Origin of the sequence: Roseivivax lentus, from assembly GCF_900156805.1 — a bacterium.
GTDB classification, from domain to species: domain Bacteria; phylum Pseudomonadota; class Alphaproteobacteria; order Rhodobacterales; family Rhodobacteraceae; genus Roseivivax; species Roseivivax lentus.
Genome location: NZ_FTOQ01000005.1, coordinates 54,761 through 110,685, shown reverse-complemented (window position 1 = coordinate 110,685; position 55,925 = coordinate 54,761). Strand labels below are relative to the sequence as shown.

Below are 55,925 nucleotides of genomic sequence, written 5' to 3'. Positions count from 1 at the left end.
GACCAGCGCGAATTGGTGACCTTTCGCATCGGCGAGCAGGATTTCAGCATGGATATCATGCTGGTGCGGGAGATTCGCGGCTGGTCGGAGGCGACCGTGCTGCCCTATGCGCCGCGATACGTTCTGGGCGTCATCAACCTGCGCGGGGCGGTCGTGCCGATCATCGATCTTGCCGCACGGCTCGGTCTGGCGCCGACCGAACCGGGGCCGCGCCACGTCGTCATCATCGTGGCCGACGGCTCGCGGCTGACCGGCTTTCTCGTCTCGGCGGTGTCCGACATCCTCAGCGTCGGCACCGGCGAGGTGCAATCGGTGCCCTCGCTCAACGACATGAGCGCGTCCTTCCTCTCCGGCGTCATCACGTCGAAATCCCGCCTGTTGCGCATCCTCGATGTCGCCGCCGCCTTGCCCGGCCGCGAAGAGGAGGCGGACATGCAAGTGCAGGCCGAGGCCGAATGTCTGAACTGACACCGCAATTCGTCACCGATCTCGACCAGGCCACCTTCGGGCGCATCGCCGAAGTGCTGCACGAGGTCTCGGGCATCCGTCTCGAGGCGGCAAACCAGTCGCTGGTGGTATCGCGGCTGGCCAAACGGCTGCGCGCGCTCGGCATCGAGACGTTCCGCGACTACGCCGCACTCATCGCGGATCCCAAGGCGCGGTCCGAGCGCTACGAGATGGTGCTGGCGCTGACCACCAACACCACCCGGTTCTTCCGGGAGCCCGGCCATTTCCAGATCTTCGCGCGCGACCTGCTGCCGCGCCTCGTGCAGCGGGCCCGCGCGGGCGGCCGCGTGCGCCTGTGGTCCGCGGGCTGCTCCTCGGGGGAGGAAGCCTGGTGCCTCGCGGCGCTGACGCTGCGCGCGATCCCTGACGCCGCGCGCTTCGACCTGCGCATCCTCGCCACCGATATCGACCGCAACGTGCTGGCCCGGGCCGAGGCCGGGCTCTATCCCGCCCGCGCCGCCGAAACCGTGCCGCCCGACATGACCGAGCGCATGTTCGACCCCCGCCACGGCACCGCGGACCAGGTCTCGATCCGCAGCGAGCTGCGCCAGATTGTGACCTTCCGCTACCTCAATTTCGTGGAGCCCTGGCCGGTCCAGGGCCCGTTCGACGCGATCTTCTGCCGCAACGTGGCGATCTACATGGATGCACGCACACAGGCCGATCTCTGGCACGGGCTCGAATCGGTTCTCGATCGCGACGGCATGCTCTTTCTCGGCCATTCCGAACGATTGGGCCCGGGCTTCGACGACTGTCTCGAACTGTTCGACAAAACCTCCTTCCGCCGCCCCGCTGCCTTGCGGAGCCCGAACCAATCAGGAATGTAACCGATGGCCTTGCGTGACAAACTAAGCGTGCTCGTGGTCGACGACATGAGCACGAGCCGGGGGCTGATCCTCATGGCGCTCGACGAGATCGGCATCAAGAACGTGGATTTCTGCGGCGACGGACGGGCGGCGCTGGCCAAGCTCTCCGCGCAGCCGCGGCATCTGGTGATTTCGGATTACAACATGCCCGAGGTGAACGGCCTGCAATTGCTGCACGCGCTGCGCAGCGCCGAGCGCACGGCGAAGATCGGCTTCATCCTGATCTCGGGGCGCCTCGACAACGAGATCGTGACCAAGGGGCGCCAGCTGGGCCTCAACAACGTGCTGCAGAAACCTTTCGACACCGCGCAGATGAAAGCCTGCCTGCAATCCGTCGTCGGTCCGCTTTGATGGCCGGACGCTCCGACGAGGCAGAGACCGCAGGGCAAACCGATCGGGGCGACGGCGCCGACGCGGTCGTCGATCTCAACCAGTTGTTCCGGCGCCTGGCCGAACAGATGGCCTGCCTCGAGGCGCAAAGCCAATCCGCCGAGGCCTGCATGGCGGCGCTCCTGGCGCGCGCGGCGGGCGCGGAGAAGGCTGTGGCCGCGCCGGAGCTGCAGAACCTCGACCGGGTGACGCAGACGCTGGGTGAATTGCACGCATTCCTGCGCCGCGCGGCGGAGGCGGCGCCGCCGGGCATCGGCCTCGATCTGCGCTCGGCGACGGAGGCGGTCCGGCTCGGGGCGCTGTCGGAGAAACTGCGCGGCCAGACCGGACGCGCGGCCGCCACCAAGGGCAGCGTGGAGTTGTTCTGAGGCGCGCAGGCGGTGCTCGTCCGCTCAGATGGCCGCGCAGGCGATCCCGCGGGCCGCCCGCTCAACTCGCCATGCTGAACCGCCCGGTATCGCCCGCCATGCCGGGGTCGATCCGCGCGGCCATCAGGCGCGCATAGCGCATGTCGGCAAGCTGCAGCACCCCTGCGGCCAGCGTGCCCATGCCGGGCAATTCCGCAAGCGCAGTGGCGGCACGGGTCGTCAGCGCGGTGGTCGGCAGCCCGTGCGCGCGTCCGAGTGCGGTGAAATCGACCGTTCCGTCGCACATCACCCGCTCGATCGCGTCGGCGGCAAGCCGGTCCTGGGCGGTCAGCGCATAGCCCCGCGCGGTTGGCAGCACTCCGGCCTCCACGGTCGCGGTCCAGTCCCGCGTGGCGGAGGCGTTCTGCGCATAGCCCTGCGGCAGCCGCGAGATCGCCGAGGGGCCGAGCGCGACCAGCGTCGCCGCCCGGTCGGTCGTGTAGCCCTGGAAATTCCGCCGCAGCGTGCCTGATTGCGCCGCGCGAGCCATCTCGTCGCCGGGCAGGGCGTAATGGTCGATGCCGACCGGCACGTAGCCCGAGCCGATCAGCCGGGCGCGGGCGAGGTCGGCCAGCGCGATGCGCGCCTCGGGATCGGGCAGGGCGTCTTCCGGGATCAGCTTCTGGCGCCGGGCCATCCAGGGCACATGCGCATAGCCGTAAAGCGCGATCCGGTCGGGCCTGTGGGCGATCACCGCGTCGAGCGTCGCGGCCAGCCGCGCCTCGGTCTGGTACGGCAATCCGTAGAGCAGGTCGAAATTCACCGATCCGATGCCGCGCGCGCGCAGGCCCGCCACCGCCTCGGCGGTGATCTCGGCGCTCTGGTGGCGGCCGATCGCGTTCTGCACCACGGGATCGATGTCCTGCACCCCGATCGAGGCGCGGCTGAGCCCGAAGGCCACCAGCGCGTCGAGCCGCGCGGCATCGAGTTCGCAGGGGTCGATCTCCACCGAGATGTCGTCGCAGGCGGAGAGGTCGAAATTCTCCCGCAGAAGCTGCCCCATCCGGTCGATCTGCTCGGGGGTCAGCAGCGTCGGCGTGCCGCCGCCCAGATGCAGCGCCGCCACTTTCTGCGCGCGTCCGACGGCGCGGGCGACCAGCGCGGCCTCCGCCGCCAGCGTCTCGAGAAAGCGCGTCAGCGGCGCGGCATTGGCCGTTCCCTGCGTCCGGCAGGCGCAAAACCAGCAGAGCCGCCGGCAGAACGGCACATGCGCGTAAAGCGAAATACCCTCCTCCGGGGGCAGTGCAGCCAGCCAGCCCGCATGTATGTCGGGACCGATTGCGCCGGAAAACCGGGTGGCGGGCGGATATGATGTGTATCTGGGCACTTTCGCTTCGAGAAGCGCCGTGCGGAGGTGATCCTGTGTCATATCCGCCTTTTGCGCCCCGCCACGATGATCTTGCATTGATGCAGATCAACGCCCTTGATACCGTTTTTGCCATGGTACAACTGAAGCCCGTCATCGGATGCGGCAATTGCCCGATCCGCCACAACGCCGTCTGCGCCGAATGCGACGCGGACGAGCTGGCCATTCTCGAACGCGCCAAGTCCTACGTGACCTTCTCCGCCGGGGCGCGGCTGGCGGAGGCGGGCGAGCCGCTGGATCACCTGTCGTCGATCATCACCGGCTGCGCGACCATGTCCCGCACGCTGGAGGATGGCCGCCGCCAGACCGTGGGTCTGCTGCTGCCGTCGGATTTCATCGGACGGCCGGGCCGCGCCAATTCGGCCTATGACATCGAGGCGGTGAGCGAGGTCACCCTGTGCCGCTTCGAACGCCGCACCTTCGAGGATCTGGTGCGCAACACCCCGCATATCGCCACCCGGCTGATGACCATGGCACTCGACGAGCTCGACGCCTCGCGCGACTGGGCGGTGGTGCTGGGCCGGATGACCGCGCGCGAGAAAGTGGTCTCGCTTCTGGTCAATCTCGCCCGCCGCGCCGCGCGGCGGGAGGGCAAGACCGCGCCGGAGAAGTCCTTCACCCTGCATCTGCCGCTGTCGCGCGAGGGGCTGGCCGATTACCTCGGCCTCACCATCGAGACGACGAGCCGCCAGTTCACCGCGCTCCGCAAGGACGGTCTCTTCGAGATGCTCTCGAATCGCGAATTGCGGATCGTCGATTTCGACCGTCTCGTGATCGAGGCGGGCGAGGATGACGACGGCGGCGTGATCGTCTGAGGGCTGCTCAAGCGGCCTTACGTCTCGCCCGCTCGGGTTGCGCGGTAGGCCGCGATCATCGCCTCGAGGGGAATGCCGTCGATTGTCGCCCCGTCGAGACAGCAATCTTTCAGCACAGCCCCCGAAAGATCGGCATTGTCGATCCGCACCCCCGTCAGGGCTGTTTTCCGCATGGCGCTGCCCGACAGGTCGACATCGTCGAACAGCGCCTCCGACAGGTTCACATCCTTGAAGCGCGATCCCGAGAGGCCGGCATCCGACGCATCGAGCCGTTCGCGCACCTCGCGTAGCTTCATCGCCGGGCACCTTACCGTGGGCCGCGATCCGCGCCGGATCTTGGCGGAAGACGACGGAGCCTGGCACCCCGCGACCGGGGCCCATGTCAGCCAAAGCGTCGCACCCCCTGCGGCACTGCAGCATCGTTGATCCATGTCAAAGCGGATCGCGCGCCATCCGTGGCACCCCCTGACGCACAGGCCCGCCCGCAATCCGTGGGCAGGCTCAAGAAACGTCAAGGGAACGAAAGACATGGTTTATGCAAGGCTTGCCCTTCTGGGCCTTGTGGCGCTTGTCGCGGCGATTGCCGCGAATTGGGGCCGCGACCTCGCCTATTCCGTTCACGCGGCCATCGTCATGGTCATCGCGGGCGGACTTTTTCTTTGGGAATTACGCAATGTGGACGAGCCCCGGCTGCTGCCGGACCAGGGCGCCTACATGGACGGCCCCATTCGCGCGGGCGTCATCGCCACCGCCCTCTGGGGTGTGGTGGGCTTTCTCGTGGGGGTGTTCATCGCCGCGCAGCTGGCCTGGCCCGCGCTCAATTTCGACTGGTCCGAGGGTTATGCCAATTTCGGCCGCCTGCGCCCGCTGCACACCTCGGCGGTGATCTTCGCCTTCGGAGGCAACGCGCTCATCGCGACCTCGCTCTATGTCGTCCAGCGCACGAGCGCCGCGCGGCTCTGGGGCGGGAACCTCGCCTGGTTCGTCTTCTGGGGATATCAGTTGTTCATCGTGCTGGCGGCCACCGGCTATCTTCTGGGCGCGACCCAGTCCAAGGAATACGCCGAGCCTGAATGGTACGTCGATATCTGGCTCACCATCGTTTGGGTCTGCTATCTCGCCGTGTTCCTCGGCACGATCTTCAAGCGCCGCGAGCCGCATATCTACGTGGCCAACTGGTTCTTCCTCGCCTTCATCGTGACCGTCGCGATGCTGCACGTGGTCAACAACCTGTCGATCCCGGTCTCGATCTGGGGCTCGCGCTCGGTGCAGGTCTTCTCGGGCGTGCAGGATGCGATGACGCAATGGTGGTACGGCCACAACGCGGTGGGCTTCTTCCTGACCGCGGGCTTCCTCGGCATGATGTATTACTTCGTCCCGAAGCAGGCCGGCCGCCCGGTCTACAGCTACAAGCTGTCGATCATCCACTTCTGGGCGCTGATTTTCCTCTACATCTGGGCCGGTCCGCACCATCTGCACTACACGGCGCTGCCCGACTGGGCCTCGACGCTCGGCATGGTGTTCTCGATCATCCTGTGGATGCCCAGCTGGGGCGGCATGATCAACGGCCTGATGACGCTGGAAGGCGCCTGGGACAAGATCCGCACCGACCCGATCATCCGGATGTTCGTGGCGAGCCTTGCCTTCTACGGCATGTCGACCTTCGAGGGCCCGATGATGTCGATCCGCGCGGTCAACTCGCTGTCGCATTACACCGACTGGACCATCGGCCACGTGCATTCCGGTGCGCTCGGCTGGAACGGGCTCATCACCTTCGCCTGCCTCTATTACCTGACGCCGAAGCTGTGGGACCGGGCCGGTCTCTACTCGCTGCGCGCCGTCAACTGGCACTTCTGGCTCGCGACCATCGGCATCGTCCTCTACGCCGCGTCGATGTGGGTGACGGGGATCATGGAAGGCCTGATGTGGCGTGAAGTCGACGCGCAGGGCTTCCTCGTGAACTCCTTCGCCGACACCGTCTCGGCCAAGTTCCCGATGTACGTGGTGCGGATGACGGGCGGACTTCTGTTCCTCGCCGGCGCGCTGCTGATGTGCTGGAACCTCTTCATGACGGTCCGGGCCGTGCCGCAACGCGACGCCGCCCAGACCCAAGCCATGCCCGCGGAGTAAGGATCATGAGCGAAGACACCAAAAAGAAGAAAACCTTCCTCGACCGCCATGCGATCCTGGAAAAGAACGCGACGCTCCTCCTGGTCGGCTCCTTCGTGGTGGTGACCGTGGGGGGGATCGTGGAGATCGCGCCGCTCTTCTGGCTCGAGAACACGATCGAGGAAGTGGACGGCATGCGCCCCTATTCCCCGCTCGAGCTGACCGGCCGCGAGATCTACATTCGGGAGGGCTGCTATGTCTGCCATTCCCAGATGATCCGGCCCATGCGCGACGAGGTGGAGCGTTACGGCCATTACTCCCTCGCGGCGGAATCGATGTACGACCATCCGTTCCAGTGGGGCTCCAAACGCACCGGGCCTGATCTCGCGCGGGTGGGCGGGCGCTACTCGGATGCCTGGCACGTGGATCACTTCGCCAACCCGCAGGCGGTGGTGCCCGAAAGCGTCATGCCGAAATACGACTACCTCGCCCGGACGCCCATCGAGCCGGAATACATCCGCGATCTCATGGTCACCCACCGCATGGTCGGCGTGCCCTATACCGACGAGATGATCGACGCGGCGGTCACCGACTTCCGGGTGCAGGTCGATCCCTTCGGCGATTATGACGGCCTGCTCGAACGCTATCCCGGCGCGCAGGTGCGCAACTTCGACGGCCAGCCGGAGCTGACCGAGATGGATGCGATGATCGCCTATCTGCAGATGCTCGGCACGTTGGTCGATTTCTCGACCTTCACCGCCGATGCCAACCGGTAGGGGGAGGGCGAGATGGAGACCTATTCCTTCCTGCGCCAACTTGCAGACAGCTGGGTGCTGCTGGCGCTGTTCACGGTGTTCCTCGGGGTGATCGTCTGGGCCTTCCGGCCCGGATCCCGCCCGCTGCACGACGACGCGGCGCGCACCGTATTCCGCAACGACGACGCGCCGCGTGGCGCCGAGGGCCACAGCCCGACAGGAGAGCCGAAATGACCGACAAGAAACGCGACGACGTCACCGGCACCGAGACCACGGGGCATAGCTGGGACGGCATCGAGGAGCTCAACACGCCGTTGCCGCGCTGGTGGCTCTGGACATTCTACGCCACCATCGTCTGGGGGGTGATCTACACCATCCTCTATCCCGCATGGCCGCTCGTCTCGTCCGCCTCGGCGGGGGTTCTGGGCTGGTCGACCCGGGGCGAGGTCGCCGAACAGATCGCCGAGGCCGAGGCGGCCAATGCCGATCTGCGCGCGCAACTCATCGAGACCGAGCTCGCGGCGGTATCGGACGATCCGGCGCTGCAGAACTACGCGGTGCAGCACGGTGCGGCGGTCTTCCGCACCAATTGTTCGCAATGCCACGGGCAGGGCGCCGCCGGGGCCAAGGGCTATCCGAACCTGCTGGACGACGCCTGGCTCTGGGGCGGCCAGATCGAGGAGATCGCCTACACGGTGCGTCACGGCATCCGCAACGAGGACGACCCCGATGCGCGCTATTCCCAGATGCCCGCCTATGGCGAGATCTTCTCGGATGAGGAGATCGCGCTGATCGTGGCCCATGTGCAGACGCTCGATGACGGGGCCGACCCGATGGCGGGCGAGGCGGGCGAGCTCTGGGCCAATAACTGCGCCGCCTGTCATGGCGAGGACGGCAAGGGCAACCACGATCTCGGGGCGCCCAACCTCACCGACGCGATCTGGCTCTACGGCTCCAGCGAGGAAGACCTGACCTACACCATCGTCAATGCCCGCTTCGGGGTGATGCCCGCCTGGGGCGCCTTCCTGACCGAGGACGAGGTGCGCGCGGTCTCCGCCTATGTCCACCAGCTGGGCGGCGGCGAGGACGCACCGGCAGCCGAGTAACGGCACGCCGGAGCGTCGACAGAACACCCGGATCCGGCTGTGAAGGGCGGTCGGGTTCGGGTCCCGGGAGCTCCAGCAGGGAAGGTGGGGCTCGCGGGGTGGGGGGAGGCTCTGGCCGGGGCCTCCTCCTTTCGCGTGCCGCTTCCGGCGCGATGCGCAGAAGGCCCCGCATTCGCGCTGGCCCCGTCTCCCGCCGCGTGCCAGTGTCGCCGCAAAACCCCCTGTGCACAGGCCGCAGCATGACCGAGCCGCATCTGCTGATGATCGCCCCCGCCCCGGTGATCCGGACCGATACCGGCGTCACGCTCGACGGCAAGTTCGTCGAGGGGATGCGCCTGCAGGCGGCGCTCTGGCCCGGGACGATCCGGGTTCTGCTGCGCGAGGGCGCCCGCGACATCCCCTTCGGCGCCCGCGCCATCGACCCGGGCAGGGAGCCCTTCGAGCTGACCATCCGCCCCGCCGATGCCGCCATCCTGCCCGCCGATCTCGACGGCGTGGACATCCTGCTCTGCAGCGCCGATGACGACCGCAATTTCGGTCTGGCGGACATGGCGGTGGCCCGGGGCATTCCGCTGGTCGCGACGCTCGAATACACGCTCGAGACACGGCTGCGCATCGCGTGGCTCGACGAAAGCCGGCCCTGGCCGCGCCGCGCGATCTCGGCGCTTCGGATCGCCCTGCGCGAGCGAAACCGCCGGGGTCTTCTGGCGCGCGCCGCTGCCCTTCAGGCCAACGGCTACCCGGCCTATGCGGTTTGCCTGCGCCACGATCCCGAGGCGCTGCTCTATCTCGACAACCGCATGAGACCCGCGCTCTTTGCGACCGACGCGGAACAGGCGGCGCGCCATGCCCGGCTGAAGGCCGGCGCGCCGCTGCGGCTGGCCTATTCCGGGCGGCTCGACCCGATGAAGGGGGTGCAGGACCTCGTTCCGGTGGCCAGATCCCTTGCGTCGCGCAACGTACCGTTCACGCTCGATATTTTCGGAACCGGCAGCCTGCGGGACCGGATCGCGGCGCAGATCGGGGCGGCGGGGCTCGGCGATCGGGTCACCCTGCATGCGCCGCTCGATTTCGAGACCGGGCTCGTGCCCTGGCTGCGCGCCAATGCCGATCTCTATCTCTGCTGTCACCGGCAATCCGACCCGTCCTGCACCTATCTCGAGAACATGGGCTGCGGGCTTGCGGTGGCGGGCTATGCCAACGGCATGTGGGCGGCCCTTGCCGAGGCGTCGCAGGCCGGCTGGGCCAGCCCTTTGGGCGATGTCCCGGCGCTGGCGGCGCAGATCGCGGCCTGCGATGCCGACCGCGACGGTCTCGTCCAGGCCTCGGACCGGGCGCGCACCTTCGCTCAAGCCCATGATTTCGAGACCGAGTTCCGCGCCCGCATGCACCATCTCGCCGAGATCGCGCGCACGATGCCCGCCCGCATCTGACCGCATCCGACCGCATCCGGCCGCCGCGCGCCGCACCACGGGGGTGCGGCATTTGGGCAGGTCCGCGCGGGATTGATCTGGGTCAAGGAGGCCGGAGGGCGGGGGATGCCATAGCTGGCAAAAATCCCGGCCAAGGATTCCCTTCGCATGTCCGATCAAGGCACTGAAACCCCGCAGCTTTACGCGCCGCGTGAACCGATCTTCCCGCGCCGCGTCTCGGGCACGTTCCGCCGTCTGAAATGGTGGATCATGGGCGTGACGCTCGCGATCTATTACCTCACCCCGTGGCTGCGCTGGGATCGGGGGCCGAACCTGCCCGACCAAGCGGTGCTCGTGGACCTCGCCAATCGCCGCTTCTACTTCTTCTGGATCGAGATCTGGCCGCACGAGTTCTACTTCGTCGCGGGCCTGCTGGTGATGGCGGGGCTCGGCCTGTTCCTGTTCACCGCGGCGCTGGGCCGGGTTTGGTGCGGCTATGCCTGTCCGCAGACCGTCTGGACCGATCTCTTCATCCTCGTGGAGCGCTGGGTCGAAGGCGACCGCAATGCGCGGCTGCGCCTGCACAAGGCGCCGTGGTCGGCACGCAAATGGCGCCTGCGCCTAACCAAGTGGACGATCTGGGTCGCGATCGGCCTCGCCACCGGAGGCGCCTGGGTGTTCTACTTCACCGATGCGCCGACGCTCTTGCGCGACCTTCTGACCTTCTCGGCGCATCCCGTCGCCTATACCTCCATCGGCATCCTGACCTTCACCACGGTCGTCTTTGGCGGCTTCATGCGCGAACAGGTCTGCATCTACATGTGCCCCTGGCCGCGCATCCAGGGCGCGATGATGGATGAGGACACGCTGACCGTGGCCTACCGCGAATGGCGCGGCGAGCCACGCGGCAAGGGCCTGCGCCGCCGCCACGAGGCCGAAGAGGCCGCCCATGCCGCCGAGGACGCCGCCGTCACCCGCGCGGCCGGTCCGCAGCTCGGCGGCCGCTCGCCCGCGCTGAAGATGCCGGGCATCCCCGACACCGCCTCGGGGGCGGTGCATCACGACGGCCCGGGCGATTGCATCGACTGCAATGCCTGCGTCAATGTCTGCCCCATGGGCATCGATATCCGCGACGGCCAGCAGATGGCCTGCATCACCTGCGCGCTTTGCATCGATGCCTGCGACGAGGTGATGGAGAAGGTCGGCAAGGAACGCGGCCTCATCGACTACATCGCCCTTTCGGACGCGCCGCGGGAACGCGAAGGGCAGCCGCCGCGCTCGCTCTGGGTGCATGTTCTGCGGGCGCGCAACATCCTTTATACCGTGCTCTGGGCGGGGATCGGCCTCGGGCTCGTCTTCCTGCTCTTCATCCGCTCCGAGATCGACATCACCGTGGGCGCGGTCCGCAACCCGACCTACGTGACGCTGTCGGACGGCACGATCCGCAACGCCTACGACCTGCGCATCCTGAACAAGAACGGCGACGACCGCGTCTACCTCGTCTCGCCCGGCTTCGGCGCCAATCTCGACCTCGAGATCGAGGGCCATCCGGGCAGCACCATCCCGGTGCCCGCCAACACCACCGGCATCACGCGCATCTACTTCACCGCACCGCCGGATTCCCCCGCCGCCAATGCCGACCGGACCGAGTTCCGCATCTGGGTCGAGGATTTCCAGTCGGGCGAGCGCGCCTTCGTCGACACCACCTTCAACGGAAAGGGCCAGTGACATGACCGCTCCCGCCAAACCGCTCACCGGCCGCAAGGTCTTCGCCATCTTCGCCGCCGGGTTCTCGATCATCATCGCGGTGAACCTCACGCTCGCCGTCAATGCCGTGCGCACCTTCCCCGGCCTCGAGGTCGAGAATTCCTACGTCGCGAGCCAGGTCTTCGACAGCCGCCGCGACGCGCAGGAGGCTTTGGGCTGGCAGATCGACGCCGCCTATGCGGACGGCGCGCTGCGCATCGACATGACCGACCGCGTGGGCAACCCGGTCGCGCCCGGGGACCTGACCGTGCGCGTGGGCCGCCCGACGATGGAGGCGCAGGATCTCGACGGCCGCGCCGCGCTTGGCCGCGCGCTGCCGCTCGACCTCGCGCCCGGGCGCTGGCGGGTGGACGTGGCCGCCACCGCACCCGACGGCACGCCGGTCGAGAAGCGCATCCTTCTCTGGGTGCGCTCGTGACGGCCGCCTGTCCGGCCTGCGCGGCGCTGCCCGATCCCGCCCGCGCCGCGACCGCAGCACCGGATCTGGTGCTGCATCTGCCCGACATCCATTGCGCCGTCTGCATCGCCAGCGTCGAGGATGCGCTGAACGCCGTGCCGGGCCTCGGCGAGGCGCGGGTGAACCTGACGCTGAAGCGCGCCTTCGTCGCCTCGGGCGGCGTTTCGCCCGACACGCTGATCGACGCGCTGGCCCGCGCCGGGCATCGCGCGCAGATCTTCGATCCGGGGCTCTTGGGCGGGCAGGATCGCTCCGGGCGCGATCTTCTGATGCGCGTCGGCGTGGCGGGCTTTGCGATGATGAACGTGATGCTGCTCTCCGTCGCGGTCTGGTCGGGTGCCGATCACTCCACGGCGCTTCTCTTTCACCTCATCTCGGCGCTGATCGCCGTGCCTGCGGTGGCCTATTCCGCGCGGCCCTTCTTTGGCTCCGCGCTGGGTGCGCTCTCCGCGGGGCGGCTCAACATGGATGTGCCGATCTCCGTGGCGATCCTTCTGGCGCTTCTGGCCTCGCTCGCGGGCGCGCTTTTGGGCCATGATCGCGCGGCGTGGTTCGACGCGGCGCTGGCGCTGACCTTCTTCCTGCTGGTGGGGCGGTATCTCGATCACATGGGCCGGTCCTCGGCGCGGTCCGCCGCGGCGGAGCTGGCCGCGCTCGAGGCGCCGCAGGCCGTCCGCGTCGTCGATGGCCGCGAAGAGATCGTGCGCGCCACCGACATCCAGCCCGGCGATCTGATCCGCGTGCGCCCGGGCGACCGGCTGCCGGTCGATGGCGTGATCCTCGAGGGCGAGACCGACCTCGACCGTGCCGCGCTCACCGGGGAAAGCCAGCCCGACGCGGTGGGTGTCGGCGATGCCGTGGCCGCGGGCGAGGTGACGCTGACCGGCCCGCTGCTCGTGCGGACGCTGCGCGCGGGCGCCGATACCAGCCTGCGGCGGCTCGCCGATCTGGTGGCCGCCGCCGAGATGCAGAAAAGCCGCTATGCCGGGATCGCCGACCGCGCCGCGCGCGTCTATGCGCCGCTCGTGCACATTCTCGGCGCCGCGTCCTTCATCGCCTGGTTCTACGCCACCGCGGACGGATGGCGCGCGCTCGACGTGGCGATTTCGGTGCTGGTCATCACCTGTCCCTGCGCGCTGGGGCTTGCCGTGCCCGCGGTCTCGACCGTCACCACCGCGCGGCTCTTCCGCAAGGGGATGCTGGTCAAATCGCGCACTGCGCTCGAACGCCTGGCCGAGATCGACATGGTGGTCTTCGACAAGACCGGCACGCTGACCACGGGCCGGATGACGCTGACATCCGATCTCTCCGAGGCCGACCTGATGCTCGCGGCGGGTCTGGCCGAAGGCTCCTCGCACCCGGTGTCCCGCGCCCTCGCGGCGGCGGCGATGCGGCGGGGCGTGACGCCCGCCAAACTGTCGGACCTGCGCGAAATTCCGGGACATGGCGTCACCGCCACCACCGAGGCCGGGCCGGTCCGGCTGGGCCGGGCCGATTGGGTGGGCGCCACCGAGGGCGCCACGGCGCTGCGCCGCGCCGACGGTTCGGTCCTGCCGCTGGCCTTTTCGGAAGAGCTGCGCGCCGATGCCACCGACACCGTGGCCGCGATCCGCGATGCGGGCTACGAGGTCACGCTGCTGTCGGGCGATGCGCCCGACGCGGTGGCCCGGATGGCCCGCACCCTCGGGATCGAGACCGCCCTGCCGCGCATGTCGCCCGAGGCCAAGGCCGCATGGCTGAGTGCGGCGAAAGAGGCGGGCCGCAAGCCGCTCATGGTGGGCGACGGGCTCAACGACACCGGCGGGCTCGCGGTCGCCCATGCCTCGATCGCGCCGTCCTCGGCGCTCGATGCCGCGCGCAATGCCGCTGACCTCGTGCTCCTCTCCGATCATCTGGCGCCGGTGGCCGAGGCGTTGCGGGCGGCCAAGGTTGCAAAGGCGCGCATGAAGCAGAACATTGCGCAGGCGGTGCTTTACAACGTGGTGTCGGTGCCGGTGGCGCTGGCGGGCTTTGCGACGCCGCTTCTTGCGGCCATCGCGATGTCCACGTCGTCGGTGACCGTGTCGCTCAATGCCGTGCGGGGGCAGAAATGAACGTGCTGGTCTTCCTCATCCCGGTCTCGGTCGGCCTGGGCCTTCTGGGCCTCGCGGCCTTCGTCTGGACCATCGCCAAGGGGCAATACGACGATCCCGAAGGATCGCGTCAGCGGCCCCTCGACGACCGGTTCGACGACGCGCCGAAGCGCTAGGCTTCGGATCAGGGCGGCGACGGCCAGAGGCCGTCTTGATCCCGCGCCGGGCGCTCCGTTCGCCGACGCGACGCCAATCAGGGCTTCGCGATATAGCGATCCCGCCGGTGATTGATAGTGATGATCGCGTTCAGGATCACCGCGCCCAGCAGCGACCACATGACCTTTTCCCAGGGAAACAGGAATAGCGCGAGGGTGAACACCCCCAGATCGAAGATGAGCTGCGTATTCCCGGCCTTGATCCCGCGCGTATCCTGCAGCCAGAGCGCCACGATCCCCACGCCGCCCAGCGACGCGCCGTGCCGGAAAAGCCCCAGGAGCCCCATCCCCGCGCAGAGCCCGAACAAAGCCGCCCCCACCGCGGGATGCAGCGGCTGCACCTCGACGACGAAGGGCATGAGTTCGGCCATGACCGACATGGTGGTCACCGCGATGAAATTCTTCACCGTGAAGCGCCAGCCCATCTGGCGGATCGCCAGCACGTAGAAGGGCAGGTTCAGCACGAAGAAGACCACGCCGAAGCTCCATCCCGTCGGATAGGCCAAGACCAGCGACAGGCCCGCGACCTGGCCGGTGATCAGCTCGGAGGCGCGCAGGAACTGGATCGACAAAGCCACCAGCGTGCAGCCGATGAGCATGCCTTGCACGTCCTCGGCCAAGGTGTGCCGGTCGGGGGGCGGATCTGAGAGAAGCAACATCAGCTTGGTCTTGACGCGCGCCCGCGGAATTTCAAGGCAAGGGCCGGCTTGCACGCCTCGAAGGCGGCCCGGCTGCCGGAAAAACAGGCGCTGCGGCGCGCGCCCGGGCCTATTCCGCGGCGTCGAGCGCGCCTGCGGCGATCTCGCCGATGACCTTGGTCCAAAGCTCGGGCGGCTGCGCGCCCGGCACCGCGTGGCGTCCCGCGACGATGAAGGTCGGGACCGAGGTGATGCCCATCTCGCGCGCGGCGGCATCGCGGTTGCGCATCTCCTCGATATCGGCGTCGCTCGACAGAAGCCGGCGCACGACGCTCGCATCCATTTCGATGCCGTCGGCGATATCGGCCAGCACGTCATGGTCGCCGATATCGCGGCCCTCGACGAAATAGGCCTCGAACAGCGCCGAGACGGCGGCGACCTGGCGGTCCTCGATCCCCGCCCAATGGATCAGGCGATGGGCGTCGAGCGTGTTGGGCGTGCGCGCGATGCCTTCGAAATTGATCTCCAGCCCGGCTTCGCGGGCTTTCTCTACGACCGGCGCATAGGCCCGCACCGCGCCTTCCTTGCCGCCGAACTTGCCTTCCAGGTAGGCGCGGCGATCCATGCCCTCGGGCGCCATGTCGGGGTTGAGCTGGAAGGGATGCCAGGTGATCTCGAACGGGTGGTCGGGATGCTCCGCGAGCGCCTTGTCGAGGAAGCTCTTGCCGATATAGCACCACGGGCAGATCGGGTCGGAAAAGATGTCGAGTTTGGCCATTACGGGCCCTCCTGCGTCAGGTTTGCGCCGTCTTACCAGCCCGGGCGCGGAAATGCACGTTCGGGCGCTCAGCCCGGACCCGGCGCGCGCAGCGCTTTGCGAACGAGCTTGCCGTTGGGGTTTTTCGGCAGCGCGTCCAGCCGGTGAAAGGCGCGCGGCTGCTTGTAGCGGGCGAGCCGGGCGTCGGCCCAGTCCTGCAGCTCGGTGTCGGGCAGCGGCGCGGGCCCGGTCCAGAACAGCGCGATGATGCGCACGCCCGGCTTCACCTCGAGATCGGTCGCGCCGCATTCCTCGATGCCGGGATGGGCGAGGAAGGCGGCCTCCACCTCCACCGGCGAGACCCGGTAGCCGCCGGCATTCATCATGTCGTCGGCGCGTCCGAGATAGGTGATCTGGCCATCGTCGGCCATGGCGCCCTGATCGCCGGTCAGGAACCAGCCGTCGCGAAACCGCGCACGGGTCTCGGCCTCGGCGCCGAGATAGCCCAGCATCAGGCCGGGATCGCGCGCATCGACCGCGATCTCGCCGGGCGTGTCATGCGGCACCGGGCCCTCGGGGCCGAGGATGGCGACCCGGCGGCCCGGCTGCGGCGTGCCCGTGGCGTCCCCACGGGCCGGGCGATCGGGCGCGCCCGAGATGAAGGTCGAGCATTCGGAGAGGCCGTAAGCCTCGTAGATCGCGGTACCGGTCGCCGCGTGCCAGGCGTCGCGGATCGGGGCGGCCAGCTTTTCGCCCGCGGCCAGCCCATGCCGCAGACGCGGCAGGCCGATCTTCGCGTGATGCTTGAGGATCGACCGGTAAACACCCGGTGCCGCCGCAAAAATCGTCGCCTCGTGACGGCGCAGCAGCAGCGGTATCTGGGCATGGCTGACGCCCTCGGCGGGGATCAGCGCGGTGGCGCCGACGCTCCAGGGATCGAGGAGCCCGGTGCCGAGGGTGAAGGTCCAGTTGAACGCGCCCGCATGCAGCACCCGGTCTGCGGGCGTCAGCCCGTACCAGCCGTCGCGCATCATCCGCCGCGCCCAGATCGCGCGATGGGCATGGCAGACCGCGCGCGGCACACCCGAGGTGCCGGAGGTGTAGACGATATAGCCGAGCCGCTCGGGATCCCCGCGATGCCAGTCGCAGGGCGGCAGGTCGAACCAGCCGGCGAGGGCATCGCGGGGGATCGTCGCGATATCCGTCTCGGCGCAGGCCAGACCGTCCGCCTTCAGGATCGCGGCGGGGGAGAGCTGATCGATCATAACCGCCACTTCCGGCGCGGTCAGCTGCGCCGATGTGGGCACCGGCACGATCCCCGCGGCGATGGCGCCGAGATAGGCGATGGGAAAATCGGGCGTGTTGCCGATCCGCATGAGCACGATGTCGCCGGGCGCGAGGCCCTGCCGCAAAAGCCCGGTGCCGACGCCGCGCACCGCCGCTCGCAGCTTGCCGTAGGACCAGCGCTCGGCGCGGGAGGGACCCAGCACCGCCAGCGCGATCTTGCTGTCCGGCGCCGCGCCCGCGCCCAGCACATGCTCGGCCAGATTGAACGGCGCGGGGCAGGTCGGGGCCATGCCTTGATCGAAAACGGAGTTCATCGCGCCGTTATGCCATGGCGGCGCCTGCGCGCAAGGGCGCCGAAAACCTTTCGCATGCGAAAGAATTAATGCATATTATCAGTGAGTTAACGTGGCGACCGCGCCTCATCTGAGCCCCGCATCGGCCCGGTGCGCTGGCCCTCCTGGTCTTGCCTCTTCGCAAATACGCAATCGCGCCGCGGATCGCGGACGCGCGGTGGGGGGCTTACTCCTCCCACCACCAGACATCGGGCTGCCAGCCGAGCCAGTCGCCGTAGATCGGCAGGGCGTCGGGGAATTTCAGCTCTTTCGCATGGGCGATGCGGCTGATGTTCCACTGGTAGATCGGGATCACGTAGCGGCCGGTGGTCAGCACCCGGTCGAGCGCGCGGGTCGCGGCGATGAAGTCCTCGCGGCTTTCGGCATTGAGCATGGTGTCGATGAGCCCGTCCACGGCCGGGCTTTTCACGCCCATCCAGTTCCGCGATCCGGGCTCGTCGGCGGCCGCGGCGCCGAAATAGAGCTTCTGCTCGTTGCCGGGCGACAGCGACAGGCCGCGCTGGTAATAGGCCATGTCGAAGTCGAAATTGTTCGACCGCTCGGTATATTGCGCGGGGTCGATCACCGTGATTGTCACCGAAATCCCCATCCGTTCAAGGGCTTGCGCGAAGAGGTCGATGATCGACTGCGCCTCGGCGGAGCCCTGGGCGAGCAGCACCTCGAAGGTGAAGGGTGCGCCGTCGGGGCCGACCATCACGCCGTCCCGGACGGTGTAGCCCGCCTCTTCCATCAGCCCCATGGCGCGGCGGATATTGGCGCGGTTGCGCACCGAGCCGTCGGAGACCGGCAGCGCGTAGCCGTCGAGCGCGCCGGGCAGCAGTTCGTCGCGATAGGGCTCCAGCAGCTCGGCGACGCGGCCCGTGGCGGGGCCCGGCTCCATCCCGAGGAAGGAATTGGAGAAATAGGAGGTGATCCGCTCCTGCCGGCCGCCGGTCATGGCGTCGTTGATATATTCGAAGTTGAAGGCGTGCAGCATGGCCGCGCGCACCCGCCAGTCCGAAAAGGCCGGTTTGCGGCTGTTCATCACGAAACCGATCATGCCCGAGGGGCGCTGATGCGGAATCTCGGATTTGACCAGATCGCCCGCGCGCACGGCGGGGAAGTCGTATTGCGTCTCCCATTTCTCGGCGTTCGATTCGCGGTGCGAGTTGATGAGCCCGCCCTTGACCGCCTCGAACATGGCCTGGCTGTCGCCGAAGAATTCGAGCCGGATTTCGTCGAGATTGGCTTGACCGGCCATGAAGGGCAGATCGCGGCCCCAGTAATCGGGGTTGCGCGACAGCGTGACATAGCGGCCCGCCTCGAAATCGGTGACGCGGTAGGGGGCGGTGCCGATGGGGATCGTGCCGAGCCCCGAATCGGTGAATTCCTCCTCGGCCCATTGCGCCTTCTTCAGGATCGGGCGCAGGCCCATGATGAGCGGCAATTCGCGATCTTCGACATTGAAGGTGAAGCGAACCGAGCGCGGGCCGGTCTGTTCCATCGCGGCGATCTTGGTCCAGGCGCCGCGATAGCGCGGATGGCCTTCGGTGCCGAGCGTCTCGTAGCTCCACATCACGTCTTCGATGGTGACGGGGGTGCCGTCGGAGAATCGGGCTTCCTCGCGCAGGGTGAATTCCACCCAGGAGCGGTCCTCGGGCACCTCTATCGATTCGGCCAGCAGGCCGTAAAGCGAGAAGGGTTCGTCGTAGTTCCGGCCCATCAGGCTTTCATAGGCCAGAAAGCGCAATTGCCACGGGGTGGAGCCCTTGAGGATGTGCGGGTTGAGGCTGTCGAAGCTGCCGACCTCGCCGGTGACGATGCGCCCGCCGGTGGGGGCGTCGGGATTGGCATAGGGCAGGGCCACAAAATCCGGTGGCAAGGCGGGCTCGCCATACATAGCGATGCCATGCTGCGGCGCGGCCTCTGCGTTGCCTGCCAGAAGTGGCAGGGCCAGTGCGGCCCCGGCGACCGCGAGAGTGCGGAAAAACTGCGTGCCCATATCGGGAACAATCCCTGTTGCTCGTTATTCTGTTGCGGGCGACGGTACCGGGGAGTTCGGGGGTTATCAAACTTTTAGCTTGGCATGCGGGGTAATCTCGCTTATCAAGGAACCACTGCTCGATAGGTTTCTTGCCTGTATGAAACCTGCCTCAATAACTGAACGCCGGCCTTGTGCCGGCGTTTTTTTTGTTTGCTGCGCGCGGAATCGCTGGAACAGCGATGCGGGATCGTCCCTTGTCTTTGCATATGGCGCCGGAGGCTGCGAAACAGCGGCCAATTCCCGGGGCCCTGCGGCCATCCGCGACAAGCAAGAGAGAGGACAGAGACATGCAACTTTCCGGCAAAACCGCCATCGTGACCGGCTCCAATTCGGGAATCGGTCTGGGCGTGGCCCGGTCGCTCGCCGAGGCGGGCGCCGACGTGGTCATCAATTCCTTCACCGACAACGACGAGGATCACGCGCTGGCCGACGAGATCGCCAAGGAGTTCGGCGTCAAGGTGCGCTACATCCAGGCCGACATGTCGAAGGGCGACCAGTGCCGCGCGCTGATCGAGAAGGCGGGTGCCTGCGATATCCTGGTGAACAACGCCGGCATCCAGCATGTCGCGCCGATCGAGGAATTCCCGATCGAGAAGTGGGACGCGATCATCGCGATCAACATGTCCTCGGCCTTCCATTGCACCGCCGCGGCGCTGCCGATGATGCGCAAGGCGGGCTGGGGGCGCGTGGTGAACATCGCCTCGGCGCATGGCCTGACCGCATCGCCCTACAAGTCGGCCTATGTGACGGCCAAGCATGGCGTCGTCGGCATGACCAAGACCGTGGCACTGGAGACCGCGAAAGAGCATATCACGGTGAACGCCATCTGCCCGGGCTACGTGAAGACCCCTCTGGTGGAGGCGCAGATCCCCGATACGGCGAAAAAGTACGACATGAGCGAGGAAGAGGTGATCGAGAAGGTCATCCTCGACCGGCAGCCGTCGAAGGAGTTCGCCACGGTGGAGCAGATTGGCGGAACGGCGGTGTTCCTCTGCTCGGACGCGGCGGCGCAGATCACCGGGACGACGATCTCGGTCGATGGGGGCTGGACAGCGCTGTAAGCGGTGTCTTCTGAATGCCAGAAGGGCCCCGGGTATTTCCCGGGGCCTTTTGCGTTGAAAAAGGCGGCCGCTTGTCGAGCCGGTCGCATGGTGCCCGGTTGGAGCGACGAGGCGGCCCGAACAGCACCGAAGGTGCCGGGCCAGCGCCGGTCCGGACCCACCGGACTGGCGCTTTGGTGCCGTGGGCGCGCGGTATGATCGGCGCGATGGCATGATGAGATAAAGCGCTGAGTTCGGATGTTGCAGCGCCAGCCCGCCGGACCGGCGCTGGCCCGGCACGCAGTCGGAGCGCTTATGAAGCGACACAGGGGGCGATAAGCGCTTTAGGCACCCTTCGCGCGGCTCTCCTCGCTCAGGTCCGCCCACCAATCCGCATAGCGCGAATTCTTCGGATGCTTCCCGCCCTCGTCGGGCGCGCCGTCGTCCCACCAGACCGGTCCGCGCTCGCCGAGGTCCCGCTTGGCGGCGTCGACGGCGTCGCGGGCGGTGCGTTCCTCGGCCTCGGTCTCGGCCTGGCCGACCGCGCGGCGGGCCTGCATCAGGCGTTTGACCGCCGCCCGGCGGGTGCTGTCCGCCAAGGACGGATCGGTCTTGCGCCAGAGCCGCCCCTTGGCGACGAAATACCGCCCGTCGGGCGTTTCGGGATAGTCGCGGCGGGGCATCAGTCGTCGTCGTCTTCCTCGGCCTGCTGGCGCGCCCAGAGCTGGGCATAGCGGCCATTGGCCTCGAGAAGGGCGGTGTGGGTGCCTTCCTCGATCACCTCGCCCGCCTGCAGCACCACGATCCGGTCCGCATCGGCGATGGTCGAGAGCCGGTGCGCGATGGTCAGCACGGTGCGGCCTTCGCCGGCGCGGGCGAGGGCGGTCTGGATGCCCGCCTCGGTGTCGGTGTCGAGCGCCGAGGTCGCCTCGTCCAACAGAAGGATCGGCGGGTCCTTGAGCAGCGTCCGGGCGATGCCCACGCGCTGCTTCTCGCCGCCGGACAGCTTCAGGCCGCGCTCGCCCACCTGGGTGTCGTAGCCCTCGGGCAGGGTCAGAATGAAATCGTGGATCTGCGCGGCGCGGGCGGCGGCCTCGATCTCGGCATCGGTGGCGTTGTCGCGGCCATAGGCGATGTTGTAGCGGATCGTGTCGTTGAAGAGCACGGTGTCCTGCGGCACGACGCCGATGGCCGCGTGCAGGCTGTCGAGCGTCACGTCGCGGATGTCCTGCCCGTCGATGCGGATCGCGCCCGCCGAGACGTCGTAGAAGCGGAACATGAGCCGCCCGATGGTGGACTTGCCCGAGCCCGAGGGCCCGACCAGCGCGACGCTCTGCCCCGGGGCCACGTCGATTGAGACGCCCTTGAGGATGTCGCGGTCGGGATCGTAGCCGAAGCGGATGGCGTCGAAGGTGACCCGCCCGCCGGTGACCTCGAGCTCCGGCGCGCCCGGTTTCTCACGCACTTCGGAGGGTTGTTCGAGAAGGTCGAACATCTCGCCCATATCGACCAGCGCCTGGCGGATCTCGCGGTAGACGGTGCCGAGGAAGTTCAAAGGCGTGATGATCTGGATCATGTAGGCGTTGACCATGACGAAATCGCCCACGGTCATCTCGCCCGCCGACACGCCCATCGCGGCCATGACCATGACGATCACCAGCCCGCAGGTGATCAGCGCCGATTGCCCGAAATTGAGGAAGGCGAGCGAGGTCGCGGTCTTCACGGCGGCGGATTCGTAGCCGACCATGGCGTCGTCGTAGCGGCGCGCCTCGCGGTCCTCGGCGTTGAAATATTTCACCGTCTCGTAGTTCAGAAGCGAATCGATGGCCTTCTGATTGGCGTCGGTGTCCTGGTCGTTCATCTGCCGGCGCAGCTTCACGCGCCATTCGGTGACCTTGAAGGTAAACCAGACGTATAGCGCGATCGTGACGGCCACGACCACGAGATACCAGACATCGAAGAGCCAGAAGAGGATGATGCCGACAAGGCTGAGTTCGAGGATCAGCGGGCCGATGGAGAAGATCAGGAAGCGCAGCAGGAAATCGACGCCCTTCACGCCGCGTTCGATGATGCGCGACAGCCCGCCGGTGCGGCGGGTGAGATGGTAGCGCAGCGACAGCGCGTGAATGTGGCGGAAGGTCTGCAGCGCGAGGCGGCGCAGGGCGCGCTGGCCGACGCGGGCGAAGACCCCGTCGCGGAGCTGCTGGAAGCCCACGTTCATCAGGCGCGACACGCCGTAGGCCACCGTGAGACCGATGGCGCCCGCGCCAAGCGCCCAGGCCGGATCGAGGCCTTCGCCCGATAGCGCATCGACAGCGGCCTTGTAGAAGAAGGGCGTGACGACGGCGACGAGCTTGGCCAGCACCAGCAGCGACAGCGCGATAACCACGCGGCGCTTCACCCAGTCCTGACCCTCGGGCCAGAGATAGGGCGCGACCTTGCGGATCGTGCGCAGGCCCGAAGCGCGTTCCTCACGGGCGAGTTCGGCGGCGTCGGGTGCCTCTGCGGATTGGTCGGTCCGGTCGGTCTGGTCAGTGGTGCCATTGGCGCCGGTGGCATCGGTGGGCATCGCCCCTCCTGTCGGGTGGTTCCGGGGCGGACCTAGCGCGTCCCGCGCCGCTGCGCCAGCGTCGCGGACTTATTCGGCGGCGCGGAGCGGCACGTTCGGAGCGGCGGGATCGGCCACGGCGGCGGGCAGCGGCGCCTCTTCCCAGATGATCGTCGGGGATTTGACGCGCCGCGCCTCGCGGTTGAGCGCCCAGTCGCGGGCGGCATTGCTGGACCGGCCGAAGGACAGCCGGGCGAGAAGCCGGGCAAGCCAGCGCGCATAGGTGGTGACCCAGACGCGGATCGCCAGCATCGAGGGCGTGAAGAGCAGCGTCAGCACCGTCGCGATGCCGAGGCCGAACACGACCGCGGTCGCGAGCTGCTTCCACCAGAGTGCTGTGGGGCTGTCGATGGAATAGCCGCCCGCGAAGAAGTCGAGGCTGAGGCCGAACATCATCGGCGCCAATCCGGCCATGGTGGTGATCGTGGTCAGAAGAACGGGGCGGATACGGTCCTGCGCGGTGCGGATGATCGCCTCGATCCGCGGCATGTAGCGTTCGTATTCCTGGTAGGTGTCGATCAGCACGATGTTGTTGTTCACCACGATCCCGGCAAGTGCCACGATCCCCGTCCCGGTCATGATGATCGAGAAGGTCTGGTCCATCACAAGCATGCCGATCAGCACGCCGGTGGTGGAGAGCACGACGGCCAGAAGCACGAGCACGGCGTTGTAGAAGGAATTGAACTGCGCGAGCAGGATGATGAACATCAGCCCCAGTGCTGCCGCGAAGGCCTTGCCGAGGAAGTCCGCGCTTTCGGCCTGGTCCTCCTGGTCGCCGGTCCATTCCCAGGACAGGCCCGCGGGCAGGGGATTGGCCTCGAGCCATTGGGTCAGCGCGGCGATGCGTTCGTTGGGGTTGACCGGCAGCAGGGTCAGAGTGCCGTCCGCGATGCCGTCCGACACGCGGTCGGGGGTCACGCCCTCTTCGATTGCCAGGACCTCGTAGCGCGCCGCTTCGGCGCCGGTGACGATGGCGCCGCCGTCATGGGGCGCCTCGTCTGCGGAAAGCACGCGCAGCGTGGCCAGCGGCGCGCCGTCCGCGACCGCCTTGACGAGGTTCGGCGCCACATCGGCCTTCACGTCGAAGAAGCGCTTCTGGCCCACGCGGTTGATCTCGGCGAGCTTGGCGACCGGTTCGCGGGTGATGAAGTTCGACAGCGGCACCAGCCCGTCGCCGGTGCGCACCTTAAGCGTGTCGAGGGTCGAGAGCACGCGGTCCTCTTCGGGCAGGCGGACGCGGATGTCGATCTCTTCGTCGGAGGTGTCGACGCGCATCGTGTCGAGCAGCAGCCCGCGCGTGACGAGCTGGACCATCGCGCCCACCGTGGCCACGTCGGCGCCGTAGCGGCCGGCCTTCTCGACATCGACGTCGATCTGCCAGTCGATACCGGGCAGGGGGCGGGTATCCTCGATCAGCGTGAGGCCGGGCGTCGCGTCGAACCGTTCCCGCGCGGCGCTGGCGGCGGCCAGCAGGTCGGGCCAGTTGTCGCCGCGGATGCGCAGATGCACGGGCTTGGCCGAGGCCGGGCCCATGGCGAGGTTCAGCACCTCGGTCTCGATGCCGGGGATGGATTTCAGCTGTTCGGACAGCTCCTCGATCACGCGGTCGCCGTCGAGCTCGGGCGCGTTCTTGCGGTCCTCCCAGGGGATCGTCTCGAACTGGACCTGTCCGATCGTGTCCTTGGGGGCCTCGGCACCGCCGGTATTGCTGTCGAGCCCGCCGTCGCCCGCGAAGGCGAAGGCGTTGCGGGTGCCGGGATGGGCGATCACGATCTCCTCGGCGCGCCGGACCAGCGCGTCCTTCTCGGGCAGGCTGAGATTGCCGCGGGCGCGCACGTAGAGCAGTGCCTGTTCCGGTTCGCTTTCGACGAAGAACTCGACGCCGTTGTTGTTCTCGCCGAAATAGGAAAAGACCGAGATGACGAAGGCGATGACCAGGCCCACCGACACCAGCGGACCGATGGGGTTGCCGACGATGGCGGTGATGAACCAGCCGAAGGGCGAGCGGCGGTAGCCCGCGCGGACGCGCTTTTCCTGACGGCGGATCGCCGCGGCGCCCATCACGATGGAGGTCAGCACCGAAAAGATCAGGAAGGTCGCGACGCCGGGCATCCGGCCCGCCCAGCCCTCGGCCACGGGCGGAAAGAGGTAGGCGGGGTTCAGCACCATCATCGCGCCGACGAAGAGCCCGAGGAGCGCGACCGGCACCAGCGCCGCGCGGATCACCCAAGGGGTCGCCGCGCGAAGACCGTCGGAGGCGTGATCGAGCGCGCGGGAAAAGCGGCCCGTGACGCCGCCCATGACCGGCAGGTAGACGAGCGCCACGACCAGAGAGGCCGAGAGCACGAAGATCAGCGTGACCGGCAGCATGCCCATGAATTCGCCGGGCACACCGGGCCAGAAGAGCATCGGCAGGAAGGCGCAGAGCGTCGTCGCCGTGGAGGAGACGACGGGCCAGAACATGCGTTTGGCGGCCTCCACATAGGCCTTCATCGGGCCGGTGCCTTCGGAGATGCGCTTGTCGGCGTATTCCACGACGACGATGGCCCCGTCGACCAGCATGCCGACGGCGAGGATTAGGCCGAACATGACGATGTTCGACACCGCGACGCCCATCAGCGCGAGGAAGGCGAAACACAGAAGGAAGGAGGTCGGGATCGCGAAACCCACGAGGAAGGCGGGCCGCGTGCCGAGCGCTGCCAGCACCACGATCATCACCAGCGCGATGGCGGTCAGCACCGACCCTTCGAGCTGGCTGACCATGGAGGCCACCTGCCGCGACTGGTCGTTCGAGGTGCCCAGCGTCACGGCGGCGCGCAGTTCGGGCGGCCATTGCGCCTCGGCGGCGGCGACCTCGGCCTTCACCAGCGCGACGGTGTCGATGATGTTGAAGCCCTTGCGCTTCACCACCTGCAGCGCGATCGAATCCTCGCCGTCGAAACGCGCGGTCGAGGTGCGGTCCTCGAAGGTCAGGTTGATGGTGGCGAGATCGCCCAGAGTGACGACGCGGTCGCCGTTCACCTTCACCGGCAGGTCGTAGACGTCGCGGGCATCGTCGAAGCTGGAGGGGATCTTGACGGCGAAGGCACCGGTTTCGGTCTCGACCTCGCCCGCGGCGATGAGCTGATTGTTGTTCTGGACGACGCGGATGAGCTCATCCGCGGTGACGTTGTAGCTTTCGAGCCGAAGCGGGTCGATCACCACCTCGAGCATCTCGTCGCGATTGCCCGCGATGCCCGCCTCGAGGATCGCGTCGAGCCCTTCGAGCCGGTCCTGCAAATCCTTGGCGACCTGGACCATCGTGCGTTCGGGCACCGGGCCGGTGAGGTTCACGATGACGACGGGAAATTCGGAGAAGTTGATCTCGTTGATCGAATATTGCTCGGCCCCCGTGGGAAACTTGGCCTCGGCATTGGACATGGCGTCGCGCACATCGGCCATGATCTTGGTCTTGTCCCAGCCGAATTCGAACTCGAGGACGACGCCCGCATAGCCCTCGGCGGCGGTCGAGGACATCTGGTCGAGCCCGTCGAGATCGACGAGCTCGTTCTCCATCGGCTTGACGAGCAGCGTCTCGGAATCCTCGGCGGAGATGCCGGGGAAGGGCACCGAGACGAAGAGCGCCGGGATCTCGATATCGGGCTCGCCTTCTTTCGGTAGGGTGATGTAGGAAAACGTGCCGATGGCCAGCGAGAGCGCGATGAAGGCCAGCACCATGCGGGCGCGTTCGGAGGCCCAGTCGACGATGCCGGTCATTGGATGACCTCCTCGTAGCGGGGGGCGACGGGCACGCCGTCGGTCACGTATTCCTGGCCCAGAAGGATGACATCGACCGTATCGGGAAGGCCCGAGACGTAGATGCCGCGATTGGTGTCGCGCAGGATGCGCACGGGCATGAAGAGGGCGGTGCGGTCGTCGGTGACGGTGCGCACGCCGATCACGCCGTCATCGTTCAGCGTAAGGGCCGATTGCGGCAGAAGATGCGCGCGCTCGCCCTCGGCCTCGATGGCGATCTCTGCGGTCTGACCCGCGGAGATGCCGAGCCCGTCATTCGGCACGGTGACCTCGACCCGGAAGGTGCGGGTCATCATGTCGGCGGCGCGGGAGACGAAGGTGACGCGGCCCGTGACCTCGCCGCCCTCGGTCAGCCGGGCGCTGGCGCGGGCGCCGACCTCGACCCGGGCCACATCGGTTTCGGGCACGTAGCCCACCAGCCGGATCGGATCGAGCTGCAGGATCGTGGCGCAGGGCGTGCCGCCCTGTCCTCCCGCCTGCATGAGCGCGCCCAGCTCGGCGGTGTCGGTTTCCAGAAGACCCGCGAAGGGGGCCCGGATCTCGGTCTTCGAAAGCTCGTCCTCGGCGCGGGCGACGGCGGCCTCGGCGCTTTCGATGGCGGCCTTGCTGGTCTCGAGCCCCGACCGCGCGGCTTCGAGCCCGGCCTTGGCCGAGGAAACCGCGGCCTCGGCGGCGCGCACGGCCGAGGTGGTGGCGGCGACGCGGGTCTCGGAGGCGAAGCCCTGTTCGGAGAGCCGGTTCGCCGCGTTGGCGTTGATCCGCGCCTCGTCGAGCCCGGCTTCGGCTTGGGCCACGCGCGCCTCCCCCTCGGGGATGCGGGCGCGCACTTCGGGCACGCGGGCGCGGGCATCGGCCAGCGCGGCCTGCGCCTCGGCAAGGCCCACCTTCCGGGTGCCCGGATCGATCGCGCAGAGCAACTCGCCCGCCTCGACGAAGGCGCCCTTGCGCAGCGGATCGGAGACGATGCGGCCCGTGGTTTCGGCCATGACGTCGACGCTGCGCGCGGCTTCGGTCTCGCCGCGCAGAAGCACGCGGGCATCGACCTCCTGCGCGGTGGAGCGGCGGGCCATGACGCCGATGGCGCCGTCTTCGGGTTCAGGCTCGGCCTCGGCGGATGCGGTTTCGGTCGCCGCCTCCGCATCGACAACGGTTCCGGTCGCGTCTTCGGTTTGCCCGGTCAGCCCCGCCGGAGAGACGTCGCGCGCGAAGTCCAGCAGACGATCCCGTTCGATCACCGCGAAATACAGCACGACAGCGACCACGAGCGCGGTCAGGATGGAGAGGAGGCGCATGGCAGCGTGTCCCGAATGACGAGGGGCCGAAAGCGGGGCCCGAGAAATGAAAACCTGATCCACATACGCTGAACCGTTCGGTTCAGATTAGGTTTTGATGTGGGGTGCCGCAAGGTGAACTCAACGGTTCAGTTTCACGATCGCGCGCATTTCGGCGGATCACGGCGCATATGTCGCGCGAAAAGCACAGAATTGCGGCGGTCTGGCCACGCGCCGGACCGGGGCCGGCCGACTTGTGAGCGCGCGGCGGCTCGGCTAAGGAGGGCGGAACAGGCTTGAGCGCAGAACAAGGTGCCGCGACGTGAGCAATCCCGACAGTTTCATCGACGAAGTGACCGAAGAGGTCCGGCGCGACCGCCTCTATGGCTATCTGCGGCGCTATGGCTGGATCGCGATCCTTGCCGTGCTGCTTCTGGTCGGCGGCGCGGCCTGGCGAGAATACAGCGCCGCGCAGGAGCGCGCGGAGGCGCAGGCCTTCGGCTCGGCGGTGCTCGCGGCGCTGGAAAGCGACGAGGCGGCGGATCGGCGCGCGGCACTCGAGGGGATCGCGGCGCCCGGGCCCGGTGCGGAGGCGATCCTGAACATGCTGCGCGCGGCCCAGAACGCCGAGGCCGGCGACACCGCCGCCGCCATCGCGGCCTACGAGGCGGTGGCCACCAACGGCGAGGTCGCCGAGATCTACCGCAACATGGCGAGCTTCAAGGCGCTAACCACCGGTGCCGCGACCATGCCCGCCGACGAGCGGCGCCAGGGCTTCGAGGCGCTGGAGCGGCCCGGCCATCCGATGCGGCTTCTGGCCAGCGAACAGCTGGCGCTGATCGAAATCGAGACCGGCAACCGGGACGCCGCACTGGAGCGGCTGCAGGCGATCCTCGCCGATGCGGAGGCGACGCAGGGCTTGCGCCGCCGTGCATCTCAGTTGATTGTTGCGCTCGGCGGCGAGCTGGGCTCCGGCTGAGACCGGCCGGCGAGCGGGCCGAATGCAGGGCCGAATGCCGGCCCGACACAGACGACAGAACGGGGGCAGAGGCGTGCGGAACGGGACGATACTGGCAGGGCTCACGGGTCTGGCGCTTCTCGCGGGATGCAGCGAAAGCGAACCGATCCTGCCCGGAGAGAGGCTCGGATTGCGGGAGGTGCTGGAGGACGGCGCCGGCGATCCTTACGATTACGCCCCGCCCGAGAACCGTGCCGCCCCGGCGAACCTGCCTGCCGCCGTCTCGAACGGCACCTGGGCGCAAAGCGCCGTCTCGCCCGCCTTCCGCACCAATCACGCCGCGCTGAGCCTGCCGCTGGCGCCGCTCTGGTCGGCCGATATCGGCGCGGGCGACGGGCGCAAGGTGCGGCTCAATGTCGATCCGGTCAGCGATGGCGCGCGCATCTACACCATGTCCTCGGATTTCATCGTGACCGCGACGGCGGCGAACGGCGCCGCGGTCTGGTCCCTGCCGCTGGTGCCCGCGCGGGACGGCGACGGACAGGCGCAGGGCGGCGGCCTCGCGGTGTCGGACGGCGTTCTCTACGTCTCTTCGGGCTTCGGCATGCTGACCGCGCTCGATGCCGCGACCGGGCAGGTCCGCTGGCAGGAGGATCTCGACGCCACCGCGACCGGCGCGCCGACCGTGTCGGGCGGGCTGGTCTACATCACCGCCGGCGATACGACGGGCTGGGCGATCGAGGCCGATACGGGCCGCGAACGCTGGCAGGTCGAGGGGCTGGCGGACGATCTGAACAACGTCGCGGGCGCCCCGGCGCCGGCGCTGGGGGCCGACCGGGTGGTCTTCGCCTATGGCTCCGGCGCGCTGCAATCGACCTTCCAGCAGGGCGGCCTGTCGCTCTGGTCGGCGGATCTGGCCGGGCGGCGCGTGGGTCGCGCGCTCTCGACGGTCGACGACATCTCAGGGGATCCGTTCATCGCCGAGGGCACGGTCTATGCGGGCAGCCATTCGGGCCGCATGGCCGCGTTGGACCTCTTCTCGGGCGCGCGGGACTGGACGATCAACACCGGGGCCGTGGACGCGCCCTGGGCCGTGGGCGGATCGGTCTATTTCGTCTCGGACCTGAGCGAGCTCGTGCGCGTGGACGCCGCCACCGGAGAGCGCGTCTGGGCGGTGCAACTCCCAGGCTGGGTGCCGAGCCGCCGGCCCGAGCGCCGCCGCGACCGCGCCTTCGCCAATCACGGCCCGATCCTTGCGGGCGGACACCTGATCGTGGCGTCTTCGGACGGGTTCCTGCGCGCCTTCGATCCGGTGGACGGCGCGCTGCGGGTGCAGACCGAGGTGCCGGGCGGCGCGACGACGCGGCCCATCGTGGTGAACGGCGTGCTCTACGTGGTGTCGCGCAAGGGCAGGCTGCACGCCTTCCGCTGATCCGTCGCCGCCCTGTCGGGGCCGCCGCGAGCTCCGTGGGCTATGCTGTCGCGGCGCCGGACCGGCCCGCGCATCGGGCCCCTTTCCACGGGCGAGCAAATGGATTAGGTCCCGCTTCTCACGCCAGCCAAGGTCCGCCACCTCATGTCCTTCACCCTCGCCATCGTCGGTCGCCCCAATGTGGGCAAATCCACGCTGTTCAACCGGCTTGTCGGCAAGCGTCTGGCGCTGGTGGACGACCAGCCCGGCGTCACCCGCGACCTGCGCGAGGGGCCTGCGAAGCTGGGCGATCTGTCCTTCACGGTGGTCGATACGGCCGGGCTCGAAGACGCAACCGATGACAGCCTCGAGGGGCGGATGCGGCGCTTGACCGAACGTGCGGTCGACGAGGCCGATGTCTGCCTGTTCCTGATCGACGCGCGGGTCGGCATCACCCCGGTCGACGAGATTTTCGCCGATATCCTGCGCAAGCGCGGGGGCATCGTGCTGCTGGGCGCGAACAAGGCCGAGGGGCGCGCGGCGGAGGCGGGTCTTCTGGAGGCGTGGAACCTCGGGCTCGGTGAGCCCATGGCGCTGTCGGGAGAGCATGGCGTGGGCATGCCCGAGCTTTATTCCGCGCTGCTGCCGATCTCGGAGAGGTTCGAGGCGCAGGCCCGCGCCGCCGAGGAGGCGATGCCCGCAACCGGCCTCGACGTGTCCGAAGATGCCGGTGCCGAAGAAGAGGCCGCCTGGGCGCCGAGCGCAGAGCGGCCGCTGCAGGTTGCCGTGGTGGGCCGGCCCAATGCGGGAAAATCCACCCTTATCAACAAGATACTGGGCGAAGATCGACTTCTGACGGGCCCCGAGGCGGGCATCACCCGCGACGCGATCTCGCTGAAGATCGACTGGGCCGGCACGCCCACGCGCATCTTCGATACGGCCGGCATGCGCAAGAAGGCCAAGGTGCAGGAAAAGCTCGAGAAACTGTCCGTCTCGGACGGGCTGCGGGCGATCAAGTTCGCCGAGGTGGTCGTCGTCCTGCTGGATGCCGCGATCCCGTTCGAGCAGCAGGATCTGCGCATTGCCGATCTCGCTGAACGCGAGGGCCGCGCGGTGGTCGTCGCGGTCAACAAATGGGATCTCGAGGACGAGAAGGCCGAGAAGCTGTCGGCGCTGAAGGAGGCGTTCGAGCGGCTCTTGCCGCAGCTGCGCGGCGCGCCGCTGGTGACGGTGTCGGCCAAGACGGGCCGGGGCCTCGACCGGCTGCATGCCGCCGTGCTGAAGGCGCATGAGGTGTGGAACCGGCGCGTGTCGACCGCGCGGCTCAACCGCTGGCTGGGCGCGATGATCGAGGCGCATCCGCCGCCCGCGCCGCAGGGCAAGCGCATCAAGCTGCGCTACATGACGCAGGCCAAGACGCGGCCGCCGCATTTCGTCGTCATGTGCTCGCATCCAGACAAGATCCCCGAAAGCTATTCGCGCTATCTCGTCAATGGCTTGCGGGTCGACTTTGACATGCCCGGCACGCCCATCCGGCTGGTGATGCGCGGTCAGGGCGACCGCAATCCCTACAAGGGGCGCAAGGTGAAGAACGCGGGTGCGCTGAAGAAACATCTGGGCAAGAACAAGCGCTGAGCGTCGGTCTGAAAATCAATTCAGGGCAATGATTTGGCGCTTTATATTGATGTGATGTATCAATTGTCCGGCGGGATCAGGCCCAGCCCGCGCAGATAGACGCCGATCCCGGTTTCGAGAAGGTCATCGGCGGGAAACGGCGACTTGTTTCCCGGCGAGTTGCGCGCGAAAAGCTCCACCACGCCGTGGCACATCGCCCAGATATGCGCCGAGAACATTTGCGGCGGGGGCCGCCGGTCGGCGGGAATGTGCTGCGAGAGATCCGCCGCGGCGCGTTCCAGCACCGACCAGGCGCGGTTCGCCACCTGGGCCAGCGCGGGCGAATGGTTCACCGACACGCCCGATTCGAACATCGCGATGTAATGGCCGGGATATTTGTGCGCGAAGGCCAGATAGGCATGGCCCGTGGCTTCCAGGGCGGCAAGCGCGGAGGGCTGGCGGGACGTGTAGGCGTATTCCATCACGTCGACGAAGATCTCGTAGCCCTGGCGGGCGGCTTCGGCGATCAGCTCCTCCCGGCCGTCGAAATGCCGGTAGACGGCGGCGGGGGTGACGCCCGCGCGCTTGGCGGCCTCGGAGAGGGTGAAGCCGGTCGGGCCCTTTTCCTCGATCAGCACGAGGGCTGCCTCGACCAGCGCCTGCTTGAGATTGCCGTGATGATAGCCGCGTTTAGGCATTCCAGATATCGCGCCCGCCGCAGATGGCGGGATCGGTTGTGCCGACCGCCGCGCCATCCTTGCCGTCATAAACTAGGTCGGTGAGCACGCGGGAGATCGCGGCGATGCGCGCGCGGCGCTTGTCGTCCGAGCGGACGACGGTCCAGGGCGCGTGCGGGCTGTTGGAGCGTTCGAAGGTCTCAGCGATGGCGTCGGTGTAGGCGTCCCATTTCTTCAACCCCTCCACGTCGATCCAGGAGAGTTTCCAGTGCTTTAGCGGGTCCTGTTCACGTGACAGGAAGCGGCGGAGCTGCTCGGCCCGGCCGACATTCATCCACAGTTTGAATACGCGGATGCCGTCATTCACGAGCATGCGTTCGAAATCGTTCACCTGTTTGAAGAACAGCTCTCGTTCTTCCGGTGTGCAGAAGCCGAAGACATGTTCGACCACGCCGCGATTGTACCAGGAACGGTCGAAGAACACGATCTCGCCCGCCGCGGGCAGGTGCTGGATGTAGCGCTGGAAATACCATTGCGTCTGCTCGGTATCCGAGGGTTTCGAGAGCGCCACCACCCGCGCGCCGCGCGGATTAAGATTCTCGCGGAAGCGCTTGATCGTGCCGCCTTTTCCCGCCGCGTCGCGACCCTCGAATACGATCGCCACGCGCTGGCCCGTGCTTTTCACCCAGGCCTGCAGCTTGACCAGTTCGACCTGCAGCGCCGCCATCCGGTCGTCGTAATCCTTGCCCTTCATGCGGTCGTCATAGGGATAGGACGGATCGAGCATTTCGCCCTTGTCGGCGTCGGCGATGGCCGTGCGGACCGCTTCGGGGGCCGCGTCTTGGTAGAAGGCGCTGATGGCGCCGTCGAAAGGCAGGGACATGGGACCTCGGGACCTGACAGATGGTCGCGCGACTATGGGATGTTAAGGCGATTAACGCAATTGGCTCAGCGCAGGCCGGCGCGGGCGGCGGCGCGGTCGATGGCGTCGCTCACCGCCTCGGGCGCCCAGTGATGCGGCATGTGGCCGATCTCGTCCAGCAGGGTCAGATTGCCCGCGGGCAGCAGCGAGGCGAGCGGTTCGGCATGGACGTGGACGGGCACGACGGTGTCCTCCGCGCCGTGCACGATCTCGACGGGGACGCGAACGGAGGAATAGCGCGGCGCCATTTCGGACACCGCTTCATGCAGGTTGTTGACCTGCCGGGCATTGGCGCGGATCGCGCCGGTCTCGAGCGTGAGGGCGGTGCCGACATAGTCGAGATAGCCTTCGGGGATGGGCTGGGGCTTGAAGATCTCCTCGGCCACGGTCTCGATCCGGCTGCGCGTGGCGAAGGGGCGCGCGAGGATCGGCACGATCGCGCCGCCCACCGAGGATCCCAGCACCTCGTATTGCGCACCAAGCCCGCCCGACCAGGGGATCGTGGCGCCCGAGACCACCACGAGCGCCGCGGGGTCGTGTTCGAGCCCCCAGGCCATCGCCACCGCGCCGCCATAGGAATGACCGAGCACGATGGGCCGCGCCGCGCCGAGCTTCTCCGCGGCCTCCGCCAGCATCGCGGCCTGTTCGTAGGGTGTCTCCGCGGCGCTGTTGAACGCGCCGGTGACGCGGTCGTTCGCGCGGTCGGTATAGCCGAGCCCCGGGCGGTCGAAGACGATGACGCGGTAGCGGTCGCGGACCTGCTCGACAAAGCTGAAGGTGAAATCGCGCACATTGCCCGACGCGCCGTGGATCAGCACGAGGTCCGGGCCCTCGCCGGTGACGAAAGCGTGAACCTGCCGGCCGTCTTCCAGCGTCACGAATTGCCCCAGCGGCGGGTAGTCCCGTGCGATGGGCGTGTCGATCAGCGCGCTCCGCGAGCCCATCGCGGCGCAGCCCGCGACCGACAGAAGACCCAGTCCGATCAATGCCTTGGTAATGAGTTTCACGAGCGGTCCGACATCCTGAGATCCGTGCGGGCCTGCCCGATCAGGCCGATATCATAGGGAGTGGTCAGGTAGAGTTCGGAGATCCAGTTTCCATAGAGAAGATGCGCGTGGCTGCGCCAGCGGTTCTGCGGCGGCTGGGCGGGATCGTCGTCCGGATAGTAGTTCGCGGGCACGTTGATCGGCGTGCCCGCGGCCACGTCGCGGTCGTATTCTTCCTTCAGCGTGAAGCTGTCATATTCGAAATGGTTAAAGACGTAGAGCGCGCGATGCGCGGTATCCTCGACGAGGCAGGGCCCGGTTTCGGCGCTGTCGATCAGGATGGTCAGGCCCGCAGCCTCGATCTCGTCGCGCCGTAGCTCGGTCCAGCGCGACACGGGGATCACCATGTCGTCCGAGAAGCCGCGCAGATAGGGTGAGGCGGGCGCGCAATTGCGGTGCCGGATGCAGCCGAAGGCCTTGTGGTCGAGCAGGTGCTTCGGCACGCCGTGGAAATGGTTGATCATCGCCATCCCGCCCCAGCAGACGCCGAAGGTGGAATGCACGTTGGTCTGGGTCCAGTCGAAGACGCGGGTCAGCTCGTCCCAATAGGTCACGTCCTCGAAATCGAGATGCTCGATGGGCGCGCCGGTGATGATGAGGCCGTCGAACTTCTCGCCGGTGGCGGCCACCTCCTCGAAGGGGCGGTAGAAGCTTTCCATGTGGTCGGCGGCGGTGTTCTTGGTCTCGTGGCTGGTCATGCGGATGAGCGACAGCTCGATCTGCAGCGGGGTTGCGCCGATGAGCCGGGCGAACTGGTTCTCGGTCGCGATCTTCTTCGGCATCAGGTTCAGAAGCCCGATGCGCAGGGGCCGGATATCCTGCTTGGCCGCCACGTCCTCGCCCATGACCATGACGCCCTCGCGGTCGAGGACGTCATAGGCGGGCAGGTCGCGGGGCAGCTTGATGGGCATGATCGGATCCGGTCGGTGAGGGACGGCAGGCAGAGATAGGCGAAGGGATGTGCGGCCGCAAGGGACGGGCCGGGCGCGGTCAGGGCAGGGCGGCGGCGATCACGTCGGTGAAGTCGGCCTCGCTGCGGACGGCGGCCATCGCCTCGGCGGGGACTGTCACGCCCCAGTTCCGGGCCATGGCGCGGTAAAGCGGCTGGCGGTGGGCCATGGCGCGGGCATAGGTCCAGCGGATGAAGGCGTCGGGATCGACCTTTTCGTGGGCGGTGCCGGTCTCGTCCAGATAGGCCGTCCAGGCGGCATCGAGGAAGGCGGGCTGGTAGGCCATGGGTTTCGGCGCGCGGTCGAAGCGGCGGACCAGCTCGGCCGTGTGGGCGTCCGAGCCCTCGATCCAGACCATGAGGCAGCGCTTGGACAGCTCCGACAGGATCGGATCCTCGGGATCGTCGGGATCGACCCATTCGCAGATCGACCCGCCGGTGTCGCAGATGAAATGCGGATAGCCGTAGAGATCCTGCGCGCGGTCAATGAAATAACCGGTATCGAGCAGCGCCTGCATCTCGGCGCGGCGGAACTGTTCCTGCCGCTGGCGGTAGGTGGCGATATCCAAACCGCCCTTGGCGGGATCGCCGGGCTTGCCGAGATAGGTGGAGACGGGGGCGAGGTTGTGAAAGCTCAGGTTGGAGCCAATATAGATCGAATCGGAGCGCAGAAGATCGTTGAGAAACGGGTTCTTCATCGCCTCGCGCTTGGCGTTGTCGACGATGTATTCGCCCATGTAGCGGGTGCCGATGCGGTAATCGATCGAGTAGTGGAACCACGCGCCGCTGTCGCGCAGCAGGTTCGACACATGGGTCTTGCCGAGGCCCGACATCGCGAAGACGAGCACGCGCTTTTTCGGCGCGTCGCGCCATTCCGCCGCTGACTGGTACAAACGCTGCATCTGGGTCACCCTGGCTCGATCCCTCTGGCAGAGCCGTAGCCAGCCAGCGCGGGGGCGTCAAACCCTGCGCGCATCCCGGCCCCGGATGCGGCCCGAGAGACGCCCGTCGAGCACAACCAGCCCCAGCGCCAGAAGCGCGAAGCCGGCAAAGGCATTGGCCGACAGCGTCTCGGCCCGCACCACCGCGCCGAGGATGATCGCCACCGGCGGAATGAGCAGCGTGACCAGCATCAGGTTGGACGCGCCCGCCATGGCGAGGATGCGGTAATAGAGCAGGTAGGCGAAGGCGGTGGCGACGAGCGCGTAATAGAGGATCGCGGCCCAGGTGACCGGCGCGAGATCAAGCGAGGGCACGCCTTCGGTCATCAGCATCGCGGGCAGGATCAGAACGCTGGAGCCGGTCAGCATCAGGCAGGCGGCCATCTCGGGCGCCGTCCCGCGCAGGAAGCGGCGCGCCCAGAGGCTGGCGACCGCGTAGGACAGCGTGCCCGCGACAATGGCCAGTTGCCCGAGGCTTTCGAGGTTGAACGCGGTCAGCGCACCGGGACCGATCGCCAGCGCCACACCCCCGAAACCAAGCGCGATGCCCAGCGCCTTGCGGGTCGTCATGCGTTCATCCGTGAAGACGAGGGCCGCCAGAAGCGCACCCCAGACCGCGGTGGCGGCATTGAGGATCGAGGTGAGCCCGGTGCTGACATGCAACTGCCCCCAGGCCATCAGCGTGAAGGGCAACACGTTGTTGAGCGCGCCCATCATGAGCGCAGCGGCCCAGAGGCGCGGATCGCGCGGCGCGGGAATGCCGCGGAGGCGGGTATAGAGCCAGAGCGCGGTCGCGGCGGGCATGACGCGAAAGGCCACCGCGGTGACCGGCCCGATCTCGTTCAGCGCGGTGCGGATCGCGAGGAACGAGCCGCCCCAGATCAGCGACAGGAGCGCAAGCTCGGCCCAGGCGCGGCCGGATATGCTGGTCTGCGGTATCATCGGGCGATCCTAGACGGGGCGGGGCGGGGCGCGCGACCCGGAAGATGCGGGAAGACCCGCGCCCGGGAAAGCACGAAAAAACCCGGCCCTTACGGGGGCCGGGTTCCAAAGGTGTCGCGCGGGGCGCCGTCAGATCAGAAGGTGACGCCGATCTTCATGCCGACGCCGAGGGCGGTGTTGTCCTCGAAAGAACCCGCGGGTTCGGCCACAGCGTTCCGGGTTTCGGCATCGCCGATCCAGACGTAGCGGGCGCCCATCGACACCTCGACATTTTCGAAGGTGTAGGCGGCGCCGAGGCCGAGCGACCAGAAGCCGTCCGTGGGGCCGAGGTTGGAGACGATATCGCCGTTCTGCTCTTCGTAGCCGATCGAGACCGAGCCCGCCCATTCGGGCGAGAAGCGGCGGCCGACGCCGAGCGAGTAGGTGTAGGTGTCGTTCTCGTAGGCCACGAGCGGGCCGCCGGTCACCGCCTCGTAGACGTCGGGGGTGATGTCGAACTCACTCCAGTTCACCCAGCGCACGCCGCCGAAGAGAAGCGTGTCTGCCGCGACGCCGGTCTGGAAGGCGAGGTTGACCGATTGCGGGGTCGTGATCTCGATGTCGCTTTCGGTCGAGGGCGTGTTGCCGATGGCACCGTTATTGACTTCGGTCGTGTCGTGCTTCGTGGTGATCTCGGAATTGTAGGTCAGTGCCACGCGCAGCGCGATATCGGGGATCTCGTAGGCGGCACCCACGACATAGCCGAAGCCCGAGGCCTGCTCGAGCTGGCCCTCGTAATCAATCGCCTGGAGCGTGTTGATGAAGTTGTCGACTTCCGCCTTGGCCGAGACGACCTGGTAGCGCACACCGCCATGGACGCTGAAGCGCTCCGACAGCTTGTAGCGGCCGAGCAGCGTGAACGCCTCGGAGTTGAATTCGGCGTTGGAGCCTTCGGCGTAGTAGCCGGTGCCGGTGGGGTAGTCCACGTCCGCGCCGAAGGGCTGGTCGTAGATGATGCCCACGGACAACTTCTCGTTGTAGTCGTGCTTGAGCGCGAGGCCCAAGGTCAGGTAACCCTTCGTCATGTCGCCGGAGCTTGCATCGCCCTGGCCCAGGCCTGCGAGCTCCGATCCCGAGACCTCGGGGCGCGCGGAGCCGAAGCTCAGCTCGGCATAGGTGCCCGGCTTGAAGATCATGTCGATCGATTGGCCGGTGCGGTCGATGCCGCCGGCCTGGGCCGAAGCCGCCGTCAGCGCCAGCGCGGAAGCGCCAAGAACTGCATACTTCATTATCGCTCATCCCTTGAGAAAACTCTCTCGGGATCGCGTATAAACTGTGCAGGTCCGTTCTCAATTTTGACCCAGCGTCACGAAACGTGCCCGCGCCGTAGCGTCACATTCCTGTCACACGTCGGGTCTCGGCCCAGATGTTGAAATAATTCGCCGCGAAGATCACCAGCGCGCCCAGCAGCACGAAGGGATCGAGCGGCTCAGCGTAAAGTAGAACGCCCACGATCGCGATGAGCGGCAGGCGGGTGAAGTCGATGGGCATCACCACCGTGGCGGGGGCGAGGCTGAGCGCCGTGGTCAGGCAGAAATGCGCCACGAGGCCCGCGGCGGCAATCAGCGTCACCCAGGGCAGGCTTTCGGCGGAGGGCAGCGCGATATCGCCGTCGAACCCGGCGCAGACGAGGCCGAGGCCCGCCTGCATTACCGTCAGCCAGAAGAGGATCGAGACGATGCTTTCGGACCGTGTGAGCTTGCGGGTGAAGACCGCCGAGCCCGCGAAGCCGATGGCGGCCAGCGCCGCGAAGACGAGGCCCCATTCGAAGGTCTCGGGCGAGGGACGCGTGACGATGAGCACGCCGATGAAGCCCGCGACCGCGGCGATGCCGCGCGTGCGGGTCAGCCGTTCGCCGAGGATCAGCGGCGACAGCAGCATCACCCAGATGGGCGAGGTGAACTCCAGCGCGAAGACCTGCGCGAGCGGGATGACGGTAATGGCGTAGAACCACGCATTCTGGCCCGCGAAATGAAACACGTTGCGGATGCCGTGCAGGCCCATCTTTTGCGCGCGAATCTCGCTCCGGCGCCGGGACAGGCTTGCGGCGGTCCAGACGATGGCGATGCCGATCACGCTGCGGAAGAGCATGATCTCGAACGTGTCGAGTTCGAACGACACGGCCCGGCCCGCGATGGCCATGGAGATGAAGGAGACGATCGCCCCGATCATCCAGAACGCGGCGCGCAGCGTGTCGCTCATGGCGCGCTCGCCGGGGGAATGGGGCCGAGGGGATGTGTCATGCGCTGCATCTGCCGGGATATGGCGCGGCGCGCAAGTCCGGCCAGTGCGAGCGGCTCAGGCGAGGCGGCGCGCGCCCGCATCCCAAAGCAGCCCGGCCTTCTGTGCGCATTCGGCGAAGGCGCGGTCGAGGCGGCGGTCGTTGAGCGGCTTGAACCAGGTCTTGAGCGGCAGGGCGGAGCGGTCGCCGAAGCCGTCGACGAGCACGTAGCGCGCCGCCGCGGCGTCCCAGACGATGTTTTTTGGCCCGGCATCGTGCACGACGATGTGCAGGTCGTAGATCGCCGCGACGAAGGCATCGAGCGCGCTTTGCTGCGATGCGCTGAGGGAGCCTTCCGCGCATTGATCTGCGAGGCTTGGCGCCATGGCGCCGGCGTCGTCGCGGATCATCTCGACCACCTGACCGAGCCCCATATCGGTGTCGCGGTAGCCGAGGAAGTCGGGCAGGGGCGAGCGGATGCCGCGCGCTTGGGCCATGGCGCGCGCGCGGGCGATGGCGTCTTCCTCGCGGAAGAAGAGCGCATAGGCGACGGCGTGCCTGCGGCGGCCCTTGGCGGTGTCCGGGTCGACGCCGTCGAGCGCGCGGCGGTATTTCGGCAGCATCACCTTGATGAGTTGGTCGGGCGCGCCGGGCAGCGCGTAGATCGCGCGCTCCGACCCCTTGGCGAGGCGGCGTGCGTCTTTCAGGCGGACGATGTCGGCTCCGGCCAAGGGATCACTCCCACTCGATGGTTCCGGGCGGTTTCGAGGTCACGTCGTAGGTGACGCGGTTGATGCCCTTGACCTCGTTGATGATGCGCGTCGCGGTCTCGCCCAGGAAGTCGTGGCTGAACGGGTAATAATCGGCGGTCATGCCGTCGACCGAGGTCACGGCGCGCAGCGCGCAGGCATAATCATAGGTGCGCCCGTCGCCCATCACGCCCACGGTGCGGACGGGCAGGATGGCGACGAAGGCCTGCCAGATCTCGTCATAAAGGCCGTGCTTGCGGATCTGGTCGATATAGACCGCGTCGGCCTTGCGCAGGATCTCGAGCTTCTCGCGGGAGATCTCGCCCGGGCAGCGGATGGCGAGGCCGGGGCCGGGGAAGGGATGGCGGCCGATGAAGCTGTCGGGCAGACCCAGCTCGCGGCCAAGCGCGCGGACCTCGTCCTTGAAGAGCTCGCGCAGCGGCTCGACGAGCTTTAGACCCATCTTCTCGGGCAGGCCGCCCACGTTGTGGTGCGACTTGATGGTAACCGAGGGGCCGCCCGAGAAGCTGACCGATTCGATCACGTCGGGATAGAGCGTGCCCTGGGCGAGAAACTCCGCGCCCTCGATGCCGTCGGCGTATTTCTGGAACACGTCGATGAAGAGCCCGCCGATGATCTTGCGCTTGGTCTCGGGGTCGGAGACGCCTTCGAGCTTGCCGAGGAACAGCTCCTGCTCCTGCGCGTGGATCACCTGAAGGTTCATGTGGTCGCGGAACATGCCGACGACCTCCTGGGCCTCGTTGAGGCGCAGAAGCCCGTGATCGACGAAGACGCAGGTGAGCTGGTCGCCCACCGCCTCGTGGATAAGCGCCGCGGCGACGGAGCTGTCGACCCCGCCCGAGAGCGCGCAGATCACGCGCTTGTCGCCGACCTTGTCGCGGATCTGCTGGATCGCCTGTTCGCGGTAGGCCTCCATCGTCCAGTCGCCGGAGAAGCCCGCGAGGCGGACGAAGTTTTCATAAAGCGTCTTGCCGTTCGGGGTGTGGTGCACTTCCGGGTGGAACTGCACCGCATAAAAGCCCCGGTCGCGGTCGGCGGTGATGGCGAAGGGCGCGCCGGGCGAGGTGCCCAAGACCTCGAAGCCGGGAGCGATCTCGCTCACATGGTCGCCATGGGACATCCAGACCTGTTCGCGCTCGCCCAGGAACCAGCCGGTCAGAAGCTCGGACTTGGTGTCGGAGGGCGCCACGTAGGCGCGGCCGAACTCGGCGGTGGCGTGCTCGCCCGCTTCGACCTTGCCGCCCAGATCGTGCATCATCACCTGCTGGCCGTAGCAGATGCCGAGGATCGGCACGCCGAGCTCGTAGATCGCCTTGGGCGGTCGGGGGCTGCCCTCGCGCATGACCGAATCGGGCCCGCCCGAGAAGATCACCGCCTTGGGTTTCAGCGTCTCGAGCAGGGCCTCGGTGACGTTCTGGTAGGGATGGATTTCGCAATAGACCGACAGCTCGCGCAGGCGGCGCGCGATGAGCTGGGTGACCTGGCTGCCGAAATCGACGATGAGCAGGGTTTCGTGCTGGGCGGTGTTTTCCATGCCCAGCCTCGTAGGGCGTGGCGGGAATTGGCGCAAGAGGGCAGGCGCGCGGGCAGGGCGGCGGGAGGTGCCCGGGCCATGCCGGTTCGGGGCGCGCGGACAAATGCGGCGCGCATTCGGGCGCAGCGGTGGGATGGCTCGGCGCGGACCGCGGCACTGTCGTGCGGCAGCCCGCGCCCGGCGCTCAGAACCGGAAGATCATCCCGACTTCGAGCGTCGTGAAGTCCACGTCGATATCGTCATAAGGCACATCGGTGTCGAAATCCGCCTCGGCGAAATCGTGCCGCAGCAGCGCGCCGCGCAGGTTGATGCGGCTGGTCAGCACCTGTTCGAAGCCCAGGCCGTAGACCCAGCCGTCCATGCGCTTGTTCTCGCCGTTCTGGCCGATGGGGCCGTCGGTATAGGCATAGACATCGGCGAAGGCGTAGCCCGCGGTCACATAGGCCAGCGATTGCGGATTGACGAGATACCCGACCCGTCCGCGCAGCGAGCCGAGCTGATCGACCTCGGCGCCGCAATCGAAGGCGGGGTTCACGCAGCTGTCCTCGCCGCTGATGTCGGTGGCGGCATAGCTGAGCTCGCCGCCATAGACGACGCTGCCGTTCTGGTAATTGTAGCCGAAGAGGAAGCCCGCGCCGTAGCCCTCCAGCCCGTCATCGCCATCGCCGGGAAAGTTGTCGTCATTGCCGAACATGCCGTCGTGGTAGGATAGCGAGACGCCGCCGTAATAGCCGGTCCAGCTGGACGGGCTCTGGGCGGCGGCCGCGCCGGCGGCGATGATGCCCACCGCGAGGGCGGCGGCCGGGAAAAGCGTGTCGATCCGTGTCATGTCGAACTCCTGAATACGTGTTTCCAATGTTCCCCGATAAAGACTCGTCAAAAAATCGAAGGTGCGCCCGCGGCAGGGTCGCTGCTGCCTAGTCCAGAAGCACCCGCACCAGCATCGCGCCGATGATCCAGATGCCCAGGGAGAGCGTCATCGTCGTGCCCGGAGCATACCAGCCGCCGACGAAACCGCCAATCGCCGCGACGACTCCGACGCCGCCGACCAGTCCCATCCAGGCGTTTTTCTTGTTGCGTTCACCCATCCTTCTTCCGGTCGCTGACCGTATCCCGGGGCCATCCTGCCGCGCCGGGCGGCGGATGCCATTGATCTATCTCATGCGCCATGTCGCTTTCGCCTCTCAGAGGGCGGTTTCGGGACAGGGTCCGGGGCGCGGACTGCGATACTGAGCCCGGGCATGGCCCGCGGAACCGCCGGCCACGGGACGGGAGACGGACGGATATGAGCGAGGCGAGCGCGCAAAGGCGCGGACGAAGCGGCGGCGGTGCCGCGCGGCGGGCGGAACGCACCGCGGTTTCCATCGAGACCGCGCGCTACATCGAGCGCAACATTCCCAATTTCGAGGTCCTCGGCGAAGAGGCGCTGGCGATCATCGAGGAGAATGCCGAGACGGTGCTGCAGGAGATCGGCGTCAGCTTCGTCAACAATCCCCGCGCGCTGGAGCGCTGGAAGGATGCGGGCGCGGACGTGATCGGCGAACGGGTGCGGATCCCGCGCGGCCTTGCGCGCAAGCTTTGCAAGACGGCGCCCGCGCGCTTCACCCAGCATGCTCGCAACCCCGCGAAGAACGTGGAGATCGGCGGCAAGAGCCTCGTGCTCGCACCGGTCTACGGCCCGCCCTTCGTGCATGACGTGGAAACCGGGCGCCGCTACGCCACGATCGACGATTTCCGCAGCTTCGTGAAGCTCGGCCACATGTCGCACTGGCTGCACCATTCCGGCGGCACGGTCTGCGAGCCCACCGATGTCGCGGTGAACAAGCGCCATCTCGACATGCTGCACGCGCATATGACGCTGACCGACAAGCCCTTCATGGGGTCGGTCACCGAGCCGTCGCGCGCCGCCGATTCGGTCGAGATGTGCAAGATCCTGTTCGGCAACGATTTCGTCGACCAGAACACGGTGATGACGAGCCTTATCAACATCAATTCGCCGCTGACCTTCGACGACGTGATGATGGGCGCGCTCGAGGTCTATGCCGAGGCGAACCAGGCCTGCATCATCTCGCCCTTCATCGTGGGCGGCGCGATGGCGCCGGTCTCCGTCGCGGGCACGCTGACGCAGGTTCTGGCCGAGGTGCTGGCGGGGGTGGCCTATTCGCAGCTGATCCGGCCCGGCGCTCCCGTCATCATGGGCTGCTTCGTGACCTCGATCGACATGAATTCCGGCGCGCCGACCTTCGGCACGCCCGAGGCCGCGCATATCACCTATGGCGCGGGGCAGCTCGCGCGGCGGCTGGGGCTGCCCTACCGGTCATCGGGCAGCTTCAACGGCTCGAAACTGCCCGACGCGCAGGCGGGTTACGAAAGCGCCAATTCGCTCAATGTGGGCCTGCTGTCGGGGGTAAATTTCATGCTGCATGCCTGCGGCTGGCTCGAGGGCGGGCTGGTCTCGTCGTTCGAGAAATTCGTCATCGACGCGGATCAGCTGGGCGCGCTGCACCAGATGGCAAAGGGCGTCGAGATCGACGAGGAACACCAGGCCATGGACGCCATCCGCGAAGTGGGACCCGGCGGACATTACCTGGGCTGCGCGCATACCCAGCGCCATTTCAAGACGGCGTTCTGGCGATCGGAGGTGCTGGATTACAAGCCCTATGAAAGCTGGAGCGAGGCAGGCGCGCACGACACCGCGCAGAATGCCGCCGAGATCGTGCGCAGGAAGCTCGCAAGCTACGTGCCGCCCGCGATGGATCCGGGCACGCTCGAGGCGCTGAACGATTACGTCGCGCGGAAGAAGGCCGGGGTGGCCGACGCCTTCACCTGAGCCTGACAACGAAACAAATCCGAGCCTGCGGGGCCCGGGGTAATGCGGCCCCGCGCGGCATGGATGCCGGGGCGGGGCCGCAGTTGCCGGCCGGTCCGCGACCGGTCCGCGACCGGTCCGAGACTGGGCCGGGGCGCCCCCGTTCAGGGGCTGCCGCGCCGGGTTCAGGCGCTGGCGAGGTAGCTGGGGCAGGCGTGGCTGATGAGCCGGGCCTCGGCCATCATCGCCGCCAGAATCTCCACATGCCGGGCGACGCCGTAATTGGCCGAGCCCGAATTGCGCAGCTCTTCCTGTTCGGCTTCGAGCGACATGAGCTGCGCCAGCGCGGCACCGGGGCCGTAAGAGGCGCCCGCGCCGAGCAGCCGGTCGAGATGCGGCTTGCGGCGATAGTCTTCGGCGCCGATCCGGGCGGCGCGGATCAAGAGGCGGGGGCGGCGCAGGCAGGCCAGCGCATCGAGGGTCTTTGACATCGGTGGCTCCATCAGACGAGTGATACCCCTCCGATTTACACAACCCTAGCGGGTGTTGCGTGCGGATATTCCGAAGCGAGCGCAGTGTTTCCAATTGTTTACGTTTCAGAAACAATCTTGATCCCCATAGATGATCGTTAACGAACCAGTAACAAAATACATCCACAGGTTGTTTTTCTGGAGATCGTCAAGACCAAAAAATCGATGTGTCGAAGGGGAAAAACCGATGCAAGGGACAAACCATGATTGCGCAATCGCTCTGCCGGATTGGGTACCGCAAGCCGCCATTCATTATCTCGAACACACCGAGGCGGGGACCTCGCTCAGAGCGCTCGCACGGGCGTCCGGCTGTCACCCCTCCACGGTGTTGCGGCAGGTGCGCAAGATCGAGACGCGCCGCGACGATCCGCTTGTCGATGCAGCGCTCGACCGGCTGGGCCAATTGCGCGAAGGGGGCATCCCGATGAAGCTTGAGACGAAACAGGCCGTGGCGGATCCGGCGGGCTTTCAGCGCGAAACCCAGCGGATCCTGCAGCGGCTCTGCGAGGCGGGCGCGGTGCTGGCCGTGGCCGAGGGCATGGAAAAGGCCGTGGTGGTGCGCGACCAGGGCGATGGCGGTTCGGTGCGCACGGCGGTCGTTGGTGCCGATATCGCCGAGGCCATGGCGCTGCGCGACTGGATCCATTGCGACGCGCCCGGGCGCGTGTCGCGCTACCGCATCACGCCGACCGGGCGGCAGGCGCTGAACCAGATGATGGCGGGGCGCGAAAGCCGTCTCAGGGGTTTTGCCGAAAGCCAGGCGGGTTTCGGCAGCGGCGCCGAGATCGACGCGCAGATGGCCGCGCGGGAAAGCGCGCCCGCGCGCGCGCAGCGGCGGTTCTCGGTCAGCGACAGCCCGCTGGCGGTGCTGGCCCGGCGCAAGACGCCCGAGGGCGAGGCGTTCCTCTCGCCGCGGCAGGTCGGCGCCGGGGAGCGGCTGCGCGAGGATTTCGAATTGTCGGGCATCAAGGCGGCGGCGGTGCCGTCGCTGCTGGCCGAGCGGCCGGTCTTCGTGCCCGCGGGCACCGGCGCCGAGGCGCGGTTCCGCGCCGCCCTCGAGGTACTGGGTCCGGAGCTTGCGGATGTGGCGGTGCAATGCTGTTGTCTGCTCGAGGGGATCGAGACCACCGAAAAGCGCATGGGCTGGTCGGCACGGTCGGGCAAGATCGTGCTCCGAATCGCACTGGAGCGGCTGAGCTGGTTCTACCAGAGCGACCGGGGCCGGGATTCGGGCATGATCGGCTGAACCGGGCCGTTTCGGCGCTCCTGACCCGTCGGGGCGGTCGAATGGCTGCTATTCGTCGCACGCACTGGCCATGGGCGCGCCGAGGCACTATTGTCCAGTAAAACCACGAAAAGGCGGGAGCCCGCGCATGCGCGATCTGAAAATTCCCGGAGAGCGTCACCCCGAAAAGGCGCACCGGCCCGACAACCCGCAGCCCAAGAAGCCGGACTGGATCCGGGTCAAGGCCCCCGGTGGCAAGGGCTATGCCGATACCCGCAAGATCATGCGGGAGCACAACCTGACCACGGTCTGCGAAGAAGCGGGCTGCCCCAATGTCGGCGAGTGCTGGTCGCTCGGTCACGCCACGATGATGATCATGGGCGAGATCTGTACCCGGGGCTGCACCTTCTGCAACGTGGCCACGGGCCGGCCCGACGATCTCGACGTGTTCGAGCCGGGGCGCGTGGCCGATGCGGTGCAGAAACTGGGGCTGAACCACGTGGTCATCACCTCGGTCGACCGCGACGATCTGGAAGACGGGGGGGCGGAGCATTTCGCCCAGACCATCCGCGCCGTGCGCCACCGCGCGCCGGGCACCACGATCGAGATCCTGACGCCGGATTTCCTGCGCTGCGGGCCCGAGGCGCTGGAGGTCGTGGTGGCGGCGAAGCCCGATGTCTTCAACCACAATCTCGAGACGGTGCCGTCGCTTTACCCGAGCGTGCGGCCTGGGGCGCGGTATTTCCATTCGCTGAGGCTCTTGCAGCGGGTGAAGGAGCTCGATCCGTCGATCTTCACCAAGTCGGGCCTGATGGCGGGGCTCGGCGAAAGCCGGGCGGAGGTGCACCAGGTGATGGATGACATGCGTTCGGCGGATGTGGATTTCCTGACCATCGGGCAGTACCTGCAGCCGACGCCGAAGCACCATGTCATCGACCGTTTCGTCACGCCGGACGAGTTCAAGAGCTACGAGAAGGCGGCCTGGGGCAAGGGCTTCCTGATGGTGTCCGCGACGCCGCTGACGCGGTCCTCCTATCACGCCGGCGACGATTTCGCCCGGCTGCGCGCGGCGCGGGAGAAAAAGCTCGCGGCGGCTTCGGCTTAAGCGTCTGAACCGGTCGAAACCATGGTGCAGCCTGCGGCTGCGCCGGTCTGGCCATCCGGCCCCCGGGGGGCCGGATCGCGGGTGAGGGGCGCTGCCCCTCTTGGCCGCGAGCGGCCAATTCACCCCGGCGGTACTTGCAAAGAGGCAAGCGCAGGACTGGCGGGCGCTTGCGGCCGCCGTCGCGCCTTGGGCCCTACTCGCCGAGCGCCTTGAGATAGGCGGCGACGGCGGCGCGGTCTTCGGCCGGCAGGGCCGCGAAGTTATCCACCACCGCCACCATGTGCCCGCCCGCGCTGTCGAAATCGGGGGTGAAGCCGGTCTCGAGGTAATAGGCTATATCGGTGGAGGACCAGTCGAGATGGGCCGGGGCGATGCCGGGGATCTCGCCCTCGCCCGAGGGGTTCGCGGCCCCGTCGAGCCAGCGCTTGCGGTCGAGCCCGCCCAGGGCGGTGCGCGGGGTGTGGCATTCGCCGCAATGGCCCAGCGCCTCGACCAGTTCGCGCCCGCGCGCCAGTTCGTGCGTGGCGGGATCGTCCATCACCCAATCCTCGGACAGATAGAGCATCTTCCAGCCGCCGAGGCTCGCGCGGATCGAGAAGGGAAAGCCCAGATCGTGCGGCTTCGAAGGCACGTCGCTTTCCGGCAGGGTCTGCAGATGGGCCCAGAGATCCGCGATCTGCTGCGGTTCGAGCCGAATGTAGGAGCTGTAGGGGAAGGCAGGGTAATAGTGATGCCCCTCGGGCGCGGTGCCGAGGCGGACGGCGCTGGCGAACTCGGTCAGCGACCAGTCGCCGATACCCGCCTGTGGATGGGGCGAGATATTGGGCGCGTGGAAGGTGCCGAACTCGGTCTTGAAGGCCTGGCCGCCCGAAAGCACGCGCTTGGCTTCGCCTTCGGCATCGGGGGCGTAATGGCAGGACGCGCAGCCCGCCGCGGTGAAGGTCGTCGCGCCGCGCGCCGCGTCGCCCGTGAGACCCGCATAGACCTCGGAGGCGACGGTGCGAGGCTTTGTGAGCCAGAGCCCCGCGCCGCCCGTGACGAGCACGATCGCCGCGAGGCTGGTCAGTTTGCGCAGCATCAGTTCTGGGGCGCGCGATACTCGTCATGGCAGGCCTTGCAGGTCCCGCCCAGCGTGCCGAGCGCGGGGCCGAGCGCCTCTTGGCCGGTGGCCGCGACCTGTTGGAGATTCGCAGCCTGAGTGCCCAGATCGTCCCATTTCGACAGCACATCCGGCAGGTTGTCCCAGATTTCCGCCTTGGCGCGGGTTCCCTCGAGATCCATTTCGCTGGAGCCCTGGGGCCAGAGCGGGCCCTGGTTGATCATCGAGACCGCGACGATCGAGTCCGCCGCGCTTTGCGCGGCCTCGGCGTCGTATTCCGCCTCGCCCTTGGCCATATCGCCGATGATCCCGAGGTTGATCGCGAGAATTCGGAACTGGCCTTGGCGGGCCTTGAGCTGGGCGCTGAAATCCTGCGCCATGGCGGGCAAGGCGAGGGCGGTGCAGAGCGTCGAGAGAACAAGGACTTTCATTGGGAGACTCCGGTTTAAATCAATACGCCGAAGATAGTGCGACATTCCGCCACGTCCAAATACACCTTCTCGTGACAGCGGCGCTCAGCCGCGTCCGCGCGCCTCGAAGCGCGGCAGCATCGCGGAGAAGTCGCGGCCCGCGCCGTCCTCCTCCTCGACGAAGCGGGCATAGAGCGCCATCGCCGCCTGACCCATGGGCGTGTCGGCATCGGCGCCTTCGGCGGCCGCCCGCGCAAGGCGCAGGTCCTTCAGCATCAGATCGGCGGCAAAGCCCGGCTTGTAATCGTTGTCGGCGGGGGATTTCGGCCCGATGCCCGGGGCCGGGCAATAGGTGTTCATCGACCAGCTCTGCCCCGAGGAAGTAGAGACCACGTCGAACATCGCCTGCCGGTCGAGACCCAGCTTGTCCGCGAGCGCGAAGGCCTCGCAGGTGGCGATCATCGTCACGCCGAGGATCATGTTGTTGCAGATCTTGGCGGCCTGGCCATTGCCCGAGGCGCCGCAATGCACGGATTTCGAGCCCATGATGTCGAAGAGCGGCTTCGCCGTTTCGAACCCCGCCGCGTCGCCGCCCACCATGAAGGTGAGCGTGCCCGCCTGCGCGCCGCCCGTGCCGCCCGATACGGGCGCGTCGAGCGGCAGAAGGCCCGCGGCGGCGGCGTCGGCGGCGACGGCGCGGGCGCTGTCCACGTCGACGGTGGAGCAATCGAGAAAGACCGCGCCGGCCTTCATCGCGGGGATCACCTCGGCGGCGACGGATTTCAGGATCTCGCCATTGGGCAGCATGGTGATGACCACGTCGGCGTCCCTGGCGGCCTCGGTCGCGCTGGCGGCGGTGGCGACGCCGTCGAGCGTGACGGTCTGGGTGTCGAAGCCGGTGACATCATGGCCCGCCTTGGCGAGGTTCTGCGCCATCGGGCCGCCCATGTTTCCGAGGCCGATAAATCCGATCTTCATCGCGTGGGTCTCCTGTGCCGAAAGGTCGTGGAAGGCGAGTTCTGCGTCGCGGACAGGTTGCAGCATCTTCGCCGCCGCCGCCAGCGGCACCGCATCGAGCGCGTGCTGCCATTTCGGCGCGCGGTCCTTGTCGATGACCTGGGCGCGCACGCCTTCGAGGAAATCGCCCTCGGGCAGGGCGCGGTGGGTGAAGCGATATTCGAGCGCGAGGGCTTTGCGGATATCGAGGCTGCCCGCGCGGTGGCGGTGCAACATCTCGAGCGTGACGGCCATCGACAGGGGCGCGTTGCGCGAGAGCGCCTTCAGCGCCGCGGCGGCGAACTCGGTTTCGGACGCCTTCAGCGCGTTGACGATGTCGATCAGGCGCTCGCCGGAGAAGAGCGCGTCGATCTCGGCCTGCTGCGTGGCGAGGGGGCTTTCGGGGGCGGGGCGCGCCGCGGCGGCGATGGCTTCGGGATCGCCGGTCTCGGCGAGCGTGGTCTTGAGCGTCTCCCATGCCGTTTCGGGAATGTAGTGATCGGCAAAGCCGCAATGAAGCGCGTCGCCCGGCCCCATCCGTGCCGCCGTCAGCCCGAGATATTCACCGAGGCGCCCGGGCGCGCGGGCCAGAAGCAGCGAGCCGCCCACATCCGGCACCAGCCCGATGCCGCATTCGGGCATGGCGATCTGCGTGCTGTCGCCGACGATGCGGTGACTGACATGGCCCGCAAGGCCCACGCCGCCGCCCATGGTGAAGCCCTGCGCGAAGGCCGCGATGGGCTTGGGATATTCCGCCAGAAGCGCGTTCATGCGGTATTCGTCGCGCCAGAATTGCCGCGCGCCTTCATATGCGCCGCGACGGCCTTCGTCATACATCGCGGTGATGTCGCCCCCGGCGCAGAAGGCACGCTCGCCCTCGGCGTCGATCAGGACGAGGGCGACCTCGGGATCGTCCAGCCAGTCGAGAAGGGCGGCCTCGATGGCGAGGCACATCGCGTGGCTGAGCGCGTTGAGGGCCTTGGGCCGGGTCAGGGTGATGCGGCCCGCGCGGCCTTCGCGGCGGATCGAGATCTCGGTCGTCTCGGCGGTCATCCCCGCGCCTCGAGCATCTTGCGGGCGACGATCAGGCGCATGATCTCGTTGGTGCCTTCGAGGATCTGGTGCACGCGCAGATCGCGCACGATCTTCTCGATCCCGTAATCGGCGAGGTAGCCGTAGCCGCCATGGAGCTGCAGGCATTGATCGGCGATGCGGCTTCCGGCCTCGGTGACGAATTTCTTCGCCATGGCACAGAATTGCGTGGCGTCGGGCGCGCCGGTGTCGAGTTTCCAGGCGGCCTGGCGCAGGAAGGTGCGGGCGGCTTCAAGCTCGATCTCCATGTCGGCGAGGCGGAATTGCAGCGCCTGGAACTGATCGATGCTTTTGCCGAAGGCCTTCCGCTCACCCATATAGGTCAGCGTCATGTCGAGGGCGGTCTGGGCCGCGCCCAGCGAACAGGCAGCGATGTTGAGCCGACCGCCATCGAGACCGGCCATGGCGTATCGGAAACCGTGGCCTTCCTCGCCGAGGAGGTTCTCGGCGGGGATGCGGCAATCGTCGAACTGCACCTGGCGCGTGGGCTGGGAGCGCCATCCCATCTTGTCCTCGAGCCCGCCGAAGGAGAGGCCGTCTGCGCCGTCTTCCACGTAGAGCGCGGAGATGCCTTTCGGACCATCCTCGCCGGTGCGGGCCATGACCACGTAGGCATCGGAATAGCCGCCGCCCGAGATGAAGGCCTTGGTGCCGGTGAGGCTGTAGCCCTCGTTGGTGCGGGTCGCGCGGGTCTTGAGCGCCGCCGCGTCCGAGCCGGAGCCCGGTTCGGTCAGGCAATAGGAGAGCACCTTGTCGAGCGGGATCGCCTCGGGGAGGATGCGGTCCTTCATGGCCTGCGCGCCGAACTTGTCGATCATCGCGGCGCACATATTGTGGATCGAGAGGAACGCCGCGACCGAGGGGCAGGCCATGGAGAGCGCCTCGAAGACGAGCGTGGCATCGAGCCGGGTGAGGCCCGCGCCGCCCGCTTCCTCGGATACGTAGAGGCCGCCGAACCCGAGCGCGCCCACTTCGGGCCAGAGCTCCTTCGGGATGTCGCCGGCCTTTTCCCAGGCCTGGGCATTGGGGGCGATGCGGTCCTGCCCGAAGGCATGGGCCATGTCGAAGATCGCGGTCTGTTCCTCGGTGAGTGCAAAGTCCATTCGCGGCCTCCCTTCCGGTAAATGAACGTATGTTTAATTAGTGTGGCAGGGCGCGGGCGCGGGTGCAAGGTGGATTGTTGCGGGCAAGGGTGCGGGCAGGTCTTGAGAATTGGTCTTGCGGGCGGTTGCCGTTCATCGGCCCGGGGAGGGCGTCTGGTGTGTCGCCGGTGGTGCTGCGAGCCCCGAGCGCGGAACAAGGCTGCTTGCAGCCGCCGCGCTCCAGCGCCGGTCCGGCCCCACCGGATTGGCGCTTTGATGACGTGGGCACACGGCCCGTACGGAGCAACGATGTGACAAGAATAAGCGCGGCCCGCAATGTTGCAGCGCCATTCCGCCGGACCGGCGCGTGAGCGATCGGCTTTTTTTGAGCAGGACTTTGCGTGGTTGTCCGGGTGTGCTGCGCACCCGGGGCGCGGGACAAGGCTGCTTGCAGCCGCCGCGCTCCGGCGGTCATGCGGGACGCATGCCTCCGGCATGACCCGGCCCGTCGCCCCAGAGGTGCGCCACTTTAAGTGACACGCCTTTGGCGTGGTGGGCTGGCGCTTTGGTGACGCGCATGCATGCGTTCGCTCGGAAGAGGTTCGTGGCCGGGATTAAGCGCCTGCGTTCCAACGGTGCTGCGCCGTCCCGCGGGCAGGCGCTTCGGCGGTGGTTCGTTTGGCGGCAAGCATTTCGGTGCCGCAGCTTGTCCCGGCATGTTCGGGACACGCCCGAGGACCAGCGCGCCGAGCGTCGAACGCAAAAGGCCCCGGGGATTGCCCGGGGCCTTGTCGCATGCATGACGGAAAAGCTCAGTCCATCGCTTTGAAGTTGAACTCGCCGCCTTCCTTGATGCCCGAGAACCAGCGCGCGGTGACGGTCTTGGTCTTGGTGTAGAACCGAAAGGCGTCGGGGCCGTACTGGTTGAGATCGCCGAAAGCCGATTTCTTCCAGCCGCCGAAGGTGTGGTACGACAGCGGCACCGGGATCGGGAAGTTGATGCCGACCATGCCCACATTGACCCGGTGCGCGAAGTCGCGCGCGGTGTCGCCGTCGGCGGTGTAGATCGCCGTGCCGTTGCCATAGGGGTTGTCCATGGTGAGCTTCAGCGCTTCCTCGTATGTCCCCGCGCGGACCTGGCTCAGGACCGGGCCGAAGATCTCTTCGCGGTAGATTTCCATCTCCGGCTTCACGTGGTCGAAGAAGGAGGGGCCGACGAAATAGCCGTCCTCGTAACCCTGAAGCGAGAAGCCGCGCCCGTCGATCACCAGGTCCGCGCCTTCGTCGACGCCGGAGCCGATCAGGCGCTCGATGCGCTCCTTCGCGGCGGCGGTGATGACCGGGCCGTAATCGACCTCGTCCTCGGAGGTGTAGGGACCGACGCGCAGCTTTTCGATGCGCGGCACGAGCTTGTCGCGCAGCTTGTCGGCGGTCTCCTCGCCCACGGGCACGGCGACCGAGATCGCCATGCAACGCTCACCCGCGGCACCGTAGCCCGCGCCCACGAGCGCGTCGGCGGCCTTGTCGAGATCGGCATCGGGCATGATGATCATGTGGTTCTTGGCGCCGCCGAAGCACTGGGCGCGCTTGCCGTTGCTGGCCGCGCGGCCGTAGATGTACTGCGCGATGGGCGTGGAGCCCACGAAGCCCACGGCGGCGATGGTCTCGTTGTCGAGGATGGCGTCGACCGCCTCCTTGTCGCCGTTCACGACCTGCAGCACGCCGTCGGGCAGGCCCGCTTCCTTCAAGAGCTCGGCAAGGCGCAGCGAGGTCGAGGGGCAGCGCTCGGACGGCTTCAGGATCATCGCGTTGCCCGACACCAGCGCGGGCGCCATTTTCCAAAGCGGGATCATGGCGGGGAAGTTGAAGGGCGTGATGCCGGCGACGACGCCGAGCGGCTGGCGCATGGAATAGAGGTCGATGCCGGGGCCGCCATCGTCGGTGAACTCGCCCTTCAGCATGTGCGGCGCGCCCATGCAGACCTCGACCACTTCGAGACCACGCTGCACGTCGCCGCGCCCGTCGGGCAGGGTCTTGCCGTGTTCGCGGCTCACCAGCTCCGCCAGCTCGTCCATATGCTCGTTGATGAGCTGGCCGAACTTCATCATCACCCGCGCGCGGCGCTGCGGGTTGGTGGCGCCCCAGGCCTTCTGCGCCTCGGCGGCGCGGGCGATGGCTTCGTTCATCTCGTCGACGCTGGCCAGCGGCACGCGGCCCTGCACTTCGCCGGTGGCGGGGTTCATCACGTCCGAGAACCGGCCGGAGCCGCCCTTGACGTGCTGGCCGTCGATGTAATGCGTCAGTTCGGTGGTCATGGCGATCCTCCTCGTTTCTGCAGGGAAAGATAGCCTTGCAAAATTAAAGGAAACAGGGGCAGCTTACCAAAAAGGGTTTGCGAAATCGCAAGGGGCAGCGACAGACATGAAAAGCTGGGACGATATGCGCATCTTTCTGGCCACCGCGCGGGGCGAAAGCCTGTCGGCGGCGGGGCGGCAGCTGAAGATGGATCCGGCCACGGTGGGCCGCCGCATCGCGCGGCTGGAAGAGGACTTCGGCACGCCGCTTTTCGCCAAGAGCCCGCAAGGTTACGCGCTGACCGAGGCGGGCACGCGGCTTCTGGGCCATGCCGAGGAGGCCGAGCAGGCCATGCAGGAGGCGCAGGAGACCGTCGCCGGGCGCACCGAGGGCATCGCGGGCCAGATCCGGATCGGCGCACCCGATGGCTGCGCCAATTACCTCCTGCCGCAGGTCTGTGCGCGCATCGCCGATGCCAACCCGGACCTCGAGGTGCAGATCGTGGCGCTGCCGCGCGTGGTGAACCTCTCCAAGCGCGAGGTCGACATGGCCGTCGGCGTCTCCGCGCCCACCGCGGGCCGCTTGACGGTGCAGAAGATCTGCGATTACAAGCTGCATCTCGCCGCCTCGCGCCGCTACGTGCGCAGCCACGGGCTGCCCGAGACGCTGGAGGATCTGCGCGCCCACCGGCTGGTCGGCTACATCCCCGACATGATCTTCGACAAGGAACTGGATTACCTCGACAACCTCGGCGTGGCGCGGATCCCGCTCGCCTCGAACTCGGCCTCGGTGCAGCTGCGCTGGGTGGCTGCCGGGGCGGGGATTGGGGTCCTGCACGACTTTGCCATGCAGGCGGCGGGCCGGGTGCTGCGGGTGTTGCCCGTGACCATCTCGCTCACCCGGTCCTTCTACCTGATCCGCCATGCCGACGACCGGCGGCTGGAGCGTCTGAACCGCTTTGCGCGCGCGCTGGTCGACGGAATGCGCGAAGAAGTGGCGCGGCTGGAAGGTCTGACTTGACAGGAGGGGCCCCGACCTCCGACGCTGAGGCTACGGCACGGCCAAAGGGAGGAACACCATGCAGGTCCATCAGATTCTGAAACAGAAAGCGGATGACGGGGTGGTCACGGTGGCCCCCGGGACGGGCATCGACGAAGCCGCGAAGATCCTGTCGGAGCGCCGGATCGGCACGCTGGTGATCTCGCATGATGGCGTCACCGTGGAAGGGGTCCTGTCCGAGCG

Annotated in this window: 51 protein-coding genes and 1 pseudogene (2 of these 52 running past the window's edge); 23 read left to right on the top strand and 29 right to left on the bottom strand. The window is 67.5% G+C overall.

Going from position 1 to position 55,925, the window contains the following annotated elements; genetic code table 11:
- The 4 genes in view from BW990_RS11010 to BW990_RS10995 are tightly spaced (at most 3 nt apart) and all read left to right on the top strand, a layout consistent with a single transcriptional unit that may run on beyond the window.
- Positions 1-468, top strand: the 3' portion of a protein-coding gene (locus tag BW990_RS11010) for a chemotaxis protein CheW (protein WP_076448093.1). It extends 57 nt beyond the left edge of the window; 468 of the gene's 525 nt are visible here — the last part of the coding sequence; its start codon lies beyond the left edge, outside the window; the stop codon is at positions 466-468.
- Complete coding sequence (locus tag BW990_RS11005) at positions 456-1,334, top strand: CheR family methyltransferase (RefSeq protein WP_076448092.1); 879 nt, start codon at positions 456-458, stop codon at positions 1,332-1,334. The genes BW990_RS11010 and BW990_RS11005 overlap by 13 nt, the downstream gene beginning before the upstream one ends.
- 3 nt (positions 1,335-1,337) lie before the next feature.
- Positions 1,338-1,724 carry a response regulator gene (locus tag BW990_RS11000; RefSeq protein ID WP_076448091.1) on the top strand — a complete coding sequence of 129 codons (387 nt, stop codon included), beginning with the start codon at positions 1,338-1,340 and terminating at the stop codon, positions 1,722-1,724.
- Entirely contained in the window at positions 1,724-2,131 is a 408-nt protein-coding gene (locus BW990_RS10995; protein ID WP_076448090.1) for a hypothetical protein, read from the top strand. Before BW990_RS11000 ends, BW990_RS10995 begins: the two co-directional genes overlap by 1 nt.
- A gap of 61 nt (positions 2,132-2,192) precedes the next feature.
- On the opposite strand, the gene hemN is transcribed toward BW990_RS10995, so the two are convergent.
- A complete protein-coding gene (gene hemN, locus BW990_RS10990) occupies positions 2,193-3,539 on the bottom strand; it encodes an oxygen-independent coproporphyrinogen III oxidase (RefSeq protein ID WP_076448089.1) in 1,347 nt (448 codons plus the stop codon).
- A gap of 71 nt (positions 3,540-3,610) precedes the next feature.
- Here hemN and fnrL point away from each other — a divergent pair, with 71 nt between their 5' ends.
- Complete coding sequence (fnrL, locus tag BW990_RS10985; protein WP_076448162.1) at positions 3,611-4,351, top strand: transcriptional regulator FnrL; 741 nt, start codon at positions 3,611-3,613, stop codon at positions 4,349-4,351.
- A gap of 17 nt (positions 4,352-4,368) precedes the next feature.
- On the opposite strand, the gene BW990_RS21840 is transcribed toward fnrL, so the two are convergent.
- The gene (locus BW990_RS21840; protein WP_076448088.1) at positions 4,369-4,647 is read right to left on the bottom strand and encodes a pentapeptide repeat-containing protein; all 279 of its coding nucleotides are present in this window, start codon (positions 4,645-4,647) and stop codon (positions 4,369-4,371) included.
- A 232-nt stretch (positions 4,648-4,879) separates the two neighbouring features.
- Here BW990_RS21840 and ccoN point away from each other — a divergent pair, with 232 nt between their 5' ends.
- The 9 genes from ccoN (at position 4,880) to ccoS (ending at position 14,205) form a co-directional block, all read left to right on the top strand.
- On the top strand, positions 4,880-6,481 hold the full coding sequence (gene ccoN / locus BW990_RS10975; RefSeq protein ID WP_076448087.1) for a cytochrome-c oxidase, cbb3-type subunit I: 1,602 nt from the start codon (positions 4,880-4,882) through the stop codon (positions 6,479-6,481).
- A 5-nt stretch (positions 6,482-6,486) separates the two neighbouring features.
- Positions 6,487-7,236: a cytochrome-c oxidase, cbb3-type subunit II gene (ccoO, locus tag BW990_RS10970; protein WP_076448086.1), complete on the top strand. Its 750-nt coding sequence runs from the start codon at positions 6,487-6,489 to the stop codon at positions 7,234-7,236.
- Between the two features lie 12 nt (positions 7,237-7,248).
- Positions 7,249-7,449: a cbb3-type cytochrome c oxidase subunit 3 gene (locus BW990_RS10965; RefSeq protein WP_076448085.1), complete on the top strand. Its 201-nt coding sequence runs from the start codon at positions 7,249-7,251 to the stop codon at positions 7,447-7,449.
- On the top strand, positions 7,446-8,321 hold the full coding sequence (ccoP, locus tag BW990_RS10960; protein WP_076448084.1) for a cytochrome-c oxidase, cbb3-type subunit III: 876 nt from the start codon (positions 7,446-7,448) through the stop codon (positions 8,319-8,321). Before BW990_RS10965 ends, ccoP begins: the two co-directional genes overlap by 4 nt.
- Positions 8,322-8,560: 239 nt before the next feature.
- Positions 8,561-9,754: a glycosyltransferase gene (locus BW990_RS10955; protein WP_076448083.1), complete on the top strand. Its 1,194-nt coding sequence runs from the start codon at positions 8,561-8,563 to the stop codon at positions 9,752-9,754.
- A gap of 147 nt (positions 9,755-9,901) precedes the next feature.
- Positions 9,902-11,461, top strand: a complete 1,560-nt coding sequence (gene ccoG / locus BW990_RS10950; RefSeq protein ID WP_076448082.1) for a cytochrome c oxidase accessory protein CcoG — start codon at positions 9,902-9,904, stop codon at positions 11,459-11,461.
- A gap of 1 nt (position 11,462) precedes the next feature.
- Positions 11,463-11,918 carry a FixH family protein gene (locus BW990_RS10945; protein WP_076448081.1) on the top strand — a complete coding sequence of 152 codons (456 nt, stop codon included), beginning with the start codon at positions 11,463-11,465 and terminating at the stop codon, positions 11,916-11,918.
- A complete protein-coding gene (locus BW990_RS10940) occupies positions 11,915-14,050 on the top strand; it encodes a heavy metal translocating P-type ATPase (protein WP_234990222.1) in 2,136 nt (711 codons plus the stop codon). Before BW990_RS10945 ends, BW990_RS10940 begins: the two co-directional genes overlap by 4 nt.
- Positions 14,047-14,205: a cbb3-type cytochrome oxidase assembly protein CcoS gene (gene ccoS, locus BW990_RS10935; RefSeq protein ID WP_076448079.1), complete on the top strand. Its 159-nt coding sequence runs from the start codon at positions 14,047-14,049 to the stop codon at positions 14,203-14,205. Before BW990_RS10940 ends, ccoS begins: the two co-directional genes overlap by 4 nt.
- A gap of 77 nt (positions 14,206-14,282) precedes the next feature.
- Here the strand turns inward: ccoS and BW990_RS10930 are convergent, their stop codons facing one another.
- The 4 genes from BW990_RS10930 to BW990_RS10915 form a co-directional block, all read right to left on the bottom strand.
- Positions 14,283-14,903, bottom strand: coding sequence for a YitT family protein (locus tag BW990_RS10930; RefSeq protein ID WP_076448078.1), 621 nt, complete (start codon positions 14,901-14,903; stop codon positions 14,283-14,285).
- Between the two features lie 109 nt (positions 14,904-15,012).
- On the bottom strand, positions 15,013-15,660 hold the full coding sequence (locus BW990_RS10925; protein WP_076448077.1) for a DsbA family oxidoreductase: 648 nt from the start codon (positions 15,658-15,660) through the stop codon (positions 15,013-15,015).
- Positions 15,661-15,728: 68 nt separating this feature from the next.
- Complete coding sequence (locus BW990_RS10920; protein WP_076448076.1) at positions 15,729-17,240, bottom strand: class I adenylate-forming enzyme family protein; 1,512 nt, start codon at positions 17,238-17,240, stop codon at positions 15,729-15,731.
- 205 nt (positions 17,241-17,445) lie between these two features.
- Entirely contained in the window at positions 17,446-19,260 is a 1,815-nt protein-coding gene (locus BW990_RS10915; RefSeq protein ID WP_076448075.1) for an extracellular solute-binding protein, read from the bottom strand.
- A gap of 329 nt (positions 19,261-19,589) precedes the next feature.
- On the opposite strand from BW990_RS10915, the gene BW990_RS10910 reads away from it, so the two are divergent.
- Positions 19,590-20,363, top strand: coding sequence for a 3-hydroxybutyrate dehydrogenase (locus BW990_RS10910; RefSeq protein WP_076448074.1), 774 nt, complete (start codon positions 19,590-19,592; stop codon positions 20,361-20,363).
- 323 nt (positions 20,364-20,686) lie between these two features.
- Here BW990_RS10910 and BW990_RS10905 read toward each other — a convergent pair whose 3' ends face one another.
- The 4 genes from BW990_RS10905 to BW990_RS10890 all read right to left on the bottom strand — a co-directional run bounded on the left by BW990_RS10905 (position 20,687) and on the right by BW990_RS10890 (position 28,037).
- Positions 20,687-21,025, bottom strand: a complete 339-nt coding sequence (locus tag BW990_RS10905) for a hypothetical protein (RefSeq protein WP_076448073.1) — start codon at positions 21,023-21,025, stop codon at positions 20,687-20,689.
- Positions 21,025-22,911 carry an ABCB family ABC transporter ATP-binding protein/permease gene (locus BW990_RS10900; RefSeq protein ID WP_083950560.1) on the bottom strand — a complete coding sequence of 629 codons (1,887 nt, stop codon included), beginning with the start codon at positions 22,909-22,911 and terminating at the stop codon, positions 21,025-21,027. The genes BW990_RS10905 and BW990_RS10900 overlap by 1 nt, the downstream gene beginning before the upstream one ends.
- A gap of 69 nt (positions 22,912-22,980) precedes the next feature.
- The gene (locus tag BW990_RS10895; RefSeq protein WP_076448072.1) at positions 22,981-26,706 is read right to left on the bottom strand and encodes an efflux RND transporter permease subunit; all 3,726 of its coding nucleotides are present in this window, start codon (positions 26,704-26,706) and stop codon (positions 22,981-22,983) included.
- Complete coding sequence (locus tag BW990_RS10890) at positions 26,703-28,037, bottom strand: efflux RND transporter periplasmic adaptor subunit (protein WP_076448071.1); 1,335 nt, start codon at positions 28,035-28,037, stop codon at positions 26,703-26,705. The genes BW990_RS10895 and BW990_RS10890 overlap by 4 nt, the downstream gene beginning before the upstream one ends.
- 301 nt (positions 28,038-28,338) lie before the next feature.
- Between BW990_RS10890 and BW990_RS10885 the strand changes: the two genes are divergently transcribed.
- The 3 genes from BW990_RS10885 to der all read left to right on the top strand — a co-directional run bounded on the left by BW990_RS10885 (position 28,339) and on the right by der (position 32,020).
- Positions 28,339-28,995, top strand: a complete 657-nt coding sequence (locus BW990_RS10885; protein ID WP_076448070.1) for a tetratricopeptide repeat protein — start codon at positions 28,339-28,341, stop codon at positions 28,993-28,995.
- A gap of 73 nt (positions 28,996-29,068) precedes the next feature.
- Complete coding sequence (locus tag BW990_RS10880) at positions 29,069-30,406, top strand: PQQ-like beta-propeller repeat protein (RefSeq protein ID WP_076448069.1); 1,338 nt, start codon at positions 29,069-29,071, stop codon at positions 30,404-30,406.
- A gap of 144 nt (positions 30,407-30,550) precedes the next feature.
- Positions 30,551-32,020, top strand: a complete 1,470-nt coding sequence (gene der / locus BW990_RS10875) for a ribosome biogenesis GTPase Der (RefSeq protein WP_076448068.1) — start codon at positions 30,551-30,553, stop codon at positions 32,018-32,020.
- Between the two features lie 59 nt (positions 32,021-32,079).
- On the opposite strand, the gene BW990_RS10870 is transcribed toward der, so the two are convergent.
- The 12 genes from BW990_RS10870 to BW990_RS21835 form a co-directional block, all read right to left on the bottom strand.
- Positions 32,080-32,697 carry a TetR/AcrR family transcriptional regulator gene (locus BW990_RS10870; protein WP_076448067.1) on the bottom strand — a complete coding sequence of 206 codons (618 nt, stop codon included), beginning with the start codon at positions 32,695-32,697 and terminating at the stop codon, positions 32,080-32,082.
- The gene (ppk2, locus tag BW990_RS10865; RefSeq protein WP_076448066.1) at positions 32,690-33,559 is read right to left on the bottom strand and encodes a polyphosphate kinase 2; all 870 of its coding nucleotides are present in this window, start codon (positions 33,557-33,559) and stop codon (positions 32,690-32,692) included. The genes BW990_RS10870 and ppk2 overlap by 8 nt, the downstream gene beginning before the upstream one ends.
- Positions 33,560-33,624: 65 nt before the next feature.
- Entirely contained in the window at positions 33,625-34,596 is a 972-nt protein-coding gene (locus BW990_RS10860; RefSeq protein WP_407690136.1) for an alpha/beta fold hydrolase, read from the bottom strand.
- 5 nt (positions 34,597-34,601) lie between these two features.
- Entirely contained in the window at positions 34,602-35,555 is a 954-nt protein-coding gene (locus tag BW990_RS10855) for a homoserine O-succinyltransferase (RefSeq protein WP_076448065.1), read from the bottom strand.
- 79 nt (positions 35,556-35,634) lie between these two features.
- Complete coding sequence (locus BW990_RS10850; RefSeq protein WP_076448064.1) at positions 35,635-36,495, bottom strand: ATPase; 861 nt, start codon at positions 36,493-36,495, stop codon at positions 35,635-35,637.
- Positions 36,496-36,552: 57 nt separating this feature from the next.
- On the bottom strand, positions 36,553-37,476 hold the full coding sequence (locus tag BW990_RS10845) for a DMT family transporter (RefSeq protein WP_076448063.1): 924 nt from the start codon (positions 37,474-37,476) through the stop codon (positions 36,553-36,555).
- 134 nt (positions 37,477-37,610) lie between these two features.
- A complete protein-coding gene (locus tag BW990_RS10840) occupies positions 37,611-38,744 on the bottom strand; it encodes an OmpP1/FadL family transporter (RefSeq protein WP_076448062.1) in 1,134 nt (377 codons plus the stop codon).
- Between the two features lie 103 nt (positions 38,745-38,847).
- On the bottom strand, positions 38,848-39,717 hold the full coding sequence (locus BW990_RS10835; RefSeq protein ID WP_076448061.1) for a DMT family transporter: 870 nt from the start codon (positions 39,715-39,717) through the stop codon (positions 38,848-38,850).
- Between the two features lie 96 nt (positions 39,718-39,813).
- On the bottom strand, positions 39,814-40,467 hold the full coding sequence (locus tag BW990_RS10830; RefSeq protein ID WP_076448060.1) for a YrbL family protein: 654 nt from the start codon (positions 40,465-40,467) through the stop codon (positions 39,814-39,816).
- A 4-nt stretch (positions 40,468-40,471) separates the two neighbouring features.
- Complete coding sequence (gene guaA, locus BW990_RS10825) at positions 40,472-42,040, bottom strand: glutamine-hydrolyzing GMP synthase (protein ID WP_076448059.1); 1,569 nt, start codon at positions 42,038-42,040, stop codon at positions 40,472-40,474.
- A gap of 184 nt (positions 42,041-42,224) precedes the next feature.
- Positions 42,225-42,869: an outer membrane protein gene (locus BW990_RS10820; protein ID WP_076448058.1), complete on the bottom strand. Its 645-nt coding sequence runs from the start codon at positions 42,867-42,869 to the stop codon at positions 42,225-42,227.
- 88 nt (positions 42,870-42,957) lie between these two features.
- A complete protein-coding gene (locus BW990_RS21835) occupies positions 42,958-43,128 on the bottom strand; it encodes a hypothetical protein (protein WP_159441631.1) in 171 nt (56 codons plus the stop codon).
- Between the two features lie 197 nt (positions 43,129-43,325).
- Here BW990_RS21835 and BW990_RS10815 point away from each other — a divergent pair, with 197 nt between their 5' ends.
- A complete protein-coding gene (locus BW990_RS10815; RefSeq protein ID WP_076448057.1) occupies positions 43,326-44,870 on the top strand; it encodes a trimethylamine methyltransferase family protein in 1,545 nt (514 codons plus the stop codon).
- A gap of 164 nt (positions 44,871-45,034) precedes the next feature.
- On the opposite strand, the gene BW990_RS10810 is transcribed toward BW990_RS10815, so the two are convergent.
- Complete coding sequence (locus BW990_RS10810; protein WP_076448056.1) at positions 45,035-45,340, bottom strand: DUF6477 family protein; 306 nt, start codon at positions 45,338-45,340, stop codon at positions 45,035-45,037.
- A 226-nt stretch (positions 45,341-45,566) separates the two neighbouring features.
- On the opposite strand from BW990_RS10810, the gene BW990_RS10805 reads away from it, so the two are divergent.
- A complete protein-coding gene (locus tag BW990_RS10805) occupies positions 45,567-46,625 on the top strand; it encodes a DUF6456 domain-containing protein (protein ID WP_076448055.1) in 1,059 nt (352 codons plus the stop codon).
- 127 nt (positions 46,626-46,752) lie between these two features.
- Positions 46,753-47,709 (top strand): lipoyl synthase, encoded by a 957-nt coding sequence (gene lipA / locus BW990_RS10800; RefSeq protein WP_076448054.1) that lies wholly within the window; start codon positions 46,753-46,755, stop codon positions 47,707-47,709.
- 193 nt (positions 47,710-47,902) lie between these two features.
- On the opposite strand, the gene BW990_RS10795 is transcribed toward lipA, so the two are convergent.
- From BW990_RS10795 to BW990_RS10775, 6 genes and pseudogenes are all read right to left on the bottom strand, one after another.
- Positions 47,903-48,787, bottom strand: a complete 885-nt coding sequence (locus BW990_RS10795) for a cytochrome c (protein WP_076448053.1) — start codon at positions 48,785-48,787, stop codon at positions 47,903-47,905.
- Positions 48,787-49,239 carry a c-type cytochrome gene (locus tag BW990_RS10790; protein ID WP_076448052.1) on the bottom strand — a complete coding sequence of 151 codons (453 nt, stop codon included), beginning with the start codon at positions 49,237-49,239 and terminating at the stop codon, positions 48,787-48,789. The genes BW990_RS10795 and BW990_RS10790 overlap by 1 nt, the downstream gene beginning before the upstream one ends.
- 84 nt (positions 49,240-49,323) lie before the next feature.
- Complete coding sequence (mmsB, locus tag BW990_RS22250; protein ID WP_268794334.1) at positions 49,324-50,262, bottom strand: 3-hydroxyisobutyrate dehydrogenase; 939 nt, start codon at positions 50,260-50,262, stop codon at positions 49,324-49,326.
- A pseudogene (locus tag BW990_RS22245) lies at positions 50,242-51,267 on the bottom strand (enoyl-CoA hydratase/isomerase family protein); the annotation flags it as partial. The pseudogene BW990_RS22245 and the gene mmsB, both read right to left, overlap by 21 nt.
- Positions 51,264-52,409 carry an acyl-CoA dehydrogenase family protein gene (locus BW990_RS10780; RefSeq protein WP_076448050.1) on the bottom strand — a complete coding sequence of 382 codons (1,146 nt, stop codon included), beginning with the start codon at positions 52,407-52,409 and terminating at the stop codon, positions 51,264-51,266. The pseudogene BW990_RS22245 and the gene BW990_RS10780, both read right to left, overlap by 4 nt.
- A 791-nt stretch (positions 52,410-53,200) precedes the next feature.
- Positions 53,201-54,703, bottom strand: coding sequence for a CoA-acylating methylmalonate-semialdehyde dehydrogenase (locus BW990_RS10775; protein ID WP_076448049.1), 1,503 nt, complete (start codon positions 54,701-54,703; stop codon positions 53,201-53,203).
- 106 nt (positions 54,704-54,809) lie between these two features.
- On the opposite strand from BW990_RS10775, the gene BW990_RS10770 reads away from it, so the two are divergent.
- Both BW990_RS10770 and BW990_RS10765 read left to right on the top strand, forming a co-directional pair.
- On the top strand, positions 54,810-55,703 hold the full coding sequence (locus tag BW990_RS10770) for a LysR family transcriptional regulator (RefSeq protein WP_076448048.1): 894 nt from the start codon (positions 54,810-54,812) through the stop codon (positions 55,701-55,703).
- 58 nt (positions 55,704-55,761) lie between these two features.
- A protein-coding gene (locus BW990_RS10765) for a CBS domain-containing protein (RefSeq protein ID WP_076448047.1) crosses the window boundary here: on the top strand, positions 55,762-55,925 show its beginning. It continues 271 nt past the right edge of the window; only the first 164 of its 435 coding nucleotides appear in the window; its start codon is at positions 55,762-55,764; the stop codon falls past the right edge of the window.

What these genes read in the sequence shown, in the direction of transcription:
- BW990_RS11005 (WP_076448092.1), top strand. Translation starts at nt 456, where the DNA reads ATGTCTGAACTGACACCGCAATTCGTCACCGATCTCGACCAGGCCACC.
- BW990_RS11000 (WP_076448091.1), top strand. Translation starts at nt 1,338, where the DNA reads ATGGCCTTGCGTGACAAACTAAGCGTGCTCGTGGTCGACGACATGAGC.
- BW990_RS10995 (WP_076448090.1), top strand. Translation starts at nt 1,724, where the DNA reads ATGGCCGGACGCTCCGACGAGGCAGAGACCGCAGGGCAAACCGATCGG.
- hemN (WP_076448089.1), bottom strand. Translation starts at nt 3,539, where the DNA reads ATGACACAGGATCACCTCCGCACGGCGCTTCTCGAAGCGAAAGTGCCC.
- fnrL (WP_076448162.1), top strand. Translation starts at nt 3,611, where the DNA reads ATGGTACAACTGAAGCCCGTCATCGGATGCGGCAATTGCCCGATCCGC.
- BW990_RS21840 (WP_076448088.1), bottom strand. Translation starts at nt 4,647, where the DNA reads ATGAAGCTACGCGAGGTGCGCGAACGGCTCGATGCGTCGGATGCCGGC.
- ccoN (WP_076448087.1), top strand. Translation starts at nt 4,880, where the DNA reads ATGGTTTATGCAAGGCTTGCCCTTCTGGGCCTTGTGGCGCTTGTCGCG.
- ccoO (WP_076448086.1), top strand. Translation starts at nt 6,487, where the DNA reads ATGAGCGAAGACACCAAAAAGAAGAAAACCTTCCTCGACCGCCATGCG.
- BW990_RS10965 (WP_076448085.1), top strand. Translation starts at nt 7,249, where the DNA reads ATGGAGACCTATTCCTTCCTGCGCCAACTTGCAGACAGCTGGGTGCTG.
- ccoP (WP_076448084.1), top strand. Translation starts at nt 7,446, where the DNA reads ATGACCGACAAGAAACGCGACGACGTCACCGGCACCGAGACCACGGGG.
- BW990_RS10955 (WP_076448083.1), top strand. Translation starts at nt 8,561, where the DNA reads ATGACCGAGCCGCATCTGCTGATGATCGCCCCCGCCCCGGTGATCCGG.
- ccoG (WP_076448082.1), top strand. Translation starts at nt 9,902, where the DNA reads ATGTCCGATCAAGGCACTGAAACCCCGCAGCTTTACGCGCCGCGTGAA.
- BW990_RS10945 (WP_076448081.1), top strand. Translation starts at nt 11,463, where the DNA reads ATGACCGCTCCCGCCAAACCGCTCACCGGCCGCAAGGTCTTCGCCATC.
- ccoS (WP_076448079.1), top strand. Translation starts at nt 14,047, where the DNA reads ATGAACGTGCTGGTCTTCCTCATCCCGGTCTCGGTCGGCCTGGGCCTT.
- BW990_RS10930 (WP_076448078.1), bottom strand. Translation starts at nt 14,903, where the DNA reads ATGTTGCTTCTCTCAGATCCGCCCCCCGACCGGCACACCTTGGCCGAG.
- BW990_RS10925 (WP_076448077.1), bottom strand. Translation starts at nt 15,660, where the DNA reads ATGGCCAAACTCGACATCTTTTCCGACCCGATCTGCCCGTGGTGCTAT.
- BW990_RS10920 (WP_076448076.1), bottom strand. Translation starts at nt 17,240, where the DNA reads ATGAACTCCGTTTTCGATCAAGGCATGGCCCCGACCTGCCCCGCGCCG.
- BW990_RS10915 (WP_076448075.1), bottom strand. Translation starts at nt 19,260, where the DNA reads ATGGGCACGCAGTTTTTCCGCACTCTCGCGGTCGCCGGGGCCGCACTG.
- BW990_RS10910 (WP_076448074.1), top strand. Translation starts at nt 19,590, where the DNA reads ATGCAACTTTCCGGCAAAACCGCCATCGTGACCGGCTCCAATTCGGGA.
- BW990_RS10905 (WP_076448073.1), bottom strand. Translation starts at nt 21,025, where the DNA reads ATGCCCCGCCGCGACTATCCCGAAACGCCCGACGGGCGGTATTTCGTC.
- BW990_RS10900 (WP_083950560.1), bottom strand. Translation starts at nt 22,911, where the DNA reads ATGCCCACCGATGCCACCGGCGCCAATGGCACCACTGACCAGACCGAC.
- BW990_RS10895 (WP_076448072.1), bottom strand. Translation starts at nt 26,706, where the DNA reads ATGACCGGCATCGTCGACTGGGCCTCCGAACGCGCCCGCATGGTGCTG.
- BW990_RS10890 (WP_076448071.1), bottom strand. Translation starts at nt 28,037, where the DNA reads ATGCGCCTCCTCTCCATCCTGACCGCGCTCGTGGTCGCTGTCGTGCTG.
- der (WP_076448068.1), top strand. Translation starts at nt 30,551, where the DNA reads ATGTCCTTCACCCTCGCCATCGTCGGTCGCCCCAATGTGGGCAAATCC.
- BW990_RS10870 (WP_076448067.1), bottom strand. Translation starts at nt 32,697, where the DNA reads ATGCCTAAACGCGGCTATCATCACGGCAATCTCAAGCAGGCGCTGGTC.
- ppk2 (WP_076448066.1), bottom strand. Translation starts at nt 33,559, where the DNA reads ATGTCCCTGCCTTTCGACGGCGCCATCAGCGCCTTCTACCAAGACGCG.
- BW990_RS10855 (WP_076448065.1), bottom strand. Translation starts at nt 35,555, where the DNA reads ATGCCCATCAAGCTGCCCCGCGACCTGCCCGCCTATGACGTCCTCGAC.
- BW990_RS10850 (WP_076448064.1), bottom strand. Translation starts at nt 36,495, where the DNA reads ATGCAGCGTTTGTACCAGTCAGCGGCGGAATGGCGCGACGCGCCGAAA.
- BW990_RS10845 (WP_076448063.1), bottom strand. Translation starts at nt 37,476, where the DNA reads ATGATACCGCAGACCAGCATATCCGGCCGCGCCTGGGCCGAGCTTGCG.
- BW990_RS10840 (WP_076448062.1), bottom strand. Translation starts at nt 38,744, where the DNA reads ATGAAGTATGCAGTTCTTGGCGCTTCCGCGCTGGCGCTGACGGCGGCT.
- BW990_RS10835 (WP_076448061.1), bottom strand. Translation starts at nt 39,717, where the DNA reads ATGAGCGACACGCTGCGCGCCGCGTTCTGGATGATCGGGGCGATCGTC.
- guaA (WP_076448059.1), bottom strand. Translation starts at nt 42,040, where the DNA reads ATGGAAAACACCGCCCAGCACGAAACCCTGCTCATCGTCGATTTCGGC.
- BW990_RS10820 (WP_076448058.1), bottom strand. Translation starts at nt 42,869, where the DNA reads ATGACACGGATCGACACGCTTTTCCCGGCCGCCGCCCTCGCGGTGGGC.
- BW990_RS21835 (WP_159441631.1), bottom strand. Translation starts at nt 43,128, where the DNA reads ATGGGTGAACGCAACAAGAAAAACGCCTGGATGGGACTGGTCGGCGGC.
- BW990_RS10815 (WP_076448057.1), top strand. Translation starts at nt 43,326, where the DNA reads ATGAGCGAGGCGAGCGCGCAAAGGCGCGGACGAAGCGGCGGCGGTGCC.
- BW990_RS10810 (WP_076448056.1), bottom strand. Translation starts at nt 45,340, where the DNA reads ATGTCAAAGACCCTCGATGCGCTGGCCTGCCTGCGCCGCCCCCGCCTC.
- BW990_RS10805 (WP_076448055.1), top strand. Translation starts at nt 45,567, where the DNA reads ATGCAAGGGACAAACCATGATTGCGCAATCGCTCTGCCGGATTGGGTA.
- lipA (WP_076448054.1), top strand. Translation starts at nt 46,753, where the DNA reads ATGCGCGATCTGAAAATTCCCGGAGAGCGTCACCCCGAAAAGGCGCAC.
- BW990_RS10795 (WP_076448053.1), bottom strand. Translation starts at nt 48,787, where the DNA reads ATGCTGCGCAAACTGACCAGCCTCGCGGCGATCGTGCTCGTCACGGGC.
- BW990_RS10790 (WP_076448052.1), bottom strand. Translation starts at nt 49,239, where the DNA reads ATGAAAGTCCTTGTTCTCTCGACGCTCTGCACCGCCCTCGCCTTGCCC.
- mmsB (WP_268794334.1), bottom strand. Translation starts at nt 50,262, where the DNA reads ATGCTGCAACCTGTCCGCGACGCAGAACTCGCCTTCCACGACCTTTCG.
- BW990_RS10780 (WP_076448050.1), bottom strand. Translation starts at nt 52,409, where the DNA reads ATGGACTTTGCACTCACCGAGGAACAGACCGCGATCTTCGACATGGCC.
- BW990_RS10775 (WP_076448049.1), bottom strand. Translation starts at nt 54,703, where the DNA reads ATGACCACCGAACTGACGCATTACATCGACGGCCAGCACGTCAAGGGC.
- BW990_RS10770 (WP_076448048.1), top strand. Translation starts at nt 54,810, where the DNA reads ATGAAAAGCTGGGACGATATGCGCATCTTTCTGGCCACCGCGCGGGGC.